At 72.1% G+C, this 56,570-nt stretch carries 53 protein-coding genes (1 of these 53 running past the window's edge); 29 read left to right on the plus strand and 24 right to left on the minus strand.

Annotation, left to right across the window (positions count from 1 at the left end):
* The first annotated feature begins 108 nt into the window (after positions 1-108).
* Positions 109-237, plus strand: a complete 129-nt coding sequence (gene mmpB / locus AC07AB_RS28230) for a morphogenic membrane protein MmpB (protein WP_478572354.1) — start codon at positions 109-111, stop codon at positions 235-237.
* Positions 238-368: 131 nt separating this feature from the next.
* Here the strand turns inward: mmpB and AC07AB_RS28235 are convergent, their stop codons facing one another.
* Positions 369-1,598, minus strand: coding sequence for a cytochrome P450 family protein (locus tag AC07AB_RS28235; RefSeq protein WP_478572357.1), 1,230 nt, complete (start codon positions 1,596-1,598; stop codon positions 369-371).
* A gap of 386 nt (positions 1,599-1,984) precedes the next feature.
* Positions 1,985-3,925 carry an FtsX-like permease family protein gene (locus tag AC07AB_RS28240; protein ID WP_478572360.1) on the minus strand — a complete coding sequence of 647 codons (1,941 nt, stop codon included), beginning with the start codon at positions 3,923-3,925 and terminating at the stop codon, positions 1,985-1,987.
* Positions 3,926-4,070: 145 nt separating this feature from the next.
* Between AC07AB_RS28240 and AC07AB_RS28245 the strand changes: the two genes are divergently transcribed.
* A complete protein-coding gene (locus AC07AB_RS28245) occupies positions 4,071-4,688 on the plus strand; it encodes a Maf family protein (RefSeq protein ID WP_478572363.1) in 618 nt (205 codons plus the stop codon).
* A 103-nt stretch (positions 4,689-4,791) separates the two neighbouring features.
* On the opposite strand, the gene AC07AB_RS28250 is transcribed toward AC07AB_RS28245, so the two are convergent.
* A complete protein-coding gene (locus AC07AB_RS28250) occupies positions 4,792-5,172 on the minus strand; it encodes a hypothetical protein (RefSeq protein WP_478572366.1) in 381 nt (126 codons plus the stop codon).
* 242 nt (positions 5,173-5,414) lie between these two features.
* On the opposite strand from AC07AB_RS28250, the gene AC07AB_RS28255 reads away from it, so the two are divergent.
* Complete coding sequence (locus AC07AB_RS28255; RefSeq protein ID WP_478572369.1) at positions 5,415-6,215, plus strand: IclR family transcriptional regulator; 801 nt, start codon at positions 5,415-5,417, stop codon at positions 6,213-6,215.
* A gap of 242 nt (positions 6,216-6,457) precedes the next feature.
* On the opposite strand, the gene AC07AB_RS28260 is transcribed toward AC07AB_RS28255, so the two are convergent.
* A complete protein-coding gene (locus AC07AB_RS28260) occupies positions 6,458-6,916 on the minus strand; it encodes a hypothetical protein (protein WP_478572372.1) in 459 nt (152 codons plus the stop codon).
* 447 nt (positions 6,917-7,363) lie between these two features.
* Between AC07AB_RS28260 and AC07AB_RS28265 the strand changes: the two genes are divergently transcribed.
* From AC07AB_RS28265 to AC07AB_RS28275, 3 genes are all read left to right on the plus strand, one after another.
* Positions 7,364-9,133, plus strand: coding sequence for an acetyl/propionyl/methylcrotonyl-CoA carboxylase subunit alpha (locus AC07AB_RS28265; RefSeq protein WP_478572375.1), 1,770 nt, complete (start codon positions 7,364-7,366; stop codon positions 9,131-9,133).
* Between the two features lie 300 nt (positions 9,134-9,433).
* The gene (locus AC07AB_RS28270) at positions 9,434-10,027 is read left to right on the plus strand and encodes a TetR/AcrR family transcriptional regulator (protein ID WP_478572765.1); all 594 of its coding nucleotides are present in this window, start codon (positions 9,434-9,436) and stop codon (positions 10,025-10,027) included.
* Between the two features lie 150 nt (positions 10,028-10,177).
* The gene (locus AC07AB_RS28275) at positions 10,178-11,047 is read left to right on the plus strand and encodes a putative protein N(5)-glutamine methyltransferase (protein ID WP_478572378.1); all 870 of its coding nucleotides are present in this window, start codon (positions 10,178-10,180) and stop codon (positions 11,045-11,047) included.
* A 217-nt stretch (positions 11,048-11,264) separates the two neighbouring features.
* Here the strand turns inward: AC07AB_RS28275 and AC07AB_RS28280 are convergent, their stop codons facing one another.
* Together AC07AB_RS28280 and AC07AB_RS28285 are read right to left on the minus strand one after the other, a co-directional pair.
* The gene (locus tag AC07AB_RS28280; protein WP_478572766.1) at positions 11,265-12,212 is read right to left on the minus strand and encodes a DeoR/GlpR family DNA-binding transcription regulator; all 948 of its coding nucleotides are present in this window, start codon (positions 12,210-12,212) and stop codon (positions 11,265-11,267) included.
* A gap of 182 nt (positions 12,213-12,394) precedes the next feature.
* Positions 12,395-13,843 carry an NAD(P)H-quinone dehydrogenase gene (locus AC07AB_RS28285; RefSeq protein ID WP_478572381.1) on the minus strand — a complete coding sequence of 483 codons (1,449 nt, stop codon included), beginning with the start codon at positions 13,841-13,843 and terminating at the stop codon, positions 12,395-12,397.
* A gap of 107 nt (positions 13,844-13,950) precedes the next feature.
* Between AC07AB_RS28285 and AC07AB_RS28290 the strand changes: the two genes are divergently transcribed.
* From AC07AB_RS28290 to AC07AB_RS28310, 5 genes are all read left to right on the plus strand, one after another.
* Positions 13,951-14,388, plus strand: a complete 438-nt coding sequence (locus AC07AB_RS28290) for a gamma-glutamylcyclotransferase family protein (protein ID WP_478572384.1) — start codon at positions 13,951-13,953, stop codon at positions 14,386-14,388.
* Between the two features lie 64 nt (positions 14,389-14,452).
* Positions 14,453-14,728 (plus strand): hypothetical protein, encoded by a 276-nt coding sequence (locus tag AC07AB_RS28295; protein WP_478572387.1) that lies wholly within the window; start codon positions 14,453-14,455, stop codon positions 14,726-14,728.
* A gap of 259 nt (positions 14,729-14,987) precedes the next feature.
* A complete protein-coding gene (locus tag AC07AB_RS28300) occupies positions 14,988-15,809 on the plus strand; it encodes a purine-nucleoside phosphorylase (protein ID WP_478572390.1) in 822 nt (273 codons plus the stop codon).
* A gap of 1,561 nt (positions 15,810-17,370) precedes the next feature.
* Positions 17,371-19,029: a phospho-sugar mutase gene (locus AC07AB_RS28305; protein ID WP_478572393.1), complete on the plus strand. Its 1,659-nt coding sequence runs from the start codon at positions 17,371-17,373 to the stop codon at positions 19,027-19,029.
* Positions 19,030-19,193: 164 nt separating this feature from the next.
* On the plus strand, positions 19,194-20,432 hold the full coding sequence (locus tag AC07AB_RS28310) for a hypothetical protein (protein ID WP_478572396.1): 1,239 nt from the start codon (positions 19,194-19,196) through the stop codon (positions 20,430-20,432).
* A gap of 130 nt (positions 20,433-20,562) precedes the next feature.
* Here AC07AB_RS28310 and AC07AB_RS28315 read toward each other — a convergent pair whose 3' ends face one another.
* The 3 genes from AC07AB_RS28315 to AC07AB_RS28325 form a co-directional block, all read right to left on the minus strand.
* Complete coding sequence (locus tag AC07AB_RS28315) at positions 20,563-21,213, minus strand: PH domain-containing protein (RefSeq protein WP_478572399.1); 651 nt, start codon at positions 21,211-21,213, stop codon at positions 20,563-20,565.
* 119 nt (positions 21,214-21,332) lie between these two features.
* Positions 21,333-21,842 carry a DUF2000 domain-containing protein gene (locus AC07AB_RS28320; RefSeq protein WP_478572401.1) on the minus strand — a complete coding sequence of 170 codons (510 nt, stop codon included), beginning with the start codon at positions 21,840-21,842 and terminating at the stop codon, positions 21,333-21,335.
* Between the two features lie 37 nt (positions 21,843-21,879).
* Positions 21,880-22,980, minus strand: coding sequence for a DMT family transporter (locus AC07AB_RS28325; protein ID WP_478572404.1), 1,101 nt, complete (start codon positions 22,978-22,980; stop codon positions 21,880-21,882).
* Between the two features lie 73 nt (positions 22,981-23,053).
* Between AC07AB_RS28325 and AC07AB_RS28330 the strand changes: the two genes are divergently transcribed.
* From AC07AB_RS28330 to AC07AB_RS28345, 4 genes are all read left to right on the plus strand, one after another.
* A complete protein-coding gene (locus AC07AB_RS28330; RefSeq protein ID WP_478572407.1) occupies positions 23,054-23,548 on the plus strand; it encodes an Lrp/AsnC family transcriptional regulator in 495 nt (164 codons plus the stop codon).
* Between the two features lie 399 nt (positions 23,549-23,947).
* Positions 23,948-24,949 carry a deoxyribose-phosphate aldolase gene (deoC, locus tag AC07AB_RS28335; protein WP_478572769.1) on the plus strand — a complete coding sequence of 334 codons (1,002 nt, stop codon included), beginning with the start codon at positions 23,948-23,950 and terminating at the stop codon, positions 24,947-24,949.
* A 7-nt stretch (positions 24,950-24,956) separates the two neighbouring features.
* Complete coding sequence (locus AC07AB_RS28340; protein ID WP_478572410.1) at positions 24,957-26,390, plus strand: aldehyde dehydrogenase family protein; 1,434 nt, start codon at positions 24,957-24,959, stop codon at positions 26,388-26,390.
* Positions 26,380-27,243 (plus strand): aldehyde dehydrogenase family protein, encoded by an 864-nt coding sequence (locus AC07AB_RS28345; RefSeq protein WP_478572413.1) that lies wholly within the window; start codon positions 26,380-26,382, stop codon positions 27,241-27,243. Before AC07AB_RS28340 ends, AC07AB_RS28345 begins: the two co-directional genes overlap by 11 nt.
* Before the next feature lie 162 nt (positions 27,244-27,405).
* Here the strand turns inward: AC07AB_RS28345 and AC07AB_RS28350 are convergent, their stop codons facing one another.
* Positions 27,406-28,287 carry a helix-turn-helix domain-containing protein gene (locus tag AC07AB_RS28350; protein WP_478572416.1) on the minus strand — a complete coding sequence of 294 codons (882 nt, stop codon included), beginning with the start codon at positions 28,285-28,287 and terminating at the stop codon, positions 27,406-27,408.
* Positions 28,288-28,498: 211 nt separating this feature from the next.
* Between AC07AB_RS28350 and AC07AB_RS28355 the strand changes: the two genes are divergently transcribed.
* From AC07AB_RS28355 to AC07AB_RS28370, 4 genes are all read left to right on the plus strand, one after another.
* Positions 28,499-28,894, plus strand: coding sequence for an ATP-binding protein (locus AC07AB_RS28355; RefSeq protein ID WP_478572419.1), 396 nt, complete (start codon positions 28,499-28,501; stop codon positions 28,892-28,894).
* Positions 28,891-29,244 carry a hypothetical protein gene (locus AC07AB_RS28360; RefSeq protein ID WP_478572422.1) on the plus strand — a complete coding sequence of 118 codons (354 nt, stop codon included), beginning with the start codon at positions 28,891-28,893 and terminating at the stop codon, positions 29,242-29,244. Before AC07AB_RS28355 ends, AC07AB_RS28360 begins: the two co-directional genes overlap by 4 nt.
* A 109-nt stretch (positions 29,245-29,353) precedes the next feature.
* Positions 29,354-30,016 carry a class I SAM-dependent methyltransferase gene (locus AC07AB_RS28365; RefSeq protein ID WP_478572425.1) on the plus strand — a complete coding sequence of 221 codons (663 nt, stop codon included), beginning with the start codon at positions 29,354-29,356 and terminating at the stop codon, positions 30,014-30,016.
* Positions 30,017-30,114: 98 nt separating this feature from the next.
* Complete coding sequence (locus AC07AB_RS28370; RefSeq protein WP_478572428.1) at positions 30,115-31,311, plus strand: methyltransferase domain-containing protein; 1,197 nt, start codon at positions 30,115-30,117, stop codon at positions 31,309-31,311.
* A gap of 36 nt (positions 31,312-31,347) precedes the next feature.
* Here the strand turns inward: AC07AB_RS28370 and AC07AB_RS28375 are convergent, their stop codons facing one another.
* Positions 31,348-31,812, minus strand: coding sequence for a hypothetical protein (locus tag AC07AB_RS28375; protein ID WP_478572431.1), 465 nt, complete (start codon positions 31,810-31,812; stop codon positions 31,348-31,350).
* Positions 31,813-31,938: 126 nt separating this feature from the next.
* Between AC07AB_RS28375 and AC07AB_RS28380 the strand changes: the two genes are divergently transcribed.
* Positions 31,939-32,577 carry an ATP-binding protein gene (locus AC07AB_RS28380; RefSeq protein ID WP_478572434.1) on the plus strand — a complete coding sequence of 213 codons (639 nt, stop codon included), beginning with the start codon at positions 31,939-31,941 and terminating at the stop codon, positions 32,575-32,577.
* A 440-nt stretch (positions 32,578-33,017) separates the two neighbouring features.
* Here the strand turns inward: AC07AB_RS28380 and AC07AB_RS28385 are convergent, their stop codons facing one another.
* The gene (locus tag AC07AB_RS28385) at positions 33,018-33,761 is read right to left on the minus strand and encodes a SigE family RNA polymerase sigma factor (protein WP_478572437.1); all 744 of its coding nucleotides are present in this window, start codon (positions 33,759-33,761) and stop codon (positions 33,018-33,020) included.
* 298 nt (positions 33,762-34,059) lie between these two features.
* Here AC07AB_RS28385 and afsQ1 point away from each other — a divergent pair, with 298 nt between their 5' ends.
* The 5 genes from afsQ1 to AC07AB_RS28410 all read left to right on the plus strand — a co-directional run bounded on the left by afsQ1 (position 34,060) and on the right by AC07AB_RS28410 (position 38,123).
* Positions 34,060-34,737, plus strand: coding sequence for a two-component system response regulator AfsQ1 (gene afsQ1, locus AC07AB_RS28390; RefSeq protein WP_478572771.1), 678 nt, complete (start codon positions 34,060-34,062; stop codon positions 34,735-34,737).
* A 133-nt stretch (positions 34,738-34,870) separates the two neighbouring features.
* Entirely contained in the window at positions 34,871-36,508 is a 1,638-nt protein-coding gene (locus tag AC07AB_RS28395; RefSeq protein WP_478572773.1) for an ATP-binding protein, read from the plus strand.
* 104 nt (positions 36,509-36,612) lie between these two features.
* Positions 36,613-37,197 (plus strand): hypothetical protein, encoded by a 585-nt coding sequence (locus AC07AB_RS28400; protein ID WP_478572440.1) that lies wholly within the window; start codon positions 36,613-36,615, stop codon positions 37,195-37,197.
* Between the two features lie 54 nt (positions 37,198-37,251).
* A complete protein-coding gene (locus AC07AB_RS28405) occupies positions 37,252-37,806 on the plus strand; it encodes a VanZ family protein (RefSeq protein WP_478572443.1) in 555 nt (184 codons plus the stop codon).
* 113 nt (positions 37,807-37,919) lie between these two features.
* Positions 37,920-38,123: a PspC domain-containing protein gene (locus AC07AB_RS28410; protein ID WP_478572446.1), complete on the plus strand. Its 204-nt coding sequence runs from the start codon at positions 37,920-37,922 to the stop codon at positions 38,121-38,123.
* A 184-nt stretch (positions 38,124-38,307) separates the two neighbouring features.
* Here the strand turns inward: AC07AB_RS28410 and AC07AB_RS28415 are convergent, their stop codons facing one another.
* Positions 38,308-38,706 (minus strand): VOC family protein, encoded by a 399-nt coding sequence (locus tag AC07AB_RS28415; RefSeq protein WP_478572449.1) that lies wholly within the window; start codon positions 38,704-38,706, stop codon positions 38,308-38,310.
* Between the two features lie 91 nt (positions 38,707-38,797).
* Between AC07AB_RS28415 and AC07AB_RS28420 the strand changes: the two genes are divergently transcribed.
* Positions 38,798-39,811, plus strand: a complete 1,014-nt coding sequence (locus AC07AB_RS28420) for a helix-turn-helix transcriptional regulator (RefSeq protein WP_478572452.1) — start codon at positions 38,798-38,800, stop codon at positions 39,809-39,811.
* Between the two features lie 247 nt (positions 39,812-40,058).
* Here the strand turns inward: AC07AB_RS28420 and AC07AB_RS28425 are convergent, their stop codons facing one another.
* Together AC07AB_RS28425 and AC07AB_RS28430 are read right to left on the minus strand one after the other, a co-directional pair.
* Positions 40,059-40,484 (minus strand): ATP-binding protein, encoded by a 426-nt coding sequence (locus AC07AB_RS28425; protein WP_478572455.1) that lies wholly within the window; start codon positions 40,482-40,484, stop codon positions 40,059-40,061.
* Between the two features lie 134 nt (positions 40,485-40,618).
* The gene (locus AC07AB_RS28430; RefSeq protein ID WP_478572458.1) at positions 40,619-41,776 is read right to left on the minus strand and encodes an adenosine deaminase; all 1,158 of its coding nucleotides are present in this window, start codon (positions 41,774-41,776) and stop codon (positions 40,619-40,621) included.
* 102 nt (positions 41,777-41,878) lie between these two features.
* On the opposite strand from AC07AB_RS28430, the gene AC07AB_RS28435 reads away from it, so the two are divergent.
* Positions 41,879-42,637 (plus strand): alpha/beta hydrolase, encoded by a 759-nt coding sequence (locus tag AC07AB_RS28435; protein WP_478572461.1) that lies wholly within the window; start codon positions 41,879-41,881, stop codon positions 42,635-42,637.
* Between the two features lie 305 nt (positions 42,638-42,942).
* A complete protein-coding gene (locus tag AC07AB_RS28440; protein ID WP_478572464.1) occupies positions 42,943-44,022 on the plus strand; it encodes a YncE family protein in 1,080 nt (359 codons plus the stop codon).
* 108 nt (positions 44,023-44,130) lie between these two features.
* On the opposite strand, the gene AC07AB_RS28445 is transcribed toward AC07AB_RS28440, so the two are convergent.
* The gene (locus AC07AB_RS28445; protein ID WP_478572467.1) at positions 44,131-45,060 is read right to left on the minus strand and encodes a LysR family transcriptional regulator; all 930 of its coding nucleotides are present in this window, start codon (positions 45,058-45,060) and stop codon (positions 44,131-44,133) included.
* Positions 45,061-45,179: 119 nt separating this feature from the next.
* Between AC07AB_RS28445 and AC07AB_RS28450 the strand changes: the two genes are divergently transcribed.
* Positions 45,180-46,595: an MFS transporter gene (locus AC07AB_RS28450; RefSeq protein WP_478572470.1), complete on the plus strand. Its 1,416-nt coding sequence runs from the start codon at positions 45,180-45,182 to the stop codon at positions 46,593-46,595.
* A gap of 125 nt (positions 46,596-46,720) precedes the next feature.
* On the opposite strand, the gene AC07AB_RS28455 is transcribed toward AC07AB_RS28450, so the two are convergent.
* From AC07AB_RS28455 to AC07AB_RS28490, 8 genes are all read right to left on the minus strand, one after another.
* Positions 46,721-47,998 (minus strand): thymidine phosphorylase, encoded by a 1,278-nt coding sequence (locus AC07AB_RS28455; protein WP_478572473.1) that lies wholly within the window; start codon positions 47,996-47,998, stop codon positions 46,721-46,723.
* A 128-nt stretch (positions 47,999-48,126) separates the two neighbouring features.
* On the minus strand, positions 48,127-48,471 hold the full coding sequence (locus AC07AB_RS28460; protein ID WP_478572776.1) for a cytidine deaminase: 345 nt from the start codon (positions 48,469-48,471) through the stop codon (positions 48,127-48,129).
* Between the two features lie 51 nt (positions 48,472-48,522).
* Complete coding sequence (locus tag AC07AB_RS28465) at positions 48,523-49,809, minus strand: ABC transporter permease (protein ID WP_478572476.1); 1,287 nt, start codon at positions 49,807-49,809, stop codon at positions 48,523-48,525.
* Entirely contained in the window at positions 49,806-50,912 is a 1,107-nt protein-coding gene (locus AC07AB_RS28470; protein ID WP_478572479.1) for an ABC transporter permease, read from the minus strand. Before AC07AB_RS28470 ends, AC07AB_RS28465 begins: the two co-directional genes overlap by 4 nt.
* A complete protein-coding gene (locus AC07AB_RS28475) occupies positions 50,909-52,528 on the minus strand; it encodes an ABC transporter ATP-binding protein (RefSeq protein WP_478572778.1) in 1,620 nt (539 codons plus the stop codon). The genes AC07AB_RS28470 and AC07AB_RS28475 overlap by 4 nt, the downstream gene beginning before the upstream one ends.
* A gap of 324 nt (positions 52,529-52,852) precedes the next feature.
* Complete coding sequence (locus AC07AB_RS28480) at positions 52,853-53,881, minus strand: BMP family lipoprotein (protein WP_478572482.1); 1,029 nt, start codon at positions 53,879-53,881, stop codon at positions 52,853-52,855.
* A gap of 130 nt (positions 53,882-54,011) precedes the next feature.
* Complete coding sequence (locus tag AC07AB_RS28485; protein WP_478572781.1) at positions 54,012-55,232, minus strand: amidohydrolase; 1,221 nt, start codon at positions 55,230-55,232, stop codon at positions 54,012-54,014.
* A 224-nt stretch (positions 55,233-55,456) separates the two neighbouring features.
* Positions 55,457-56,570: the 3' portion of a hypothetical protein gene (locus AC07AB_RS28490; protein ID WP_478572485.1), read on the minus strand. The gene runs 266 nt beyond the window's last position; the window shows 1,114 of its 1,380 coding nt (coding positions 267-1,380); its start codon lies beyond the right edge, outside the window; its stop codon occupies positions 55,457-55,459.

Genomic DNA, 56,570 nt, shown 5'->3' on the forward strand with positions numbered 1-56,570 from the left:
CTCTTCGTACACGAACCCCACCCCTCCCCACCCCCCCCCCCCCCCCCCCCCCCCCCCCCCCCCCCCCCCCCCCCCCCCCGCGCCGGTGCCCCCCGGACCATTGAATTCATGCTGTGGTCCGACCCGCCCGAAGAACCGCCCGAGGAGCTGCGCGACGCGCAGGCGATGCTCCACCGGGCGGGCATCGTGCTGGCCATCTGCATGGTGATCCTGTTCTTCATCCTCGGGCTGTCCTGAATCCGTCGGCCGGGCTGTTCTCACATCGGCCGAGCTCTGTCCTGACTCGTCGGGCGCACCGTTCTCACACCGGCCGGGCTGTTCTCACACCCGGCCGCCGCCGCGGCCCGTACCAGGGCCACCGCCCGCCCTCAAGAAGTGAACACCGGCAGCCGGCGGTGGCCGTGCGAGATGAAGCTGCTGACCGGCCGCAGCTCACCGGCGGGTACGGCCGGCCGCAGCCGGGGGAAGCGCCCGAAGAGCAGCGGCAGCGCGACGGCCGCCTCCAGCCGAGCCAGGGGCGCGCCGATGCAGTAGTGCACTCCGTGCCCGAAGGCCAGATGCTCCTTGTCGGCGCGGGTGACGTCGAACCGGTCGGCGCTCTCGCCGTGCAGGTCCGGGTGGCGCCCGGCGGCGGCGTACGAGGCGATGATGGCATCGCCCTTCCTGATCACCGGTCCGCCGTCCAGGCGGATGTCCTCGATCGCGTAGCGCATCAGGATGTTGGCCACGGGCGTCTCGGCGCGCAGCGTCTCCTCGATGACGTCGTGCCAGGTGGCGTGGCCGGCCCGGACGAGGGCCAGTTGCCGGGGCTGGGTGAGCAGGGCGTGCACGGCGTTGTCGAGGAGGTTGACGGTGGGCTCGTGCCCGGCGCCGAACATCAGCAGCAGGGTGTCGACGAGTTCGGCCTCGCTGAGCCCCCGGCCGTCGTCCTCGTCGCGGGCGGCGATCAGGGCGCTGGTCAGGTCGTCGCGCGGCTCGGCCCGCTTGGCGTCGACCAGGACGCCGAGTACGGCGCGCAGCTCCGCGGTGTTGGCCTCGGCCGCCTCCGGGGAGTTGGCGGTGTCGAACATGGCCTCGACGGTGCGCCGCAGGTCGGCGCGGAGCCACTCGGGCACACCCATCAGCTCGTTGATCACCTGAAGCGGTACGGGGTAGGCGAAGCTCTCCCGCAGGTCGACGGGGCGGCCGTGCGTCCCGGCCACCGCGAGATCATCGAGCAGCCCCTCGGCGATGGCCTCGATACGGGGCCGCAGCGCCTGGGTGCGGCGCGCGGTGAAGGAGGCGGCGACCAGCCGGCGCAGCCGGGCGTGCTCGCGCCCGTAACCGGTGGCCATGCTGTTGGTGGTCACCCAGATGTACAGCGGCCAGTCGGGCCGTATCCGGCCGTCGGCGAAGGCCGCCCAGTGCCGCCGGGTGTCCTTGGAGACCCGGTCGTCGGTGAGCAGCCGCTTGAGGTGGTCCGGGCTGGTCACCGACCAGGCCCGTACTCCGCCGGGGAGCTCCACCCGCGCTGCGGGACCGCGGGCCCGCAGCCGGGCCCCTTCGCCGTGGATGTCCCCGCCGGAGAGGTCGATGACGATGGGCTCGGGGTCGCGCATGCGGGCCTCCTCGGGCTGCGCCGACGGCCGGCAGGAAGGCTGCGGACGGAAGTCGCCGTCCCAGGACACCACGCCCCGCGGGCCCGCTCCCAGGCATTCCGCGGGCAGTTCGCGTCAATGCCGTACGGGCCTGCCGACGGGGGTACGAACCGGGCCGGAACGCCTGGGGTAGGGCCCTGCGGACATCTGCCCCGGCGCTGTCGCGCGCCTCATTCCCCTGTCCGATTCCGCGCGCCCGTCCCATGCCGTGAGCCCCAGAACCGCCCCCCGTGAGCCCCGGCCCCATCCCGCCCCCGTGAGCCCCGGCCCCGCCCCGTGTGCCCCGGCCCCATCCCGCCCCGTACGCCCCATCCGAGGCTCAGTTCTCCGACGCCCCGCAGGGAGCGCTACCCCGGCGCGCGGAGCGCCGTCGCGGGCCGCTGCGCCAGCGCGACGCGCGTCGTCACCACCCCTGTCGCGAGCGCCAGCGCCCCCGCGCCGCCCACGATGAGCACGGCGATGGTCGGCGACAGGTCCAGGCGGGCGCTACCGGTCAGGGCGCGGGCGCAGCCGACGAGGACCGCCCCGGCCACCGCCGAGCCGAGCAGCAGCGCGGCGAGCACGGTGACCGCGTTCTCCAGGCCCATCATCCGGCCGATCTGCCGACGGGTGGCGCCGACCAGCCGCATCAGCGCGAACTCGCCGGACCGCTCCATCGTGGTCATGACCAGCGTGTTGACCACGGAGATCGACGTGAAGACGGTGATCACGGCGAGCAGCAGGTATGTCACGGTCATCGACGCGTCCTGCCGGTGCCGGGCCTCGGCGGTGTACGCGGCGTGGTCCAGCACCCGCCACGCCGGGTGCCGGCCCTCACCGAGCGCGGCCAGCCCGGCCGCGACCGCGCGCTCCTGGCCGGGCCCGGACCGTACGTACACGGTGTCCTGCCGGAGGGTCTCGCCGTCCATGAGGTGGCGCGCGGTGAGGCGTTGCGGGATCACGAGGTCGCCGAAGCCGTTGCCGCGGGTATAGCGGTAGGCGACCCGTACCCGCTCGACGCGGTCGTCGTCCATGAGCAGCCGCACCTCGTCGCCGGTCCGGGCGCCCGCCGCGCGGGCGAAGCGCTCGCTCAACGCCACCTCGTGCGCGCCGAGTTCCGTGGTGCCCCGGGCGGTGCCGCCGGTCGCGCCGAGGTCGAGCACCCGCCCCAGCGGCCCGTCGGTGACCGCCTGCGCGACCCCGCCGGGGCCGTGCTGCGAGCCGTCCTTGCCGGTGAGCACCTTCGCGTACGTACTGGTCGTGCCCACCGCGGCCGCCACCCCCGGCACCCGGCGCACCGTACGTGCGGCGTCGGCGGGCAGTTCACCGCCGCTGGTGACCACCTGGTCGGCGACCATGCGCCCGGTGTCCTGCCGCTGCTGTTCGCGCCACTTCATCTGCGGCACGAACAGCGACACCGCCGCGAACGCGACCGTCAGGGCCAGCGGCATGATCGCCGACGCCAGCCGCCGGTGGCCCGTACCGAGGTTCGCCCCCGCCACGAAGCCGACGCCGGGGAACAGCAGTCTGCACAGCCCGCCGAAGCCGGATCCCACCAGCCTGCCGATCCATGGGGCGAGCAGCGCCACGGCGATCATGAAGACCATGACCATGCCGGACGCCGAGTTGACATCGGAGCTGGACCCCGGGTTGCCCGCGATGGACTCCAGCCCCCAGAGGCCGCCGCCGAGCACCAGCAGCCCGGCGGCCGTACGCACCCACCCGGGCCGGTACCGGTCCACGGCCGCCTCGCCCAGCGCCCGCATCGCGTGCACCCGCGCGGCCCGCCTGCCGCTGCTCCACACCGCGGCCTCGGCCGTCACCCAGCAGACGGCCGCCGCCGAGACCAGGCTCACCGGTCCGAAGTCCAGCCGGAACTCCGAGGAGAACATCCCCTGCCCGGCGAGCGCCGCCCGCAGCCCGGCGGCCAGCAGCACCCCCAGCCCGCAGCCCGGCAGCAGCGCCGCCACGGTGACCACGAGCGCCTCGTAGGCCACCATCCGCCGCACCTGGCGCGGGGTCGCGGCGATCGCCCGCAGCAGCGCGATCTCCCGCGTCCGCTGCCGCACGCACAGCGCGAACGTACCGGCCACCGCGAACGCCGCCACGAACAGCGAGATGAAACCGAACGGCACCGCGAACGCCACCACATCCGGCCCGCCCGCCGCGGCCCCGGCCCGCGCGCCCGACTCCAGCAGCACCGCGCACGCCGTCACCAGCGCCTGCGCGCAGACCATCGCGACGAAGGACCCGGCGAAGTCGGTCCTTCGGGACCGCACGGTCCACCAGGCGAGTTGCAGTAACGCCACGATCAGTCCCCCAGCCAGGTCGCACGGTCCACGCCAACCCCCGCGCACCGCCCCGCGATCACAGTGAAACGCCGATCGTAATCGCGCGGTCGCCCGCCCCGGCGGCGGGCGGCGGCGGACCCCTCTGCCTGGGCCGCCGCCTACCATGGCCGGTATGGATCTCACCCCCTCGCGCCGTCTCGTGCTCGCCTCCCAGTCCCCCGCCCGGCTCGGGCTGCTGCGGCAGGCCGGGTTCGCGCCGGAGGTGATCGTCAGCGGTGTGGACGAGGACGCGATCAGCGCGGACAGCCCCGCCGAGCTGGCCCGGGTGCTCGCCGAGGCGAAGGCGGAGGCCGTGTCCGTACGGGCCGAGGCGGCGGGCGCGCTGATCGCGGGCTGCGACTCGGTGCTGGAGCTGGACGGGCAGGCGTACGGCAAGCCGGTGGACGCGGAGGACGCCACGGCCCGCTGGAAGGCCATGCGCGGCCGCGCCGGAATCCTCCGCAGCGGCCACTGCGTGATCGACACGGCGAACGGCCGCCGCGCCTCGGCGACGGCGTCCACCACCGTCCGCTTCGGCGAGCCGACGGACGACGAGATCGCCGCCTATGTCGCCACGGGCGAACCGCTGCGCGTCGCGGGCGCGTTCACGATCGACGGCCGGGCGGCCCCGTTCGTCGACAGCATCGACGGCAACCACGGCACGGTCCTCGGCCTCAGCGTCCCGCTCCTGCGCGAACTGCTGGCGGACCTGGACGTCCGCGTCACGGATCTCTGGGCATAGGACGACCGGACGGGCGCGGAAAGGGGACACCGCATCATGCGGTGTCCCCATTTCCGCGCCCTTCGACGCCCTTCGACGCCCTCCGCCACGGCGGCTCGGCCGGTTACGGCATGGCCCTGCTCAGCTCGCCGAGGGCCTTGTCGGCGCCCTGGGACAGTCCACCGGTCAGCTTGCCCGCGCCCTCGGACAGCCCGCCCTTCAGCTTGCCGACGCCCTTGGACAGTTCCTTGGCCCCCTGAGCGGCCCCGTTGCTCAGACCGCCGCCGACCCCGCCCTCGACGCCGTCGGTAACCCCGGGGTAGAGGCTGAACTGCGGCTCGGCCCCGGCCATCGGCTGAGGCATCGGCGCGGTGGGCAGCGGGGCCTCGGGGGTGGGCACGGGTGGCATGGGGGCCGCGGGCCCCGGGGCGGCGGAGGCGGCGCCCTGAGCCATGGACAGGGCGGAAGCGGCGAGGACGACGGCTGTTGCGATGCGCTTGATCATGCTTGGTCAACGAGACCGGCGGGGTCGGGTCACCGAGGTAGGCGCGGATGCCGTAGCGGGGACGCGGGCACGGGTGCGGGCGGGGGCACGGGCACGGGCACGGGCACGGGCACGGGCACGGGCAGGATGACCGTACGGGCGCTGCCGCACCGGACGGCCGCCCGCAGCGCGTATGCGATTCTGGGAGGTCGGCCCGCCGGGACAGCGGCGGCCGGACCGCCGCCCCGGAGGAAACGCCCGCCATGCCCGCGTCCGTACCCGCGCCCCCGCCCGCCGCCCCCGGTCCGCAGTCCGTCGACCGGGCGCTGGATCTGCTCGACGCGGTGGCCGAGGCCCCCGGGCCGGTGACCGCCAAGGCGCTGGCCAGGCGGCTCGGTTGCGGGCTGTCGACCGTGTACGCCCTGCTCGGCTCGCTCACCGCGCGCGGCCATCTCACCCGCTCGGCCGCCGGTTACACCCTCGGCTACCGGCTCCCGGTGCTGCACCGCGCCTTCCAGCGGCAGATGCGGATCGACGACGGCCTGCACGAGGTGCTGCTGCGGGTGCGGCGCGTCGCGGGGGCCGACGCGTACTTCAGCACCTACCGGGGCGGCGAGATCGCCGTGCTCGACGGGACGACGGCGATCCACGACACGGACGCGGTGTTCTCGGTCGGCCAGGAGACGACGGCGCACGCGACCGCCCACGGCAAGGTGCTGCTGTCGGCGCTGCCCCGGGCCGCGCGGCACCAGTACCTGACGGCGCGCGGCATGCGGCCGTTGACACCGCGCACGATCACCTCGCCGGACCGCTTCGACCTCGAACTGCGGCGGGTGCGCCGGGAGGGCTACGCGGTGGAGATCGAGGAGGCGCGGGCGGGCATGGCGTGCGTCGCGGTGCCGGTACGGGCGTCAGCGAGTCCGGCGGGCGGGGCGCGGGGCCCGGTCACGGCCATCTCGGCGGCGCTGCCGCTGGCCGAGTTCACCCGCCACCGGCAGCCGTTGACGGAAGCGGTCCGGCGGGCGGCTGTGGAGGCGGAGGGGCTGACGATGCACGACGTGTGAGCCGGGGTGCGTCGGAGGGGCGTCGGAGGGGGCCGTACCTCCGGGCGCGGGGGCGGCCCGTACAGCCGGGGTGTCAGACAAGCCGGTACGGCCGGGGCGTCAGACAGCCAGTACGACCGGGGCGTCAGGCGGCCGGTACGGCAGAAGCGTCGGACGACCCGTACGGCCAGGGCGCCGGCGGACCCGTACGGCCAGGGCGCCAGACAGCCCGTAGCTCCGAGGCGCGGCACGGCCCGTACGCGTCAGGCCGGGTACGGGGCCTCCGGCGGCTCGGGGGCCGCGGCGCTCACGGAGCCGCCGCCGGCCGGGGCGGCGCGGTCGTACAGGACCAGGCTCAGCACGATCAGGCCGAGCACGGCCATCATGAAGGCGAAGGCGAGCCAGCCGACGAGGCCGACGGCGAAGGCGCCCAGCAGCGCGTGCACAACCGCGCAGGTGATGAGCACGATGCGCAGGAAGGTGCCGGGCGGGCGGTCGCGCCAGGCGGTACGGGCCAGGGCGAAGGCGCAGAAGAGCAGGTAGAGCCCGAAGAGGCCGCCCGCCGCCCAGGCTCCGACGGTCATCGCGTGCGGGTCGAGGCCCGCGAGGGACATCTCCTGCTTGTCGACGACCAGGCCGAGGAACCAGTTGAGCAAGGCGATGCCGACGGCCTCCAGCACCAGCACCACGGCCGCCGTCGCGGCTGTCGCTCTGCTCTTCACCCCACCGCCCCTTCCTCTGCGTCCGGCACGTCCGGCACGTCCGTCGCAGCCGTGACGGCTGCCGCCACCACGGGGCGTTACCCCGGGTACGTTCGACATCGGGCACGCTACTCATGGGTAAGCCCTTGGACAAGGGTTCCGGCGCAGGCGGTGACGGTCGGTGGACAGGCCGGAGGGGCGGGCAAACTTTCCTTCGCCCGTTCGTAGGGTCTCCACAAAGAATCCGCGTCCTCGGCCCCGCAGGCGGCTGGAGACCTTGACCACATCCCGGCACGACGGGCGCTCCAACGATCCGGGCGTACCGTGGGACAACAGGGGAGTTGGGCCACCGAGGCCCACGTTCGGCTTCCGCCTCACGCTCCGTGTGGGCAAGCTCACCCCCGGAGTCGGGTCGGCACAGAGTGTTGCCAGTACCTAAACTCACCTTGTTTCAAGGAGGGAGCCATCGTGCGCAAGGTGCTCATCGCCAACCGAGGCGAAATCGCTGTCCGCGTCGCCCGTGCCTGCCGGGATGCCGGAATCGCGAGCGTAGCCGTCTACGCCGATCCGGACCGGGACGCCCTGCACGTCCGCGCGGCCGACGAGGCATACGCGCTGGGCGGTGACACCCCGGCGGCCAGTTACCTGGACATGGCCAAGGTGCTCGCCGCCGCCGCTGAGTCGGGGGCGGACGCCGTCCACCCGGGCTACGGCTTCCTGTCCGAGAACGCGGAGTTCGCCCAGGCCGTCATGGACGCCGGGCTGACCTGGATCGGCCCCCCGCCGCAGGCCATTCGCGACCTCGGCGACAAGGTCGCGGCCCGTCACATCGCGCAGCGCGCCGGGGCCCCGCTGGTCGCCGGCACCCCCGACCCGGTCGCCGGGTCGGACGAGGTCGTCGCCTTCGCCGAGGAGCACGGCCTGCCGATCGCCATCAAGGCGGCGTTCGGCGGCGGCGGCCGCGGCCTGAAGGTCGCCCGCACGCTGGAGGAAGTACCGGAGCTGTACGACTCGGCGGTGCGCGAGGCGGTGGCCGCCTTCGGCCGCGGCGAGTGCTTCGTGGAGCGCTACCTCGACCGGCCCCGGCACGTGGAGACGCAGTGCCTGGCCGACACCCACGGCAACGTCGTGGTCGTCTCGACCCGCGACTGCTCGCTCCAGCGCCGCCACCAGAAGCTGGTGGAGGAGGCCCCCGCGCCGTATCTGAGCGACGAGCAGAACGCCGAGCTGTACGCGGCCTCCAAGGCCATCCTCAAGGAGGCCGGCTACGTCGGCGCGGGCACCGTCGAGTTCCTCGTCGGCCAGGACGGCACGATCTCCTTCCTGGAGGTCAACACCCGCCTCCAGGTCGAGCACCCGGTCACCGAGGAGGTCACCGGCCTCGACCTGGTCCGCGAGATGTTCCGCATCGCCGACGGCGAGGAACTGGGCTACGGCGACCCGGCGCTGCGCGGTCACTCCTTCGAGTTCCGCATCAACGGCGAGGACCCGGGCCGCGGTTTCCTCCCGGCGCCCGGCACGGTGACCAGGTTCGAGGCGCCGGCCGGTCCGGGCGTGCGCCTGGACGCGGGCGTCGAGTCCGGTTCGGTCATCGGCCCCGCCTGGGACTCGCTGCTCGCCAAGCTCATCGTCACCGGCGCGACGCGCGGACAGGCGCTCCAGCGCGCCCAGCGGGCGCTCGCCGAGTTCACGGTCGAGGGCATGGCCACCGCCATCCCCTTCCACCGCGCGGTCGTCGAGGACCCTGCCTTCACGCCCGAACTCAACGGCTCCAGCGGACCGTTCGCGGTGCACACCCGGTGGATCGAGACCGAGTTCACCAACACCATCGAGCCCTTCGCGGGCGCGGTCGCCGACGAGGACGAGGCCCTCGGCCGGGAGACCGTCGTCGTCGAGGTCGGCGGCAAGCGGCTGGAGGTCTCCCTCCCGTCCTCGCTCGGCATGTCCCTGGCCCGCACGGCCGCGGCCGGCGGCGCGAAGCCGAAGCGGCGCGCGACGAAGAAGGCGGGCTCCGCCGCCTCGGGCGACGCGCTCGCGTCCCCGATGCAGGGCACGATCGTCAAGGTCGCCGTGGAGGAGGGCCAGGAGGTCGCCGAGGGCGAACTGGTCGTCGTCCTGGAGGCCATGAAGATGGAGCAGCCCCTCAACGCCCACCGCTCCGGCACCGTCAAGGGCCTGACGGCGGAGGTCGGCGGCTCCGTCACCTCCGGCGCGGTGATCTGCGAGATCAAGGACTGAACCACGGACTCGCCGTGGACCGGCCCGTCAGATCGAGGGCTGGTCCACGAGTCCGCCGTGGACCGGCCCGCGGGGTCGAGGGCCGATCCACGGACTCGCGGCGGCCCGCTCCATCCGCAGCATCGTTTATCCCCTTGGGCCCCCGCCGATGATTCGGCGGGGGCCCAAGGGGTTCCGGAGCGGTCACGTGCCGCCCCGGCCAGTGGCATCCTTGCTCTCATGAGCTCACCGGCGGTGGGCCGCGGTGAGCGGGAGGACGACGCAATGGCGACGGACACGGCGCAGACATCACAGCGACCCATGCGCGCGGACGCGCGGCGCAACTACGAACGTCTGCTGGCCGAGGCCCGTACGGCCTTCACCCGGCACGGCACCGACGCCTCCCTCGAAGACGTAGCCCGCCGAGCGGGCGTCGGCATCGGCACCCTCTACCGGCACTTCCCCAACCGCATCGCCCTGATGAGCGCCGTCTTCCAGGGCGAGGTCGACGCGCTCCTCGCCCGCTCGCGCGAACTGCTCGCGGCCCCCGAGCCGTGCCGCGCCCTGGTGGAGTGGCTGCGCGCGATCATCGCGCACGCGAGCACGTACCGCGGGCTGTCCCGGGAGCTGATCGCCGCGCAGAGCGACGAGGGATCCGCGCTCTCGCGGTGCAGCACACCGATGCGCGAGGCGGGCCGTACGCTCCTCTCCCGCGCCCAGCAGGCCGGTTCCGTGCGCACCGACGTCGGCATCGCCGACCTCATGCAGCTGACCAGCGCCATCGCGCTGGCCACCGAACAGTCACCGGACGACCCGGAGTTGGCCGACCGGCTGCTGATGCTCACCCTGACCGGCCTACGGGCCCCCGGCGCGGACGGCACCGAGCGAGGGGTGGCCGCGGGCCCGGTCGGGTAATGTGGGCGGCTCAGGCAGTGAACACGTCAAGGAGGTGAGACCCATTACCGCTGCAACAGGCTGGGTGCTCCCTCCGCACGGCCGTACGGTCCACCGGACATAGGTGACCGCCGGGAGCCCCGCGAAGGCATCCCGAGAGGTTTTCCCTCCATGTCGGTTTCCGCGTCACCTTCTTCTTCCGCTTCTTCCGCTTCTTCTTCCGCCGCCATCGTCCCCAGGCTCCGTGCCGCCGGCTGCGTCTTCGCCGAGGACGAGGCGGAACTGCTCATAGCCACGGCCCGTACGCCCGCCGAGCTCGCCGACATGGTGCGGCGGCGGGCCGACGGGCTGCCGCTGGAACACGTGCTGGGCTGGGCCGAGTTCCGCGGCCTGCGCATCACGGTGGACCCCGGCGTCTTCGTGCCGCGCCGCCGCACCGAGTTCCTCGTCGACCAGGCCCTCGTCGCGGCCGCTCCCGCGCTCGCCGCGCGACCGGCCGGTCCGGTCGTCGTCGACCTGTGCTGCGGTTCGGGCGCGGTGGGCCTGGCGCTGAGCGCGGCCCTCGGCCGCGCCGAACTGCACTCCGCCGACATCGACCCCGCCGCGGTGCGGTGCGCCCGCCGCAACGCCGCCGCGGACGGCGGTGACGGCGGCGACCGGGTGTACGAGGGCGACCTGTACGAGCCACTGCCCGCCGGTCTGCACGGCCGCGTCGACGTGCTGGTCGCCAACGTGCCGTACGTGCCCACCGAGGCCATCTCCACGCTGCCGCCCGAGGCCCGCGACCACGAGCCGCTGGTGGCCCTCGACGGCGGCGCGGACGGGCTCGACGTACTTCGCCGGGTCACCGCCGCGGCCCCGCGGTGGCTGGCGCCGGGCGGCTCCCTGCTGGTCGAGACCAGCGAACGCCAGGCAGCGCACGCCGCCGCGGCCTTCACCGCGAGCGGCCTGGTCACCCGGGTGGCCAGCTGCGACGAACTGAACGCCACGGTCATCACCGGCACCCGGCCGACGACGGGGCGGACGGGGCAGGACACCTAGGCCGTCCCCTTTTGGGGGCCGGTCCCGTTCCTGCCGCAGGCGGCCTTCCGGCGGTCAGCCGGTACGGCTACGGCGCCCGTGGTACGTACACGGCCGACGGTCTGCCGGTGCCGCTCGGCGCCGGCGGTACGTACACGGCCCCGGCCTCTCGGCCCCCAGAGCCCGTACGGCCGTACACACGCCCGTACCGCGCCCGTGCGGAGGCGGCTGCGGCAGGCTAGCGCCGACGCAGGTCGGCCACCCTGCCCGGGATCGGGTCGCCGACCGCGGCGGCCGCGCGCAGTTGCGTGCCACCCCCGGCGCCCGGCGGGTGGTTGCGGCGCTGGCCCGGCAGCGGTGCCACGTCCCGCCGGGGCCGGTGCCCCGGCGGGACGGAGTCGCCGCCGGGGCCGACCGTGCCTCCCGAGCCCGACCCCGCGCCGGGCCCGGCGACCGCGATCTGCACCCCTTGGTCGGCCAGCGCCTGGAGCTCCGTCACGGCGCGTTCGTCGTGCGCGGGCGGCTCGTCGGTCACCAGCCGGGTGATCACATCGGTGGGCACCGTCTGGAACATGGTGTCGGTGCCCAGCTTCGTATGGTCCGCGAGCACCACCACCTCGGCCGCGGCCTGCACCAGCGCGCGGTCGACGCTCGCGGAGAGCATGTTGGACGTGGACAGGCCGCGCTCGGCGGTCAGTCCACTGCCGGACAGGAAGGCGCGGGTGACCCGCAGCCCCTGGAGGGACTGTTCGGCTCCGCTGCCCACGAGGGCGTAGTTGGAGCCTCTGAGGGTCCCGCCGGTCATCACGACCTCGACCCGGTTGGCATGGGCCAGCACCTGGGCGACGAGGAGGGAGTTGGTGACCACGGTCAGGCCGGGTACGCGCGCGAGCCGGCGGGCCAGCTCCTGTGTGGTCGTACCGGCGCCGACGACGACGGCCTCGCCCTCTTCGACGAAGCTCGCCGCGAGATCGGCGATGGCCGTCTTCTCCGCGGTCGCTAGATGGGATTTCTGCGGGAAGCCGGACTCTCTGGTGAAACCACCCGGCAGCACCGCACCGCCGTGCCGGCGGTCGAGCAGTCCTTCTGCCTCCAACGCCCGTACGTCCCGCCGTACGGTCACTTCAGAGGTCTGGACGACACGGGCGAGCTCACGGAGCGAAACCGCCCCGTTGGCCCGCACCATTTCGAGGATCAATTGGCGACGTTCTGCTGCGAACACGAAACTGACAGTAACGCCAACGACCAACTGTTTTCAGCAGCTTGCAGCAACTAACGGAAATTGTCCGTAGCCGCTACCACGGAGTGGTATAGGAGAGAGGGCGGCCGGACCTTCGCCCCGCCGACGGCCGGCGTGCCGCCCTTCGCTTACTCCTCGCGCTGCGTCTTACGGGTGTGCAACTGCCGTGCGACCTCGGCGATCGAGCCCGACAGCGACGGGTACACGGTGAACGCGTTGGCGATCTGCTCCACCGTCAGGTTGTTGTCCACCGCGATCGAGATGGGGTGGATCAACTCGCTGGCCCGCGGCGCGACCACCACGCCACCGACCACGATGCCGGTGCCCGGGCGGCAGAACAGCTTCACGAATCCGTCCCGGATGCCCTGCATCTTCGCCCGGGCATTGCGCAGCAGCGGCAGCTTCACCACACGCGCGTCAATCCTCCCGTTGTCCACGTCCGCCTGCGTGTAGCCGACGGTCGCAATCTCCGGGTCCGTAAATACGTTCGCGGATACAGCCTTGAGATTGAGCGGAGTGACCGCGTCACCCAGAAAGTGATACATGGCGATACGGCCCTGCATCGCCGCGACCGACGCCAGCGCGAAGACGCCGGTGCAGTCCCCGGCCGCGTACACGCCCGGCACGCTGGTCCGCGACACCTTGTCGGTCCAGATGTGCCCGGACTCCTTGAGCTTGACCCCGGCCTCCTCCAGACCCATACCGCCGGTATTCGGAATGGAGCCGACCGCCATGAGGCAGTGCGTACCCGAAATCACCCGGCCGTCCGCCAGCGTGACCTCCACGCGCTCCCCCACCCGCTTCGCGGACTGTGCGCGGGAGCGCGCCATCACATTCATTCCGCGCCGGCGGAACACGTCCTCCAGCACCGCCGCCGCGTCCGGGTCCTCGCCCGGCAGCACCCGATCCCGGCTGGAGACCAGCGTCACCTTCGAGCCCAGCGCCTGGTACGCCCCGGCGAACTCCGCGCCCGTCACACCCGAACCGACCACGATGAGCTCCTCGGGGAGCTCGTCCAGGTCGTAGACCTGCGTCCAGTTGAGGATCCGCTCGCCGTCCGGCAGCGCGTCCGGGATCTCGCGCGGGTGCGCGCCCGTCGCGATCAGCACGGAGTCCGCGACCAGCGTCTCCTCGGACCCGTCCGCCGACCGTACGATCACCGTCCGCGCCCCGTCGGGGGCCCGGTCCGGCTCCAGCCGGCCGCGACCGCGCAGCACGCGCGCGCCCGCACGCGTGACCGACGCCGTGATGTCGTGCGACTGGGCCAGCGCCAGCCGCTTCACCCGCCGGTTCACCTTCCCCAGGTCCACGCCGACGACGCGGGCCACCTGTTCCAGCGGCGGCGTGTCATCGGCGACGATGATCCCGAGCTCCTCGTACGAGGAGTCGAAGGTCGTCATCACCTCAGCCGTCGCGATAAGAGTCTTCGAGGGCACGCAGTCGGTCAGCACCGACGCACCGCCCAGACCGTCGCAGTCGACGACGGTCACCTCCGCGCCGAGCTGCGCGCCCACCAGCGCCGCTTCATAGCCGCCGGGTCCGCCACCGATGATCACGATCCGAGTCACGTACTCCATTGTCCCGCACCCGTCATCAGGTCTCCGCCCGGGGCCCTCCGTCCGGGTTCTCACCCGAGCGTGCCACCACAAATGCCGTCCCGCCTCACTCCCGTACCCTCAGAACCATGTCGCTCTACGCCGCGTACGCCGGCAACCTCGACGCGCGGCTGATGTCCCGCCGCGCACCGCACTCGCCGCTACGCGGCACAGGCTGGCTGTCCGACTGGCGGCTGACCTTCGGGGGCGAGCAGATGGGCTGGGAGGGAGCGCTGGCCACCATCGTCGAAGCGCCCCGGTCCCAGGTCTTCGTCGCGCTGTACGACATCGCCCCGATGGACGAGGAGTCCATGGACCGCTGGGAGGGGGTCGGCCTCGACATCTACCGGCGGATGCGGGTACGCGTGCACACCCTCGACGGCGAGGAGGCCGCCTGGCTGTACGTACTCAACGGGTACGAGGGCGGGCTGCCCTCCGCCCGCTACCTCGGCGAGCTCGCCGAGGCCGCCGAGTCCGCGGGCGCTCCCCACGACTATGTGATGGAGCTGCGCAAACGGCCCTGCTGAGGTGCGCGTACGGCCGTAAACTCGGCGCACGACGGGCCGGAAGGGACCGGAAGGGGAAGGCACTATGCCCACGTACCAGGTGTACTTCACCGAACAGGCCGGGGTGGCCCGCGACCGCCTCGACGACCTGCAGCGCGCCGCCTTCGACAAGGGCATCTCGCTGCTCGCCCGCGACCCGTTCCCCGCGCTCTCCCGCCCGATAAGCGCGACCGGCGACGACCGGACCATCCGGCTGACGCAGAACATCCTGGTCGAGTACTCGGTCAGCATGGGGCGGCTGCTGGTCTTCATCGTCGAGGTGTTCAACGACAAGGACATCTTCGTGCGGGACGCGGACTGACGTACGGACTGGCGTCCGGGCCGATGTCACGGCGGGTGCCGTCGGCCGGTGCTGTCGGCCAGTGTCACGGCCGGTGCGTTCGGCCGGGGCCGGCCGGGGCCGGCCGGTGTCGCGGCCGGGGACGACAGCCGACCGGCTGGGCCCAGCGCCTGGCGGCGGCCTTTCCTCCGTAGCCGTGAAGCCCCGGGCCCACCTCCGCCACCGGCCCGCCGCCGGTGACATCTACGCGCGTAGGGGATTTCCGGATACCCTCGTCCGCGTGAACGCATCAGTTACTCCGGAGATCCAGGGCGACCCCTACGCCGCCGCCGACGCCGCCGCCGCCCGCCTGCGCGAGCTCACCGGCGCCGAGACCCACGACGTGGCCCTGGTCATGGGCTCCGGCTGGGTGCCCGCGACCGACGCGCTCGGCGCCGCCGAGCACGAGTTCCCGGTCACCGAGGTGCCCGGCTTCCCGCCGCCCGCCGTCGCGGGCCACGCGGGCACGATCCGCTCGTACCGGATCAAGGACAAGCGAGCCCTCGTCTTCCTCGGCCGCACGCACTACTACGAGGGCCGCGGCGTCGCCGCCGTCGCGCACGGCGTACGGACCGCCGTCGCCGCCGGCTGCAAGACCATCGTCCTCACGAATGGCTGCGGCGGGCTCCGCGAGGGCATGCGCCCCGGTCAGCCGGTGCTGATCCGCGACCACATCAACCTCACGGCCACCTCCCCCATCGTGGGTGCCAACTTCGTCGACCTCACGGACCTCTACTCGCCGCGGCTGCGCGCCCTGTGCCAGGAGGTCGACGCCAGCCTTGAGGAAGGCGTGTACGCGCAGTTCCCCGGCCCGCACTACGAGACCCCGGCCGAGATCACCATGGCCCGGACGATCGGGGCGGACCTGGTGGGCATGTCCACCACCCTCGAAGCGATCGCCGCGCGTGAGGCCGGGGCCGAGGTGCTCGGCATCTCGCTGGTCACCAATCTGGCGGCGGGCATGACGGGCGAGCCCCTCAACCACGAGGAGGTCCTCCAGGCCGGTCGCGACTCGGCGGCCCGGATGGGCAGCCTGCTGGCTCAGGTGCTGGACCGGCTGTAGTCGGTGCGGGTGCCGACGTGGCGCGGTGCGGTGCGGGTGCGGCGGGGTGCCGATGCCTACGCGGCGCGGCGCGGGTACGGCGGGGTGCGGGCGGGGTGCGGGTGGGGTGCGGCCTGTTGTGGGTGCGGGGCCGGGTCCTACGGGGTGGGGTCCTCCACCGCATATTTACGGGCCGCAACCCGGAAACGTCATGTCACCCGGAACTTCGGCCCGCAAATACACGTCAGCGTTCCGGACCCCACCCCTACGGCCCCGGCCCCTCCCCTCTCGTCGCCGACTGCCCCCCGGTGGCACAGCGGGGGACGGGCTCCGGGCTCGCCCCGCCTCGTCGCCGACGGACGGCGGGTGGGAGGGGACGCCCCCTCCCCCCTCGTCGCCGACCGCCCCCCGATGGCACAGCGGGAAACGGGCTCCGGGCTCGCCCCGCCTCGTCATCGACGGACGGCCGGTGGGAGGGGACGGCCCCTCCCCTCTCGTCGCCGACCGCCCCCCGGTGGCACAGCAGGGGACGGGCTCCGGGCTCGCCCCGCCTCGCCGCCGACGGACGGCCGGTGGGAGGGAACGGCCCCTCCCCCCTCGTCGCCGACCGCCCCCCAATGGCACAACGGGAAACGGGCTCCGAGCTCGCCCCGCCTCGTCGCCGACGGACGGCCGATGGCAGCCCCCGCGCCGCCAACCGCCCCCAGTCGCACAGCAGGGAACGAGCTCGCCCCCGTCGCCCCTCCCCCGTCGCACGACGAGGGGAGAGGCGGATGGCCCCTCCACCCTCGTCGCCGACTGCCCCGGGCGGCACAGCGGGAAACGGACTCCGGGCTCGCCCCTCCTCATCGCCGACGGACGGCCGGTGGGAGGGGAGCCCCCTCGTCGCCGACCGCCTCGGCGGCACAACAGGAAACGGACTCGCCTTGCCTTGTCTCATCGCCATCGGACAACCGGTGGGCGGGGAGGGGGAACAGCCCCGGCCCCTCCCCCCGCACCGCCCACCGCCCCCGGCGGCACAGCGGGAAACAGCCCCACCCCGGGAGCGGGGAGAGCGGCCCCCCTGTCGCCGATCGGTGGCACGACGAGAATCGGCGGCTCCTCCCGGCTGGGCGACGGCCGGTGGTCAGGCGTCGGCCGAATGTGGGTCGGCGGCCTCACCGGACGCGGTGCGCAGCGGGTGACGGCCCCCGGGCTTGGCCCCCGGGCTTGGCCCCCGGGCTTGGCCCCCGGGCTTGGCCCCCGGGCTTGGCCTCCGCGGGGCGGAGGACGACCCGATTCCGCCCGTTCGGCGACGGGGACGGGCGCCGAGCCGCAGACGACCACCAGCGGGAGGGGCCGGGGCGGTGAGGGCCCGGGAGGGGCGTAGAGCGTGATTTGTGGGCCCAAGTTGAGGGCACCTAAGGCAACATCCCGCACGGGCCCGTAAATCATGCAGCCCCGTAGGGCCCTCACCGCCCCGGCCCCGCCCCGGCAACGCACCTCGGCGTCACCCGCACCCCCACGGCCCCGCACCAGGCAACGGCACGGCACGGCACGGCACGGCAACACCACAACACCCAAACCACTCCGGAGGAGCCCCGTGGAGACAGACCTCATCGCGCGAGCCAAGGCGTGGCTCGCCGAGGACCCCGACCGCGACACCCGCGACGAGCTCGCCAAGCTCGTCGAGGCCGAGGACCTCACCGAACTCGCCGCCCGATTCAGCGGCACCCTCCAGTTCGGCACCGCGGGCCTCCGCGGCGAGCTGGGCGCGGGCCCCATGCGGATGAACCGTTCCGTCGTCATCCGCGCCGCGGCCGGGCTCGCCGCGTACCTGAAGGACCAGGGCCAGGGCGACGGGACCGTCGTCATCGGCTACGACGCGCGTTACAAGAGCGCGGACTTCGCCCGCGACACAGCGGCCGTCATGGTCGGGGCGGGGCTCAAGGCGGCGCTGCTGCCGCACCCGCTGCCCACCCCGGTGCTGGCCTTCGCCATCCGCCACCTGGGCGCGGTCGCCGGCGTCGAGGTGACCGCGAGCCACAACCCGCCCCGCGACAACGGCTACAAGGTCTACCTGGGCGACGGTTCGCAGATCGTGCCGCCCGCCGACGCGGAGATCGCGGAGCGGATCGCGGCCGTCGGCGGCCTGTCCGGCGTCGCCCGCCCGGAGTCGGGCTGGGAGGTGCTCGGCGACGAGGTCGTGGACGCCTACCTGCGGCGTACGGACACGGTCCTGACCCCTGGCTCCCCGCGGGGCGCGAACGTCGTCTACACGCCCATGCACGGCGTCGGACGCACCACGCTGACGGCGGCCTTCGCCCGTGCGGGGTTCCCGGCCCCCACCGTCGTGCCCGAGCAGGCGGAGCCGGACCCGGACTTCCCGACCGTGGCGTTCCCCAACCCGGAGGAGCCGGGCGCCATGGACCTGGCGTTCGCGACGGCCCGCCGCGTCGGTCCGGACCTCGTCATCGCCAACGACCCGGACGCGGACCGCTGCGCCGTGGCCGTTCCGGCGCCCTCCGCGGAGGCGGGCTGGCGGATGCTGCGCGGCGACGAGGTGGGCGCGCTGCTGGCAGAGCACTTGGTACGCAAGGGGGCCCGGGGCACGTTCGCGACGACGATCGTCTCGTCCTCGCTGCTGTCGCGGATCGCCGCGGCGGCGGAGACTCCGTACGAGGAGACGCTCACGGGCTTCAAGTGGCTCGCCCGTACCCCCGGGCTGCGCTACGCCTTCGAGGAGGCGCTGGGCTACTGCGTCGACCCGGAGGGCGTGCGCGACAAGGACGGCATCACCGCCGCCCTGCTGATCGCCGAGCTGGCGGCCGAGCTGAAGGAGAGCGGCCGTACGCTCACCGATCTGCTCGACGAGATCGCGGTGCGGTACGGCCTGCACGCCACGGACCAGCTCTCCGTGCGGGTGGAGGACCTGTCGGTGATCTCGGCGGCCATGCGGCGGCTGCGCGAGCAGCCGCCGGCGGCCCTGGCGGGGCTGTCGGTGGCGACGGCCGAGGACCTGGCCGAGGGCACGGCATCGCTGCCGCCGACCGACGGACTGCGCTACCACCTGGCCGGTGACGCCGGTGTGGCCGCGGCGCGCGTCGTGGTCCGGCCGAGCGGTACGGAGCCCAAGCTGAAGTGCTATCTGGAGGTCGTGGTCCCGGTCGACTCCGCGGCCGCGCTGAACCAGGCGCGTACGACGGCCGAGACGACTCTCGCGGCCATCAAGGCGGACCTCTCCGGGGCAGCCGGTATCTGAGATTCCGTACCGCCCCTCTTAAGCAGGCCCCTGGTTCTCAAACCAGGGGCCTTCCGCCCGTACGGGTGATATCCGTACTGCACCTGTCGCACCTGGCCCAGCGCCGTGCGGCAGGCGGGCGAAAGCCTGGGCGGGTGTCCTCAAGCCCACCGCCAGGAGCCGCGGTGCCTCCGCCCGCCTGCGCACCGACCGCCGCACCGGCGCCCGACGGAGTCGTGCCCCTGCACCTGCGGAACGGCAGAGGCCCGCGGTTGCGCCGGGCGCTGCGGCGGGCCGCTCCCGCGCTGCTCGGCTATGCGGCCGTACGGCTGTTCGGGGTCGTCGTGCTCGCCAAGTGGGCGCATCTCAAGGGGCACGGGCTCTGGCCGCAGCTGGCCAACCAGTGGGACTCGCGTTGGTATCTGGGGGTCGCGAACCGGGGCTACGACGACGTTCTGACCGGTGCCCGCAACACCTGCAACCTGGCGTTCTTCCCGCTGTACCCGTTCCTGGTCAAGGTGGTCTCGCACCCGTTGCCGCCGGGGCACCGGGCGAGCGCCGGGCTGGCGCTGTCGCTGACGGCCTCGCTGCTGGCGGCCTGGGGCGTGTTCGCGGTCGGCGACCGGTTGTACGGGCGCCGGGTGGGGGTGGTCCTGGCGGTGCTGTGGGGCGTGACGCCGGTCGCGCTGGTCCAGTCGATGGGCTATACGGAGTCGCTGTTCACGGCGCTGGCCGCGTGGTCGCTGTACGCGGTGCTGACCGGCCGCTGGGTATGGGCGGGAACGCTGTCCCTCCTCGCGGGTCTCACCCGCCCTACTGGTGTGGCGCTGGCCGCGGCGGTGTCCGTGAGCGCCTTGCTCGCGCTGCGCGGGGCGCGCCGCGCGGGCGCCGGGGGCGTCGCCGAGGGCGCCGGCCGGCTGCCGGTCGCCCGCGCGGTCACGGGCTGCGTTCTGGCCCCGCTCGGCTGGCTCGGCTACCTGGTCTGGGTGGCGGTGCGGCTCGGCCGCTGGGACGGCTACTTCGCGGTCCAGAAGACGTGGACGAACCAGATCGACGGCGGCGTCGAGACGCTCCGCTCGCTGCGCGAGACGCTCACCTATCAGGCCCGCCCGGAGCTGTTCCTGGTCGTCGTCTCGGTCGTCATCGTGCTGTCCGCGGGGGTGTATGCGGTGTGCGTGGCACAGCGGCAGCCGCCGCCCTTGCTGATCTTCACGGGCGCGCTGCTGGTGATCGTGTTGTGCAGCGGCGGCGTGTACTTCCCGCGCGCCCGGTTCCTGCTGCCGGCCTTCCCGCTGCTGCTGCCGTTCGCCCTGGCCATCGCGCGCGCGAGACGCCGGACCGCGCTGCTGGTGCTGGGCGCGGCGGCGCTGTTCTCGGCGTACTTCGGGGCGTACATGGCGTTGGTGTGGCCGAGCGCGCCGTAGGGCGCGGCGGCGGGCCGGGGCGGCCGTCAGCCGAGCGCGCCGTGGCATGGCGGGCCGGGGGCGGCCGTCAGCCGTCCGCACCGTAGGACGCGGCGCGCCGTGGGGCACGACAGGCCGGGGAGGGCAGCCGTCAGGCGACGACGTAGGTGATCAGCAGGGCCACGAGCCCGACGACGGCCGGGGCGATGATCTCGTACGCCCACTTCACCTGCGGCGCGCCCTGCGCGCCCTCGCGCGAGGCGTTGCGTTCGGAGAGGTCGCGGATCTCGTCGATGGCCTGATCGGCGACGGCCCGCAGGGGCTTGCCGCCGACCGGGGCGTGCGGGGAGGTCTGCTGGGAGGAGTCGGCGAGGGAGGCCCGTACCTGCCGCCGGGCGGCCTGCTTGCGCGCGCGCAGGGACACCGGGATCGACCACATCTGGTACTTCGTGCCGCCCGCGATGATCTCGCTGGAGTACCCGGCGCGCACCGCCTCGACGGAGGCCCACGGCAGCGTGATCGTACGGAAGGGGTTACGTACCCGGACGCGGTCGTCACCGGCCCACACGGCGGGCCGCACGGTATACGCGACGATCAGCGGCACCGCGAACACCAGCCCGGTCACGGCCAGCCAGGGCGTGCGCCCCGAGCCCCGTACCACCGCGTCGATCCCGAGCCACCCCGCGAGCAGGAGCAGCAGCACCCCGGCGCCGATGGAGGCCGGCGAGCGGTAGCAGCGCTCGGCGTACGCGGGCTCCCGCTGGTCGTCCGAGGGTTTGGGGGCGTCGTCCGGGCTCGTCATGGGCTCGATTCTGCCTGACAGTCCGAAAACCGGACGTTGCGGTACGGCATCGATACGGACCGCGGCGCGCGCCCCGGCGACGGGAGCGGCGGCGGGAGCGGCGGCGGAAGGCGCGTCGCTCAGGGCATGAGCGGGAGCTTGCCGACGATCTTGTCGACCCGGTTGCGCGGGCCGACGATGCTGACGGCGCAGTAATCGATGTCTGCGGTCTGGGCCTCGCCCACGGCGGCGATGAAGTCGCTGTAGACGCGAGTGCTCTGCGCGTCGACGGGGACGTCGGCGACGAAGGTGTCGGTGCGGGACGCCGCCTTGGCGCGGATGGTGCGCAGCGTGGCGGGGTCGGCAACGAGTACCGAGCAGCCCGCCCAGGGCAGCCCCGGGTGCACCGCGCCTTGTGCGTCGGCGGCGTCGGCGCCCAGCAGGCCGGGGACCGAGGCCACGGTGGGCGCGGCGGCGCAGACGGCGGCGTTGGCGGCCCGGCCGGGCGGAAGGTCGGAGCTGACGACCACGACCCACTTCAGCCGGGCCTGGCGGGTGGACAGGGAGTAGTCCTTTTCCTCGGGTGCGAAGCCGACTTTCTCGGGCGCGAAGCCGACCGCCGTCGTCTCGGGAGCGCTCGTCATGGACATGTGATCCTCTTTGCTTGTTCGATCGGGCGGGGAAAGGCTAGGCGGACGTGCGGGCTTGCGGCCTCTGTCCCGAACTTCCTGCGCCGGACGCGCAGGGTTCGAGGGTTTCGGCGGACGTGGTGCGGCTGTCGCGGGAAATCCGCGGCGTACGGGCGGCGTGGAGGAAGAACCGCGGCATACGGGCGGAGCCGGGGAAGAACCGCGGCGTACGGGCGGCGTGGAGGAAGAGCCGCGGCATACGGGCGGAGCCGGGGAAGAGCCGCGGCGGCAGGCACATGGTGATCATTCCGGTGAGGATCAGTGCGCCGCCGGTCCACGCCACCGGCGAGAGGTGCTCGTGGAGCAGGAGCACGCCGATCAGCGCGGCGGCCAGGGGCTCGGCGAGGCTGAGGGTTCCGGCCGTGGTCGCGCGTACCTGGGTGAGGCCGGTGGTGAACAACCAGTAGGCGAGGGCGGTGGTCGCCACGCCCAGCCAGACGGTCAGGGTGAGGGTGGCGCCCTGCTGTACGGGAGCGGTGCTGCTGATCATCCAGGGCGCGAGCGGGACGGCGCCCGCGAGCAGGGAGAGGGCGGAGAGCGCGGGCAACTGGGCGGCGGGAACGACGTCAGCCAGTTTCTTGGCGAAGACGGTGTACAGGCCGTAGCAGACACCGGCGGCCACGGCCAGGAGCAGGCCCAGCGCGTCCACGCCCGCGCTTGTCGGTGTCAGCAACAGGGCGCAGCCGGTGACGGCCGCGGCGGTGCCGGCTATCCAGACGGCTGTCATCCGTTCGCCGGTGACCCACCGGGCGCACAGGCCGATCGCCGCGGGGGCGACGCCCAGGGCGACCACCGTGGCCAGGGCCGCCCCGGTCCGCGCCACCGAGGACATGAGGGCCGCCTGGAAGACGCCCGTGGACACCGCGCAGACCAGCAGGGGACGCACCACCGCGCCCTTGGCCAGGGCCCGTACGGTGTTCCGGCGGACGGTGAAGATCCCCAGGACCAGCCCGCCCACGAGCAGCCGCCAGCCCCCCAGGGCCGCCGGCGCCATGGGGCTGGACGCCAGCACCTGAGCGGGACCGACCGTGCCCCACAGCACGGCCGCGCCCAGCACCAGACCCGCACCGAAGAGCGGGCCGTTCTTTCGTGTGTCCATAGCCGACGACACTAAGCAGACAGCCGAGCAGTGCGGCCTGTAGCCGCACGTCGTACGACTTAGGGTCGATTTCATGGAACTTGATGCGCTGGACCGGGCCCTTCTGCGGGAGCTGCAGAACGATGCACGGCAGACCAACCGCGACCTCGCGGCGAAGACCGGGGTCTCCCCCTCCACCTCGCTGGAGCGGGTACGGCTGCTACGCGAACGCGGCGTGATCACCGGCTTCCACGCCGCGTTGGACCTCGACGCGGCCGGCCGGCCCGTCCAGGCGCTCATCTCGGTGCGCATCCGGCCCCCGGCCCGCCCCGTCATCGAGGGGTTCCGGGAGTGGGCGGCACGGCTGCCGGAGGTGATCGGCCTGTTCGTCACCTCAGGCCCGCACGACTTCCTCATCCACATCGCCGTCCCGGACGTCGACAGCGTGTACGCCTTCGTCATCGACCGCCTCACCGAACGCCGTGAAGTCGCCGACGTGCAGACCACGATGGCCTACGAGCACGTCCAGTCCCCCTGCATCGAACCGGCCGGCCCGGGCCGGCCCCGCTCCTCACGCAGAGCGCGCTGACTTGGCCGGCCGGCTCTGCGACGGGCGCCCCGCCTTGGCCCGCACCCGCCACGGCCGGGACGGAACGGGGATTCGCAGATTCGCAGATCCGGGGTTCCGGGGATCCGGCGCACCAGCGCACCAGCGCACCAGCGCACCAGCGCACCAGCGCACCAGCGCACCAGCGCACCAGCGCACCAGCGCACCAGCGCACCAGCCGGATGATCATGCACGGACCCCGACACCACCTGGCGAACGCCCCACCCGCGATGCGGCGAAGGCTGCGCGGCGACGAAGGCCGCGTGACGACGAAGGCCGCGCGGCGACGGGCCCCTCACCGCGCAGCGCGCGGCGAAGTCACGCCGCCGCCCCCAGGGGGTGACAGGTCGCTACGCGCGTAGATATGCTCAGCTGGTGACCATGGCACCCCCTGCGGTAGTACCCGCACACGGCAACGACGCCGCGGAGCGACTGGCCTCGATGGCGGATGTGACCGCCAGCGACCGCGCGCTGCGCCGCTTCCTGCACGGACTGCCGGGCGTTGATGCGGTCGGGCTGGAGGCCCGCGCCGCCGCCCTCGGCACCCGCTCGATCAAGACCACGGCGAAGGCGTACGCCATCGACCTGGCGATCTCGATGATCGACCTGACCACCCTGGAGGGCGCGGACACCCCCGGCAAGGTCCGGGCGCTGTGCGCCAAGGGCGTCAACCCCGATCCCACCGACCGCGGCGTCCCCAAGGTCGCCGCGATCTGCGTCTATCCCGACATGGTCGGCACGGCCAAGGACGCGCTGGGCAGCTCCGGCATCCACGTCGCCTCGGTGGCGACGGCGTTCCCCTCCGGGCGCGCCGGGATGCCGGTGAAGCTCGCCGACACCGCCGAGGCGGTGGCCGCCGGTGCCGACGAGATCGACATGGTGATCGACCGGGGAGCCTTCCTCAGCGGTCGCTATCTGTCGGTCTTCGAGGAGATCCAGCAGGTCAAGGCCGCCTGCCGGCGCGCGGACGGCACCGCCGCGCACCTCAAGGTGATCTTCGAGACGGGCGAGCTGTCGACGTACGACAACGTGCGCCGCGCCTCCTGGCTCGCGATGCTCGCGGGCGCCGACTTCATCAAGACCTCCACCGGCAAGGTGGCCGTCAACGCCACGCCGCCGGTCACCCTGCTGATGCTGGAGGCCGTCCGCGACTTCCGCGACACGGTCGGCGTGCAGGTCGGCGTGAAGCCGGCCGGCGGCATCCGCACCACCAAGGACGCGATCAAGTACTTGGTGATGGTCAACGAGACCCTGGGCGAGGAGTGGCTGACCGGCGAGTGGTTCCGCTTCGGCGCGTCCAGCCTGCTCAACGATCTGCTGATGCAGCGTCAGAAGCTCAGCACCGGCCGTTACTCCGGCCCCGATTACGTGACGGTGGACTGAGGCACCCATGACCTTCGCATACGCACCCGCCCCCGAGTCCCGCGCCGTCGTCGACATCGCGCCCTCCTACGGGCTGTTCATCGACGGCGAGTTCACCGAGGCCGCCGGGGGCAAGGTCTTCAAGACCATCTCCCCCGCCTCCGAAGAGGTCCTCTCCGAGGTGGCGCACGCCGCCGCCGAGGATGTCGACCGGGCCGTACGGGCCGCCCGCAAGGCGTTCGAGAAGTGGTCGGCGCTGCCGGGCGCCGAGCGCGCCAAGTACCTCTTCCGCATCGCGCGCATCATCCAGGAGCGCTCGCGCGAGCTGGCCGTCCTCGAAACGCTCGACAACGGCAAGCCGATCCGCGAGTCCCGCGACTCCGACCTCCCGCTGGTCGCCGCGCACTTCTTCTACTACGCGGGCTGGGCCGACAAGCTCCCCTACGCGGGCTTCGGCACGGACCCCCGCCCGCTGGGCGTCGCCGGGCAGGTCATCCCCTGGAACTTCCCGCTCCTCATGCTGGCGTGGAAGATCGCCCCGGCGCTCGCCACGGGCAACACGGTGGTCCTCAAGCCCGCCGAGACCACCCCCCTCTCCGCGCTCTTCTTCGCGGACATCTGCCGCCAGGCCGGGCTCCCCAAGGGCGTCGTCAACATCATCACGGGCGACGGCTCCACCGGCGCCGACCTCGTCGCGCACCCCGGCATCGACAAGGTCGCCTTCACCGGCTCCACCGAGGTCGGCAAGGCCATCGCCCGTACGGTCGCGGGCACCGACAAGAAGCTCACGCTCGAACTCGGCGGCAAGGCCGCCAACATCGTCTTCGACGACGCCCCGATCGACCAGGCCGTCGAGGGCATCGTCAACGGGATCTTCTTCAACCAGGGCCACGTCTGCTGCGCGGGCTCCCGCCTGCTCGTCCAGGAGTCCGTCGCGGACGAGATCCTGGACGCGCTCAAGCGCCGGATGCAGACCCTGCGGATCGGCGACCCGCTCGACAAGAACACCGACATCGGCGCCATCAACTCCCCCGAGCAGCTGGCCCGTATCCGCGACCTCGCCGACGCGGGCGAGGCGGAGGGCGCCGAGCGCTGGGCCCCGGCCTGCGAACTGCCCTCCACCGGCTACTGGTTCGCGCCCACCCTCTTCACCGGCGTCACCCAGGCCCACCGCATCGCGCGCGAGGAGATCTTCGGCCCGGTGCTCTCGGTGCTGACCTTCCGCACGCCCGCCGAGGCCGTGGAGAAGGCCAACAACACGCCGTACGGACTCTCGGCGGGCGTCTGGACCGAAAAGGGCAGCCGAATCCTGTGGATGGCCGACCGGCTCCGGGCGGGCATCGTGTGGGCGAATACGTTCAACAAGTTCGACCCGGCCTCGCCCTTCGGCGGCTACAAGGAGTCGGGCTTCGGCCGCGAGGGCGGCCGTCACGGTCTGGAGGCGTACCTCAATGTCGGCTGATCGCTTGAGTGTGCTCAAGACCTACAAGCTGTACGTAGGGGGCAAGTTCCCCCGGTCCGAGAGCGGACGGGTGTACGAGGTGACGGACTCCAAGGGCACGTGGCTCGCCAACGCCCCGCTCTCCTCCCGCAAGGACGCGCGGGACGCGGTCGTCGCGGCCCGCAAGGCGTTCGGCGGCTGGTCGGGCGCGACGGCCTACAACCGCGGCCAGGTCCTCTACCGCGTCGCCGAAATGCTGGAAGGCCGCCGCGACCAGTTCGCGGCGGAGGTCGCCGAAGCCGAGGGCCTTTCCAAGGCCAAGGCGGCGGCCCAGGTCGACGCGGCCATCGACCGCTGGGTCTGGTACGCGGGCTGGTCCGACAAGGTCGCCCAGATCGCCGGCTCCGCCAACCCCGTCGCGGGCCCCTTCTTCAACCTCTCAACCCCCGAGCCGACGGGCGTCGTCGCCGTCCTGGCCCCCCAGGACTCCTCCTTCCTGGGCCTGGTCTCCGTCCTCGCCCCGGCGATCGTCACCGGCAACACGGCCGTCGTCGTGGCGAATGAGAAGTCCCCGCTCCCGGCTCTGTCCCTGGCCGAGGTCCTGGCCACGTCCGACGTACCGGGCGGCGTCGTGAACGTCCTCTCGGGCCGTACGAGCGAAATCGCGCCCTCACTGGCCGCGCACCAGGACGTCAACGCCATTGATCTGGCGGGGGCCGGCTCCGAACTGGCCAAGGAACTGGAAGTGTCCGCCGCGGACAACCTCAAGCGCGTCCTGCGCCCGCGACCGGCCGACTGGTCGGCGGACCCGGGCACGGAGCGCCTGCTGGCTTTCCTGGAGACGAAGACGGTCTGGCACCCGATGGGTGCCTAATCCTTCTCGGTCGAAACACCTGTGCCCCGCTCACGGCTCGTCGCCGTGAGCGGGGCACAGTGCTGTACGCGCATCCAAGTCAGCCGTCGAACTCCCCAGCTTTCACGCCGTCCAGGAAGGCGGCCCATTCGGTGCGGGTACCGCCGTCGGCTTCTCGGTTCTTTAATCCAGCTCCTTCTCGGTTTCCGAGATGCCCTTCATTACCTTCCGGATGAAGGTCAGACTTTGCCTCGGGGTGAGTGCAGCGGACCTCAACGCCTCAAAGATTCGCGCGTGTTTGGTCATCTCCTCAAGGTCCTCAAGGATGACCGTTCTCGTCGTGGTGTCGTACGCGACAGCCTCGGGCGCGGGCTCCGGCCCGAGGCTGAACATCACGAAGTGGGACGACAGGTGGGCGGCCCGCCAGTCGGAGAGCGGTAGCACCTGTACGCTCACGTTCTGCCGCTGCGCCACATTGTCGATGTGGAGCAACTGTTCGCAGTGAACCTTTGGTGACGGCATTGGCACTGTAAGCGCAGGCTCCCAAATGACCGCCGCATACTGCGCCCCGCCCTCTTCGATGGCCTGCCGACGGGCCCGCCGAATCGCCACCGCTTCGTCCAGGTCCTCAGGGCTGGGCGAGGATAGGCTCAAATCCATCAGAGCCTTCACGTAGTCGTCAGTCTGGAGCAAACCAGGAATGAACAGTGGCTGCCACGTGCGAATGTAGGTTGCGTCCGTCTCCAGAGCGATGAAGTCGGCGTATCCCTCTTCCTTGGTAGCCGATGGGTAATCGAGCCACCAGCCACGCTTGTTGGAGTCCCGCGCGAGCTGTTCGAGCCTTCGGGAGACGTTGCGGTCCTCAACCCCGTAGAGGTCGAGCAGAACACGTACATCCCCCACACGAGACGCGCTGACGCCCGATTCAACCCGGCTGATCTTCGCCATGGAGCACCCAAGCGCCTCAGCGGCGTGCTCTTGGTCGAGCCGAGCGGCGAGACGGTAACGCTTGAGTTCTGCACCAAGTCGCCGACTACGCACTGTGGGCTTCCCGCCTGCTGGCACGACGCCTCCCCTTGTCCTTCAATGGCCAGTCCGCACAGTAACGGACTGCACTCTCTGAGTAGCCACCTTCCTAGCAACTTGCAAGCTTACATAGCAAGTGACTTGCATCCCGCCCCCGGATGGGCCTAACTTCAACTGCGTCACGCTCCGCACTCGCTTGAGGTCGGTGAGTGATCACCGTTCTGCCTGCCCACCGACCTTTGGGGGAGCCATGTCCGGGCGTACGAACGTGAAGAGATTCCGGGTCCGCAAGGACTCGGTGCCCGAAGCCCGCCACCACGTCGAAGCACTCCTGACGGATTGGAAACTCGGCGGCCTCATCGAGGATGCATCACTCGTCGTCAGCGAGTTGACGACCAACGCCGTCGTCCACGCCAAGGGAATCGGCGATTTTTTCGAGGTGGAGCTGAGACGCCGAAGCGGCGTACTGATCCTCGAAGTGTCGGACTCGTTCCAGTGGCGGATGCCCGTGCTCAAGGAGCCCGGTGACGAAGACACCGACGGGCGCGGGCTGTTGCTCGTAAACGCCCTGGCGGAGAAGTGGGGAGTACGCCCGCGCGAAACAGGCAAGACAGTCTGGGTCCAGCTACCGATCCACCGCGAGTGACCGACATGCTGGGCGCACACGCCAACAAGCCCACCCGGCAAGGGTATTGGTGCGAATGCGTCGCCTACTCCCTCGAAGCGGGCAACCCCTATGTCGCCCATCTCGGCGGTCACGCGACCCCGTCCCCCTGGACAGCCGTCATGTGGCTGGCGCAGCGCGCCGGCCACATCGCCGACCAGTTCGACCGCCCGTCGGCTCGCCCGGTGCACGCCTGGCTGGCAGACGGTCACGAGCACGCCCACGCCGTGGCCCGGCTCGGGCGGCGGGAGCCCTACTCGTTCGTGATCGGCACCGGCCCGGTCCGCTTCACCCTGTCCGCGTCCCCGGCCACCATCGACCGGTACACGTAAGGTCCCCGACAGCCACTGACACGGGAGGAGAGTGCCCTCGCCCCCAAGCTCCGAACGAAACGAGGGGCGGGGCACCTTCCTGCCCCGCCCCGACACAGAGGAAGCGCCATTGCCCGCACGTCACGACATCGAAAGCGAACGCGAACTCTGGGACGCCTTCGCGGAGAGCGCCAAGGGCAAGGTGTTCGACGCTGATCCCGTCTTCTGCTGGACTCAGTACGCCGGGCACGGGCCAGGCCCCGAACTGCTGGGCGATCCGGCGACCGTCCTGGAGATCGGATGCGGTACCGGGCGAGCGCTGGCCCACCTCGCACAGCAAGGCGTGAAGGCGACGGGCGTGGACCTCTCTCCCCTCATGGTCACGAACACCACCGAACGATGGGGGCCGTTGGGAGCACGGTTCGTCTGCGCTGAGGTACTGGACTACCTGAGCTCCAACACGGAGACCTACGATGCCGTCTACTCGATCTTCGGGGCCGTCTGGTTCACCGATCCGGCCAAGCTGCTCCCTCTCGTCGCCAAGCGGTTGAATCCGGGCGGGGTGCTCGCCTTCTCCCACCCTCCGGCCATCCCCGGCGCGTACGGGCCGCAGGGCATGTACAAGGGAGGATTCGCGGGCAAGGCCATGTACACCTACCGGTACAGCTACACCCCCCGGAAGTGGGAGAGCCTCCTTCTACGGGCCGGGTTCGAGAAAGCGGAAGCGCGGGTTCTCGACGCCCCCGAGCCTGACCACATCGGGACTTTGATCGTTCGCGCAGCGGTGAGTTGAGCCAGAGCAAAGCAAGAACGCACCGGTCAGCACGGCCGGCAGGCGACCGGGCTGCCGATCACAGCCGCGATCTGCGACTACCTGGAAGGAACCGGCCAGTGACGGATACCCCCGGCATCGGGCGGCGCGCCCTCGCCGCCCGCGTCGCTCTGACGCGGCAGATCGACCGCGGAAGCGTAGTGCTGTCCTCGCGCCTGGCGAGCGCTTTCCTCAATGTCCCCCGGCACCCCTTCGTACCCGCCTTCTACCGCCGCGACGGCGAGCGGTTCGTCCCGTGGCGCGTCACCGACGGAGACACGGACACGGACGCGGACACGGACGCGTGGTTGAACGCCGTCTACGCGGACGACCCCCTGGTCACCGAAGTGGACGGTGTCCATGCCGAGGACGCGGGCCCCGACGGGGTGGCCGGAGCCCCCACCTCGTCCTCGACGGCGCCGAGCCTGATGGCGGACATGCTCGACGCCCTCGACGTGGAGGAGGGACACGAGGTGTACGAAGCCGGGACCGGTACGGGTTACAACGCCGGCGTGCTGTGCTTCCTCGCCGGGGACAAGCACGTCACCACCGTCGACCGCACCGAACCGCTCACGGACAAGGCCCGTACGCGGCTCAACGCCGTCGGCTTCGATCCGCTCGTCCTCCACGGCGACGGCGCGCGGGACTTCCCCGCCGGGGGCCGGTACGACCGGATCATCGCCACGGCGTCCGTACGCCGTATCCCGCCCGCGTGGTCGGCGCGGCTGCGCCCCGGCGGTGTCATGGTCGTTCCGGTGAAGGGCGCGCTGGCAGGCGGCATGGTCGCCCGCCTCACCAAGCTCGCCGACGGTGCCTCCGTCGGGCGCATCCTGCACACGCCCGCCGCGTTCATGCCGCTCCGGAGCGACACGAGCGCACCCGTGCGGGCGCCCGTCGTCCAGGACAGCGACGGTCACCGCCGTGGCACCGGCCTCTCCGCCCGCGTTCTCGACGACTGGACGTTCTCGTTCTTCGCCCAGCTCCACATGGCGGCCGGTGTCGTCCGCGCGTACGGGGAGAACGATGGCGGCCTCCACGTCACCACCCTGTACGACCCCGCCGACGGCTCGGCGGCCCGCGTCGACGAGGCCCCCCAGGGGGCGACGGTCACCATCAGCGGGCCGCGCGACCTGTGGGAACCGATCGAAGCCGCCCACCGGCTGTGGCGGGAGCTCAATCGGCCCCGGCGTGAGTGGTTCGCCATCGAGGCCACCGCGAGCGAGCAGACCGTGAGCTACACCGCCCCGAACGGCCGGGTCCACCGCTGGGCCCTGTAGCCGCCGACTAGCCGCCGCCGGGCGACGGACCGCCGCTCACCCCGGCAGCAAGCCCACCACCGGCCCGGCCACCGGCAGGTCCTTCAAGCCGCCGCCGTCCGTCACCGGGCCGGTCACGAGGTCCGTGCCGACCGGCTTGAAGTCGGCGATCTGGGTGCTGACGCCGTTGTTGAGCGGGTCCGATCCGGTACGCGCCATGGGGTCCAGGCGCAGCTTCTTCACCGGCGCGATGCCGCCGCCCAGGGAGGCGCCCAGGGCCTGGGCGACCGGCCCGGTCGGCACCGCCGCCGCCAGGACCGAACCCGCGTCGTCGGCGCTCGCGGGCGCACCCTTCCACTCGGTCGGCGCGGCGGCCGGAGCGGCGGCGCTCGCGGCCGTCGCGCCGCCCGCGACGCACACCGCGCCCGCTGTCACGCTCAGCCCGGCGCGCAGCAACACACGTGGCAGGAGAGGTTGCGGGGAGCGTGCGGGACGGGCGCGGTGGCGTACGTACGAGGCCATGGGTACCTGCCGGTGAGTAGGAGCTTGTAATCAATCGCGCACCCAACGTAGTTGAGGCACGCCGACCCATGCGCTTACCCGCCCCCAGGGTCCCCCGACCGGCCCAATGCCGCACACTGGTGACCCGTGACCTCCCACCTGCCCCGCACCCGCGTCATCCTGCTGACCGGCCCCTCGGGTTCCGGCAAGTCGTCCCTCGCCGCCCGCACCGGGCTGCCGGTGCTCAACCTCGACGACTTCTACAAGGAGGCCGGCGACCCGACACTGCCGCAACTGGCGGGCGGCGCGGGGCCGGACTGGGACTCCCCGCTGTCGTGGGACTCGGCCGCGGCCGTCGCGGCCATCGCCGAGCTGTGCGGCACGTCCCGTACGTCCGTACCGCTGTACGACATCGCCACCAGCTCGCGGCGCGGCGCGGAGCAGCTCGACATCGGCCGCACGACGCTGTTCATAGCCGAGGGCATCTTCGCCGCCGACATCATCGGGGCCTGCCGTGAACTGGGCCTGCTCGCCGACGCCATCTGCCTGCGCGGCCACCCCTCGACCACGTTCCGCCGGCGTCTGCTGCGCGATCTGCGCGAGGGCCGCAAGCCCGTCCCCTACCTGCTCCGGCGCGGCCTGCGGCTGCTGCGCGCCGAGCGGTCGATCGTCGCCCGGCACACGGAGCTCGGCGCGTACGCCTGCGGGAAGGACACCGCCATGGGGCGCATCGCGTCCGCCGCGGCGGGGCGGCGCGAGAAGGCGTGCATGAAAGAGACGGCGTGAGACGGCGTGCGTGAGAGACGGCATGAGACGGCGTACGTGAGAGAACGACGGCGTGAGACGGCGTACGTGAACGAATGACGGCGTGAGGCGGCGCTGGATCAGCCCGGCGGCCCCGGCGTGAGCGCCCGGCGCGAAACCGGCCCCGGCACCCCCGCCGCGAAACCGGCCCCGGCGCCCCGGCGCGAATTCGCCCCCGCCCTCACACCGGCCGCGTCGAAGCGGCTTGAAACGCGCTGGATGAGGAAGACAGCAGAGGAAGGCAGCAAGAGAAAGCGGGGCCGGACAGACCCCCGGCTGTCCGGTCCCGCTCCTGTTTCCCCGACGCCCCCGTCGGTCCCACTCTCCGGGCGTCCCCCGACGCCCGTACCGCCTGCCCTCCCCCGATGAGCAGGCCCGCGGCCCGGAGCCCCCGTGTCTCCTCCGGCCCCCGCGTTCTCTCCTCAGGCCACCAGCTCGCCGAAGGCTTCTTCCTCGTCACGGCCGAGGCTCAGCGCCTCGTCGTCGCGCATCCGGCGCAGAGACCGCCAGATGCTGCTCTTGACCGTGCCGACGCTGATGTCGAGTATCTCCGCGATCTCCGGGTCCGTACGGCCCTCGTAATAGCGGAGCACGAGCATCGTGCGCTGTAGTTCGGGCAGCCGGGCCAGCGCCTGCCACAGCACGGCGCGCAGCTCGGTGCCGCGCATCGCGTCGTGGCCGCCCGCCGTCTCCGGCAGCTCCTCGGTCGGGTATTCGTTGAGCTTGCGCCGCCGCCAGGCGCTGATGTGCAGATTGGTCATCGTGCGCCGCAGATAGCCGCCGACCGCGGCCTTGTCGGTGATCCGGTCCCAGGCGCGGTATGTGGAGAACAGCGCGCTCTGGAGCAGGTCCTCCGCCTCGAAGCGGTCGCCGGTCAGGTGGTAGGCGGTCGCGTACAGGGAGGCTCGGCGCTCCTGGACGTAGGCGGTGAACGCCGCTTCGGCGTCCGGCTTCTCCGCCTGCCGGTCCTTGTCGCCCTGCTGTTCCCCCGTGGTCTCCCCGTACACGCTCGCGTCGATGGCCACCATGTACGGCGGCCGTCCGCGTCCGGTGCCGCGAGCGCACCCCCGTCCGCTCACGGCACCGGACTTCTCCGGGCTCCGTACGGCGTCGTGAAGGCGCGTGCGAATGACTGCGCTGGTCGTGGTGGTATGCAGTGTGTTCATGTCGCGCCCCCCGTCGATGGAGCCAGCTCGGTCGGTCGGTGTATCAGACGGTCGTTCTGTCCGATGGCCAAAACAATGCCGGGCCAGTTTCATCGCGCTGTCCGGCGTCTGTCACAGGCGCGTCACAAGGCTCCCCGGCCGTGTCACACGGGGCCGCCGCACCGCGAATTCACCCGCTTCGGGGGCGCGCGAAACCGGCCCGTCCGCCGTCCGTCACCCGCGCACCACAAGGGGAGGTGCTGTGTGGGAGCGCTTCTACGGTCGAACTACCGGCCACTCTTAGGCCAGAATGACCAACGTGCCCTACCTGCTGCTGATCGAGGACGACGACGCCATCCGCACGGCCCTCGAACTCTCCCTGTCACGCCAGGGTCACCGTGTGGTGACCGCGGCGACGGGAGAGGACGGTCTGAAACTGCTGCGCGAGCAGCGCCCGGACCTGATCGTGCTGGATGTGATGCTGCCCGGCATCGACGGCTTTGAGGTGTGCCGCCGCATCCGGCGCACCGATCAGCTGCCGATCATCCTGCTCACCGCGCGCAACGACGACATCGACGTCGTGGTGGGGCTGGAGTCCGGGGCGGACGACTATGTGGTGAAGCCCGTGCAGGGGCGGGTGCTCGACGCCCGTATCCGCGCGGTGCTGCGCCGCGGGGAGCGGGAGTCGAGCGACTCCGCGTCGTTCGGGTCCCTGGTCATCGACCGGTCCGCCATGACCGTCACCAAGAACGGCGAGGACCTCCAGCTCACCCCGACCGAGCTGCGGCTGCTGCTGGAGCTGAGCCGCAGGCCCGGCCAGGCGCTGTCGCGCCAGCAGTTGCTGCGGCTGGTCTGGGAGCACGACTACCTCGGCGACTCGCGGCTCGTCGACGCCTGCGTACAGCGGCTGCGCGCCAAGGTCGAGGATGTGCCGTCGTCCCCGACGCTGATCCGTACGGTTCGCGGGGTCGGCTACCGGCTGGACACACCTTCGTGAGGGATCTGGCACCCGCGGCCGGCGGTGACGGCCGCCGATGCCGCGGCGGGACGGACAGTTGAGCACCGCGCCGGAGGAGCCCGGCCGGGTACGGGGCCCGGGGGCCGCCGCCCGTAAGTTCGTGCAGCGCAGCATGCGCTGGCTCAGCCTGCGGCTGCGCCTGATGCTGGTCTTCGCGCTCGTCGCGCTCGCCGCCGCGGTCTCCGCGTCCGGCATCGCGTACTGGCTCAACCGCGACGCGGTCCTCACCCGTACCCAGGACGCCGCGCTCGACGACTTCCGCAAGTCCCTCCAGGACAACACAGCCGCCCTGCCGCCGACGCCGACCTGTGCGGAGCTCCAGCAGGCCGCGGACCGGATGGCGGACACCACGCAGAAGTACGAGGTGCTGCTGATCGGCGCCGCGCAGGGCGGCGGGGACTGCGCCGCGCCCTCGAACCGCGAGCTGTTCACGCTGAAGGTCGTACCGAAGTCGCTGCGCGCCGCGGTCGTACGGGAGCGGCCGGTGAACGAGTCCAACCGGTACCCGTACCACCTGTACTGGCAGCGGATCACGCTCGACGGCACGCCGTACCTGGTGGGCGGCGCGAAGGTGATCGGCGGCGGCCCGACCGGCTATCTGCTCAAGTCCCTGGAGAACGAGCGGCAGGACCTCAACTCGCTGGCCTGGTCGCTGGGGATCGCGACGGGCCTGGCCCTGGTCGGCTCCGCGCTGCTCGCGCAGGCCGCCGCGTCCACGGTACTGCGGCCCGTACAGCGGCTCGGCGACGCGGCGCGGCGGCTCGGCGAGGGGAAGCTCGACACCCGACTGCGGGTGTCGGGCACCGATGAACTGGCCGACCTCTCACGCACCTTCAACAAGACCGCGGAGTCGCTGGAGAAGCGGGTGGAGGAGCTGAGCGCGCGGGAGGCGTCCAGCCGGCGGTTCGTCGCCGACATGTCGCACGAGCTGCGGACCCCGCTGACCGCGATCACCGCCGTGACCGAGGTGCTGGAGGAAGAGGCGGACTCCCTCGATCCGATGATCCGGCCCGCGGTGCAGCTGGTGGTGAGCGAGACCCGGCGGCTCGGGGACCTGGTGGAGAACCTGATGGAGGTCACCCGCTTCGACGCGGGCACCGCCCGCCTGGTCCTGGACTCCGTCGACGTCGCGGACCAGGTCACGGCCTGCGTGGACGCTCGGGCCTGGCTGGACGCGGTGGAGCTGGACGCGGAGCGCGGCATCATCGTGCCGCTCGACCCGCGCCGCCTGGACGTGATCCTGGCCAACCTGATCGGCAACGCCCTCAAGCACGGCGGCTCGCCGGTGCGCGTCGCCGTACGGACGGTGGGCGACGATCTGGTCATCGAGGTACGCGACCACGGCCCGGGTATCCCCGAAGAGGTGCTGCCGCACGTCTTCGACCGCTTCTACAAGGCGAGCGCGTCCCGGCCCCGGTCCGAGGGCAGCGGCCTGGGCCTGTCGATCGCGCTGGAGAACGCGCACATCCACGGCGGCGAGATCTCCGCCGCCAATTCGCCGCAGGGCGGCGCGGTGTTCACGCTGACGCTGCCGCGTGACGCGTCGCGGCTCTCGCCGGACGACGACGAGGACGGCGACGAAGACAGCGCGGAAGGGGCCGAGGGGCCGGCCGATGGCGGGGGCGGTCACGGCCGCGGGTCGGCGGCCGGAAGCGGGAGCGGTCACCGCGGCGGCGGGTCGGCGGCCGGAAGCGGGGACCAGCACGACGAGGGTCCGGGCGAGGGCTCGGCGAGGGGCGGCGATCGATGAGGCCGAGCACGGCACGTAGCGCTCCTGGCGCTCTTAGCCTCCGTAAGGCTCCTAGCGCCCGTAACGCTCGTAGCGCCCGTACGCGCGCGGCAGGCCCTCGCTGGGTGAAGGTCGCGGCCGTCGCCGCGGCGGCCCTGGCGCTCGCCGGGTGCGGCATCCGGGGCACGTCGGTGCCCGTGGACGCGGGGAGCGCCCCGTCGCGGGCGACGTGCGTCGTGCGGCCGGGCGGCGAGGAGAGCGCGTCGGCCGACGGCGAGGCGGTCTCGGTGTATCTGGTGTGCGCCTCGCAGCTGCTGCCGGTGACCCGCACGGTACGGGCCCCGAAGGCCGATGCCGCAGCCGACCCGGTACGGGTGGCCGAGACGCTCGTCGAGCAGTTGCGGCAGCCGCCGCAGGCGGAGGAGGAGGCGGCGGGGTTCTCCACGACGGTGCCCGCCGGGCTGTCGGTCTCGGGGCCGCGCGACGGCGACCCGTCGGCGGCGCTGCGGTTGAGCCGGTCGCCCGGCGAGCTGCCGCCGTTCGCGCTGGCGCAGCTCGTATGCACCTTCGCGGGGACCGCGGCGGCCGACGGCGGGCGCGGCGTGGTGCTGGGCGGGCCGGACGACGGCCGGCCGCGGCGCTACGAGTGCACCGACGAGATGCGCTCCCGTCCGCAGTCCGCGCCGAGCGGTGCGCCGGTCGCGTCCTGACTCTCTGTGGCCGCGGACGGAACCGCGGCCACCGCACCACGCGTCATGTGTGGCGTGCAGGGTCATGGTTACGGCGGTTCGGCCGCCCTCCGATACCGCTACCGCGCCGTGGGGCTCGTCCTCGTGGCCGCCCATCTCCTCGTCGTCGGCTGGCTGACCCTGCGCCCGCTGACCGCGCCCTGGGTGGCCGCCACGAGCCCGGAGCCGCTGGCCACCATCCGGGCCGATCTGGCGCTGGGCGCCTGGGAGGCGACATGCGCGATCGTCGGATCGATGCTGCTGCTCGCGCCGCTGGGCGTGCTGCTGCCGCTGGCCGGCGGACGGCTGGCGGTGGCGCCGCTGATGTCGCTGTCCCGGACGGTGTTCGCCGGGGTGATGATCTCGTTGACGCTGCAACTGGTGCAGAGCGGCGTCGCGGGCCAGGTGCTGCACGTGGACGAGCTGCTGCTGAACTCGGCGGGCGTGGCCGTCGCCCACCTGGCGGTGGTGCCGCTGGTACGAGCCCGGCTCCGCCGCCGGTATGACCGCCCTCGGCCGCGCCCCCTCCCCCGGGGGGAGGGGACAGGAAGCGCTGCCCCCAGGATCCCCAGGGTCAAGACGGCCCCGTAGAGGGACGGCTCCGTGCAGGTCACGGCCGTAGCGTGGAAGCACGGGACGACGCTCCCGCGGCCGGTGGCCCCGCACGAGGGGCGCCGCGCCACCGACGACAAGGAGTCGCCATCATGTCCGCTCCTCTGGTCCGCCCCCGCGACAACAAGGTCCTCGCCGGAGTCTGCGCGGGCCTGGCCCGGCGCTTCGGCACCACGCCCACGACGATGCGGGTGATCTTCCTGCTCTCGTGTCTGCTGCCCGGCCCGCAGTTCCTGCTCTACCTCGCGCTCTGGGTACTGCTGCCCTCTGAGGACGAGCACCGCAAGGCATGGTGAGCCGCGGTCACTCTCTGTAGGCTGCTGGCCGCGAAACCGTACGTCCGCCGGGTAGCCGGATGGTCGTCGCTGTGCTCGTGACTCTGGCTGTGCTCGCGGCTCTCGTCGTTCTCGTCGTTCTCGTCGTTCTCGTCGTTCTCGTCGTTCTCGTCGGCCAGTCTTCGTCGGCCAGTTCTCGTCGTACTCAGCGACCGAACTTCTCGATGGCGGCCGGCGTGACCGGGGTGAAGAAGTTGACGAGGTTGCCGTCGGGGTCGCGGAACAGGAGCGCGCGGTTCCCCCAGGGCATCGTGGTGGGCTCGTTGACGAACTCCGCCACGAACTCCTTCAGGTTCGTGTACACGCTGTCCACGTCGTCGACGAGGAATTCGAGGATGACGCTGCGGTTCGCGGCCGGCTCGGCGGAGCCGGGCGCGAAGAGCGGGACGGTGCGGGTGCTGCCGATCGCCAGGGTGCCCGAGGCGGTCCTGATCTCGGCGAAGTCCTCGTTGCCCCAGGTGGCGGACGTCTTCGTGGCGCGCTCGTAGAAGTCGACGAGGCGGGCGACGTCGCCCGTGATGATGCGGATGGAGACGAAGTCCATGGGTTTCTCCTGTGCCGTGCGGTGCTTGTGACTGCACGCTATGACAAATACCGGGCGGAACCCGCCCGGTATATGCGGGAGACTTTCGACCATGCCCCGACCCATCGCCCGCGTCCTGACCCTGCTGGAGCTTTTGCAGTCGGGCGGCATCCGGACCGTCTCCGAACTCGCCGACCGGCTGGACGTCGACGAACGCACCGTGCGGCGCTACGCCCAGCACCTCGTCGACCTCGACGTACCCGTCGAATCGGTGCGCGGCCGCTACGGCGGCTACCGGCTCGCCCCCGGATACCGGCTGCCGCCGCTCATGCTGAGCGACGATGAGGCGCTCGCCGTGCTGCTCGGCCTGGTCGCGGGCCGGCGGTCGGGCCTGACGGCGGCCGCCGACACGGCGAGCGAGACGGCGGCGGCCAAGATCCGGCGCGTGCTGCCCGAGCGGCTGAGCCGCAGGCTCGACGCCGTGCTCGGCTCCCTCGCCTTCACCGAACCGCCCGGCAGGGCGGCCGCCCCGGAACCCTCGGTGCTCCTCCCGATCGCCGACGCGGTGCACCACCACCGGCCGGTCTCGATCCGGTACACCGCGGGCGACGGGCGGCGCAGCGAGCGCACCCTGCACCCGTACGGGGTCGTCGCCCACTCGGGCAGGTGGTACGTGACGGCCACGGACCCCGCGGCGGGCGAGGACCGGAACTTCAGGCTGGATCGCATCACCAGCGTGCGGGTTCTGCCCGGCTCGTTCGAGCCGCCGGTCGGCATCGATCCGGCGCAGCGCGTCCTGACGGGGCTCGCCACGGTTCCGTACCGGCATGAGGTGACCCTGCGGGTCCAGGGGACGGCCGAGCAGATCCGCACCCGGCTGCCCGCCGGTCTCGCCATCGTGACGGAACCGCCGTCCCCGGACAGCGCACCTCCGGGGGCCGAGGCCGAGGCTGAGCCCTGGTGCCGTGTCGAACTGCGGGCTGAGCGGCTCGACTGGCTGCCCGCCGTCCTCGCCTCGCTGGACCGGCCCTTCGTCATCGATCGCCCGGATGAGCTGCGCGGCCTCGTCGAGGCTTTCGCCGGACGCCTCGCGGACTCCGCCCGGCGAGGCTCGCCTCACGCATGAGAGGCCGCGGACTCCGCCTGCCCGACACGGCTCGCCTCACGCAGGAGGGGCCGTGGGCTCCGCTCGGCATGGCTCACTCACGCAGGAGAGGCCGCGGACTCCGCCCAGCGAAGCTCGCCTCACGCATGAGCCCGGCGAAGCTCGCCCCACGTACGAGAGGCCGGTGAGGCGGCACCGCCGGGCGTGCGCGGTCCGGCTTCCGGGCCGGTGGCTCAAGGCCCGTAGCCGTACGCGGCGGGGTGCGGGGTCAGACCGGCAGGCCGCCGAGCAGCCCGGCGGCGGGGACCGCGCCCATGGCGGCGCCGCCGACCGTGCCGGGGACGGCCTTCGCGATGGCGCCGGTCGGCACGCTGCCCAGCGTCTGGCGCGTGGCGGGGAGGCCGCCGGCCAGCTCGGCGGCGCCGCGGTCGGCCGCCGTCTCCAGCGCCTGGTCGGCGACCGGGGGGACGGTGGTGGAGATCGCGCCGACCGCGCCCTGTGCGGCGGGCAGGGCCTGGGCGCCGCCCGGTACGAACTGGCCGAGCGTCTCGGCGGGGAGGGCCTGCACGGCGCCCGCGACGGTGGGGGCGACCGTCTCGACGGGCCCGGCCGCGGCGGCCGTGCCGGCGGCGGTGGCGGCGAACGCGGCGCCGAGAGCGGCGACGCCGAGGGTCTTGATGGTTCCCTGCTTCATCAGAAATCTGTCCTCATGACGGGGTTATGGAGCGGCACTGCAACGTAGTCATGAGGCCAGGGGGGTAGCAAGCACCGAAAAAGGGCCGGGACTTGAATTCCCGACCCTTCTTCGGCTATTTGGGCGCGCGCCCGCTAGGCGGTGAAACCGCTACTCACCACGGGTTCCGCGGCCGTCTGACGGAACAGCCACTCGGCCTTCAACTCGGCGTATCCGGGCTTGATGACATCGTTGATCATCGCCAGTCGTTCACCGAAAGGAATGAAAGCCGACTTCATCGCATTGACGGAGAACCATTCCATGTCGTCGAGCGTGTACGAGAACGCCTCGACGAGCTCCTCGAATTCCCGACTCATACTCGTGCCGCTCATAAGTCGGTTATCGGTATTTACGGTCGCTCTGAACCGCAGCTTCCGCAGCAGCCCGATCGGGTGCTCCGCGTAGGAAGCGGCGGCGCCCGTCTGGAGGTTCGAGGACGGGCACAGCTCCAGCGGGATGCGCTTGTCCCGTACGTACGAGGCGAGCCGGCCGAGCTTCACGGTACCGTCCTCGGCGATCTCGATGTCGTCGATGATCCGCACACCGTGGCCGAGCCGGTCGGCGCCGCACCACTGGAGCGCCTGCCAGATGGACGGCAGGCCGAACGCCTCGCCCGCGTGGATGGTGAAGTGGTTGTTCTCCCGCTTGAGGTACTCGAAGGCGTCGAGGTGGCGGGTGGGCGGGAAGCCGGCCTCGGCGCCCGCGATGTCGAAGCCGACGACGCCCAGATCGCGGTAGCGGTTGGCGAGTTCGGCGATCTCCAGGGCGCGGGCGGCGTGCCGCATGGCGGTGAGGAGCGCGCCGACGCGGATGCGGTGGCCGTTCTCCCTGGCCCGCCGTTCGCCTTCGCGGAAGCCCTCGTTGACCGCCTTGACCACCTCGTCGAGGGTCAGCCCCCGCTCCAGGTGCTGCTCGGGCGCGTACCGGACCTCGGCGTAGACGACGCCGTCCGCGGCGAGGTCCTCGGCGCACTCGGCGGCGACCCGGACCAGCGCGTCGCGCGTCTGCATGACGGCGCAGGTGTGCGCGAAGGTCTCCAGGTAGCGCTCCAGGGAACCGGAGTCGGCGGCCTGGCGGATCAGGGTGCCGAGCTTCTCGGCGTCGCCGTCGGGGAGGCCGTCGTAGCCGGTCTCGCGGGCGAGGTCGATGAGAGTAGCGGGGCGCAGGCCGCCGTCGAGGTGGTCGTGCAGCAGCACCTTGGGCGCACGGCGGATCTGCTCGGGGCTGGGAAGTGCGGTGGGCTCGCTCGTCATCCGGGCACTCTAGCCCCTACGCGCGTAGACAACGGCGAACGATACGTAACGGTGACCCGTCACCGGGGTGGACACCCGCGCTCCTTCTGCCATCGTTTCTGCATGGTCCAGGAAGCTCTGCCGGAGCGTGGCGCAGCTCGGCTCGGTAAGCCCGTCGGAACGGCCGGCACCGTGCATGGCGTCGCCCTGTTACTCCCCTCGGGCGAAGCGGCCGGCACCCGTCGCCCCTCCCCGCTCCCCTTCGTCGCCATGCGCCCGCTCGCGAGACGCCTCGCGCGGGCGGGCCGCTCCGAGGGGCTCGTCACCCATGTCGTGCACTACCGCTTCCGGGGCTGGAACGGCGCCGCCGCCCACCCGGCGCGCGACGCCGAGTGGGCCGCCGACGAGGTCGTGCGCCGCTACGGAGACGTGCCGATCTGCCTGATCGGTACGGACATGGGGGCGCGGGCCGCGCTGCGCGCCGCGGGCCATCCGGCCGTCAACTCCGTGCTGGCGCTGGCCCCTTGGCTGCCCGAACCGGAGGCCGCGCTCGATCCCGACCCGGTCAAGCAGCTGGCCGGCCGCCAGGTGCTGATCGCGCACGGCACCAATGACGCGCGTACCGATCCGGATCTCTCCTACCGGCTGGCCGAGCGCGCCAAGAAGGTCAACCGGGACGTCTGCCGCTTCGAGGTCCACTCGGACGGGCACGGGCTGCATCAGCACCGCTCCGAAGTGACCGCGCTGGCGGTGGACTTCATGATGGGTTCGCTGTTCGCGCGCGGGTATTCGCGGCCGGTGGCCGACGCGCTGGCGGCGCCACCGCCGCTCGGGCTGCGGATGCCGCTGGCGGCCGGGTTCGGTACGTCGCTGCGGCACTGAGCGAGTGCGGAGTACGGCGGCGTCGCGGCACGGCAGCGTCGCGGCACGGCAGCGCCTTGGCACGGGCCGGTCCGGGCTGACCCCGGCCGGTCCGGCCCAGGAGGACGCGCCCGGAACCGGCGGACACAGCCGCTCCAGGCGGACGCGCCCGGCCCGAGCGAGCTCGTCACTTCCACCCCACCCCTCCCCCTAACTACTTAGGTAACCCTAAGCTAAGCTGACGATCGTCCGGGGCGACACCACCCGGAAGCCGTCCACGCCTGCCTTCTTGGCGTCCATGCCTGTCCTCCTGGGGAGTAGTGACGATGACCGTCAGACACCAGCACGCCGACCACAAGCTCGTCCGCCGGTCCGCCGCCCTCGTCCTCGCCGCGGGCACCGTCCTCGGTGCCGCCGGTGCCGCCACCGCCGCCCCCGCGCACCACCGGCCCCACCACCACGCCTCGTACAAGGTCGACTCCTCCCAACTGGCCCGCGGCCTCTACCAGTCCTCGTACTCCGAGCGGAACCATGTGCTGTGGGCGACCACGGCGGTCGGCCGCCCGCCGGTCACCCAGTCCCAGCTGCTCAAGGTCGACGCCAAGTCGCTGAAGACCAAGGCCGCCTACACCCCGCCCGTCACGGACACCGCCACCAAGGCCGTGGAAGCGGTGTACGGCGTGGCCGTGGACGACGAGCACAACACGGTGTGGACCACCAACACCCGCAACGACTCGGTGGCCGTCTACAGCCAGCGCACCGGCAAGCACCTCGCCTCGCTGCCCGGCGTGAAGCACGCCCGCGAGATCGTCGTGGACGAGCGCCACAACACGGCCTGGGCCAGCGGCTTCGGCGACGGCAGCATCGTCGGCTTCGACACCCGTACGTTCAAGGAGAAGAAGCGGGTGACGATCAAGGGCGCCGGCACCACCGGGCTCGCGGTCAACAGCCGTACCGGCACGGTCTACGCCGCCGACATGACCAACAGCAACATCATCGCCGTCTCCCGCCACTCCGACGAGCCCAAGCTGATCCCCACCGGCCAGGGCCCCATCTCCATAGCGCTCTCCCGCGACGGCCGCACCGCCTACACCGCCGACAACAAGGGCGGCGGCCTCTCCGTCGTCGACCTGCGCAAGGGCAAGGTGACGCGGACCGTGAAGACGGGTGAGGGCGCCCTGTCCGTCGCCGCCGACCCGCGCTCCGGCAATGTCTTCGTCGCCAACCGCGGCCCCGGCAACACCACCGTCGTCGACCCCCGCAAGGGCACCGTCGTCGCCACCCTGGCCACCGGCCCCAACCCCAACCACGTGACCGTGGCGCGCGGCACCGCCTTCGTGGTCGACAAGGCCGCGGCGGGCGACCAGCTCCTCGACTCCGTACACCGCATCAGCGCCCAGCGCTGACCTCCCGGCGGGCGGCCCCTGACCCGAGCCACGCCCCCATCCTGAGCGCCCCCACGGCCGGCACCGCGGGGGCGCTCAGGTTTTCCCGCCCCCGGGCCGTACTGCCGCTCAGCGCGGCAGCAACTGCCCCCTGCGCGACAGCAGGAACCGCTTGAAGGCCGCCACCGGCTCGGTGTCCGGGTGTCCGTCGAGCCAGGCCACGCCGATCTCGCGGACGGCGCGCGGCGCCGTGACGGTCAGTTCCACGACGCCCGGCCGGGGCACCGCCGGGGGCGGCAGCAGCGCGACGCCCAGCCCGGCGGCGACCAGCCCGCGCAGCGTCTCCGCCTCCTCGCCCTCGAAGGCGACCTTCGGGGTGAACCCGGCCTCCGCGCAGACCGCGTCGGTGATGCGGCGCAGCCCGTAGCCGGGTTCGAGGGTGACGAAGAGTTCCGCCGCGGCCTCCGCCAGCCGCACCCGCTTGCGCCCCGCGAGCGGGTGGTCGTCGGGGACGACCAGGCGCAGCTTCTGCTCGTCGAGGCGGCGGGCGACGAGGTCCGGGGCGTCCGGGACCGGTGCGGTCAGGCACAGGTCCAGCTCGCCCGCGCGCAGTCCGGCGATCATCGCCTCGCCGTGGTTCTGCACGAGCTGGAAGCGGACCCTCGGATGGTCGGCGCGGAAGGCGCGCAGCAGGCCGGGCACCGTCTCGGAGCCGAGGGTGTGCAGAAAGCCGAAGGCGACCTTGCCGGCGGCGGGGTCGGCGTCGGAGCGTACGGACTCGGCGGCGCGGTCCACCTCGGCCAGCGCCCGTTCGACGGAGGCGAGGAACGTACGGCCCGCGCGGGTGAGCGAGACCGTACGGCCGTGGCGGGCGAACAGCGCCACGCCCAGGTCGTGTTCGAGCCGGACCATGGATCGGCTGAGCGTCGACTGCGGGACGCCGAGCTGGTGCGCGGCCCGGGTGACGTGCTCCTGGCGGGCGACGGCGGCGAACTGGGCGAGCCGCGGGGTGAGGGTCGCCGCCCAGGAACCGGCGTCGATATCCGCTGTCGCCGACATGTCGATTTCGCTACGGGGAGGTGACAGGGACGGCGCTGGCCTGTGCTCATGCTGCATGGGATCGATTATCGCCGTTTCATGCATTGGACGCATCAAAGGTACGTGCATACGGTCGCTATATGCCTCCTGCCGATACGGGGGCGTCCGCCGCGGTCCAGCGTCCGGATGCCCGCCGACAGTCGCCCACCGGCCCCGACGAGACAGCCGCGCGGGAGAGTGCCGACACGGCCGAACCGGGCGGCGCGGCCGCGGACCACGCCGAACTCTCCGAAGCCGAAGCCGACTCCGAAGCCGACGCCAAAGCCGAAGCCGAAGCTGCCGCCGACGCCGACAAGCTGGTGCCCGGCGGCCCCGGCTACCGGAAGATGAGCTTCGCCCTCTTCTCCGCCGGCGTCTCCACCTTCGCGCTCCTCTACTCCACCCAGGCGCTGCTCCCCGCCATCTCCGACGATCTCCACGTCAGCCCGGACCAGGCGAGCTGGACCGTGTCCGCGGCCACCGGGGCGCTGGCCGTGGCCGTCGTGCCGCTGAGCGCGCTCTCCGAGCGGTACGGGCGGCGGGCGATGATGACGGGCTCGCTGATCGTCGCGGCGCTGGTGGCGCTCGCCGCGCCGTTCGCGCCGAACCTCGCGACGCTGATCGCGCTGCGCGCCGTGCAGGGCGCCGCGCTGGCCGGGCTGCCGGCCTCGGCGATGGCGTATCTGGCGGAGGAGGTACGGCCCAAGGCGCTGGTCGCCGCGATCGGGCTGTTCGTAGCGGGCAACAGCATCGGCGGCATGTCCGGCCGGATCGTGACGGGCTGGGTGGCCCAGGCGTCGAACTGGCGGGTCGCGCTGGGCGTGGTCGGCCTCATGGCGGTGGTCTGCGCGGTGGTCTTCCGGGCGACGATCCCGACGGCCCGGAATTTCACGCCCCGCGCCGTCTCGCCGCGCGCCCTGGCCCGTACGGTCCGCGGCCACCTCTGCGACCCGCTGCTGTGCCGGCTGTACGCGCTCGGGGCGCTCTTCATGACCGTCTTCGGCGCGGTCTACACGGTGATCGGCTACCGCCTGACCGCCAAGCCCTTCGAGCTGCCGCAGGGCATCGTGGGCTCCATCTTCCTCGTCTACCTGGTCGGCACCGTCTCCTCGGCGGCGGCCGGCAAGCTGGTGGAGCGCCTGGGCCGGCGCGGCGCGCTGTATCTGGCGGTCGGCACGGCGGCGCTCGGCCTGCTGCTCAGCGTCGTCGACTCGCTGGTCGCGGTGCTGCTGGGCCTGGTCCTGATCACGGCGGGCTTCTTCGTGGGCCACTCGGTGGCCTCGTCCTCGGTGAGCCGCGCCGCGACGACGGGCCGGGCGCAGGCGTCGGCGCTCTACCAGACCACGTACTACCTGGGCAGTTCTCTCGGCGCCCTGCTCGGCGCCCTCGCCTTCCACGCGGCGGGCTGGAACGGCACGGTGGCCCTGGGGCTGCTGGCGATGGTGGCGGCGGCGGCCGTGACGCTGTACGCGACGCGCAAGGCGGTGGCCGAGCGGCGGCTCGCGACGAGCGCGTAGCCCGGACCACCGATCGCCGGCTACGGCGAAGGGGCCGCCCTATCGGTACGTCACCGATCCCAGCACGCCGAACGGGACCGGCAACGGTCCACCGGTCCCGTTCACCCAAATGGGGAAACCGCAGGTCAGGCGATGCGGTCCAAGATGATCGGGTTCGGCTCGTACGCCGTGTGCTCGGGGGCGACGAGGACGCCGCCGTCCAGTGCCTCCAGGGCGTACGCGAACTTCTCCGGGGTGTCCGTGTGGAGGGTCAGCAGGGGCTGGCCCGCCGCGACCGTGTCGCCCGGCTTGGCGTGGAGTTCGACGCCCGCGCCCGCCTGGACCGGGTCCTCCTTGCGGGCGCGGCCCGCGCCGAGGCGCCAGGCGGCGACGCCCACCGCGTAGGCGTCGAGGGTGGTCAGCACGCCGGAGGCGGCGGCGTGCACGACGTGCTGTTCGCGGGCGACGGGCAGCGCGGCGTCCGGGTCGCCGCCCTGGGCGAGGATCATGCGCCGCCAGTGGTCCATGGCGGAGCCGTCGGCCAGCGCCTTGGCCGGGTCGACGTCGCCGAGCCCGGCCGCCGCCAGCATCTCCCGGGCCAGGGCGAGGGTCAGCTCCACGACGTCGGCGGGGCCGCCGCCCGCCAGTACCTCGACGGATTCGCGGACTTCGAGGGCGTTGCCCGCGGTCAGCCCGAGCGGGGTGGACATGTCGGTGAGCAGGGCGGTGGTCCGTACGCCGTGGTCGGTGCCCAGTTCGACCATGGTGGAGGCGAGTTCGCGGGCGTCCTCGATGTTCTTCATGAACGCGCCGGAGCCGACCTTCACGTCCAGGACGAGTGAGCCGGTGCCCTCCGCGATCTTCTTGGACATGATCGAGGAGGCGATCAGCGGGATCGCCTCGACGGTGCCGGTGACGTCCCGGAGCGCGTACAGCTTCTTGTCGGCGGGGGCCAGGCCGTCGCCCGCCGCGCAGATGACGGAGCCGACGTCGCGCAGGACGTCCATCATCTCGGTGTTGCTCAGCAGCGCCCGCCAGCCGGGGATGGCCTCCAGCTTGTCGAGGGTGCCGCCGGTGTGGCCGAGGCCGCGGCCCGAGAGCTGCGGCACGGCCGCGCCGCACGCGGCGACCAGCGGTGCGAGCGGCAGCGTGATCTTGTCGCCGACGCCGCCCGTGGAATGCTTGTCGGCCGTGGGGCGGGGCAGGGACGAGAAGTCCATCCGCTCCCCCGAGTTGATCATCGCGGCGGTCCAGCGGGCGATCTCCGTACGGTCCATGCCGTTGAGGAAGATCGCCATCGCGAGCGCCGACATCTGCTCGTGGGCGACCTCGCCGCGCGTATAGGCGTCGATGACCCAGTCGATCTGCTCGGGGCTCAGCCTTTCCCGGTCGCGCTTGGTACGGATGACGGAGATGACGTCCATGGGTTCGCTTTCTTCGTGTCGTTCTTGGTGTTGGCCGAACGGCGGAGGCGCCCCGTAAGGGGCGCGGGGAACTGCGCGATCAGCCACAAACGGCCCGCAGCCGACCGACCGCGCCGCGCCCCGAGCCCTCAACGCTTCAGGTCCTCCGGACCAAACGCGTCCGGCAGCAGCTCCGACAGCGGCCGGACGCCGGACCTGGTGTCCATCCGGAGCTCCGGCCCCCCGTGCTCCCACAGCAGCTGGCGGCAGCGTCCGCACGGCATCAGCACCCCGCCGTCCCGGCCGCAGCAGGTGAAAGCGGTCAGCCGGCCGCCGCCCGAGGCGAACAGCTCGGAGATCAGCCCGCATTCGGCGCACAGCGCCACGCCGTAGGCGGCGTTCTCCACATTGCAGCCGGTGACGGTGCGGCCGTCGTCGACGAGGGCCGCCGCGCCGACCGGGAACCGGGAGTACGGGGCGTAGGCCCGGGACATCGCGTCCCGGGCCCGCGTCCGCAACGACTCCCAGTCAATGGACTCGCTCACTTACTTTCCTTGGCCCTTCCGGTATGGCTTGCCGTTCGCCTTGGGCATCCGCAGGCGCTGCGCGGAGACGGAGAGCACCAGCAGCGTCACCACGTACGGCGTGGCGTCCACGAACTCCAGCGGCACCCGCGCCGTCAACGCGTACCAGAGGATCAGCAGCAGCGCGAACACCCCGCTGATCAGCGCGACCCGGCGTTGCTTGGCTCGCAGCTTCCACAGGGCGAGCCCGGCGAGGAGCACCGCGAGGAGCAGCAGCAGCGCGTGCACGGTCTCGCCGCCGCCGCGCAGCTGGAGGCTGTCCATGAAGCCGAACAGGCCGGCGCCCATGGCGACGCCGCCCGGCCGCCAGTTGCCGAAGATCATGGTGGCGAGGCCGATGTAGCCGCGTCCGCCGGTCTGCCCGTCGGAGTACATGTGTGTGCCGATGGCCAGGAAGGCGCCGCCGAGGCCGGCCAGTCCGCCGGAGACGATCACCGCCGCGTACTTGTACGTGTAGACGTTGACGCCCAGCGACTCGGCGGCCACCGGGCCCTCGCCGCAGGACCGCAGCCGCAGCCCGAAGGAGGACCGCCACAGCACGAAGAACGTGCCGACGAACAGCGCCGCCGCCGCAATCGTCAGCCAGGACACGTCCGTGACCAGCCCGTCCAGGATTCCCGCGAGATCCGAGACGAGGAACCAGTGGTGTTTCTCGACGGACGCCAGCCAGTCGGAGAGACCCGGGATCGAGAAGTTCGGCATGTCGCTCATGGGCGGCGACTGCTTGTCGTTGCCGCCCGCCAGCTGCGCCTTGCTGCCGTCCGCGCCGAACCACAGCTTGGCCAGGTACTGGGTGACGCCCAGGGCCAGGATGTTCATCGCCACACCGGAGATGATGTGGTCGACGCCGAAGGTGACGGTGGCCAGCGCGTGGATGAGGCCGCCGACGGCGCCGCCGGCGATGCCCGCGAGCGCCGCGAGCCACGGCCCGTGCTGCCAGCCCATCCACCCGGCGCAGAACGTGCCGAGCATCATCATGCCTTCGAGGCCGATGTTGACGACGCCGGCCCGCTCCGCCCACAGTCCGCCCAGGCCCGCCAGCCCGATCGGCACGGCGGCGCCGAGCGCCCCGCTGAACTGCCCGGAGGACGTGAGGTCCCCGGCGCCGGTGATCACCCGCAGTACGGCGAGCAGCAGCAGCGCGCCCGCGAGGAGCAGCAGCACGACGGGGTAGCTGAGCTTGCGCCGCTCGGGTTTGTTCCTGCCGCTGAGCCCCTTCGAGAGCACGGCAGTGAGGTTGCTGCTCACGCGGACACCTCCGCCTTGTCGCTCTTACGGGCCTGGGCGGCGAGTTCCTCGCCGACCTTGCGCTGCTGGGTCCGGAGCCCGTACCGGCGCACGATCTCGTACGCGATGACGACGCACAGCACGATGACGCCCTGGATCACGCCGACGATCTCCTGTGCGTACCCCTCGAATTCGAGCTGGGTGCCGGTGCGCTCCAGGAAGCCCCAGAGCAGTGCGCCGAGCGCCATGCCGACGGGGTGGTTGCGGCCGAGCAGCGCGATGGCGATGCCGGTGAAGCCGATGCCGGCCGGGAAGTCGGTGCCGTAGTTGTACGAGACGCCGAGCAGCGTCGGCATCCCGACGAGCCCCGCGACGGCGCCGGAGAGCAGCATGGAGGTGATCACCATGCGCTTGACGCTGACGCCGCCGGCCTGGGCCGCGGATTCGGACCGGCCCACCGTGCGCAGGTCGAAGCCGAACCGGGTGCGGCTGAGGACGAACCAGTACACCAGCCCCGCCAGCGCCGCGATGATCACGAAGCCGTAGACCGGCTTGGGCGTGGTGGGGATCTCGAAGAAGTGCGAGGAGTCGGGCAGGTAGGGCGTGTGGATCAGGTTGCCCTCCTTGATGGCGAGCCGCCCGTCCTGGAGGAAGTAGCCGATGACCGAGGCGCCGATGGAGTTCAGCATGATCGTGCTGATCACCTCGCTGACGCCGCGGGTGGTCTTCAGCAGCCCGGCGATGCCCGCCCAGATCGCGCCGACGACCATCGCCACCAGGATGACCAGCGGGATCTGTACGAAGCCCGGGAGGGTGAGCGAGCCGCCGACGACGGCGGCGAAGAAGGCCGCGATGCGGTACTGGCCGTCGACGCCGATGTTGAAGAGGTTCATCCGGAAGCCGATGGCGACGGCCAGCGCGGAGAGGTAGTACGGGGTCGCCTTGTTGATGATCCAGACCTGGCTGTCGCTCTTCGAGCCGAAGTCGACCATGACCTGGTAGGCGTGGAAGGGGTCCTTGCCGGTGGCCATGATGATCACCGAGGTGATGACCAGGGCGGCGACGATGGCGAGGAGCGGTGCGGCGACCGCGAGGATCAGCTTGTTCTTGTCGAACTTCTTCACTCCCCCTCGCCCCCTTCCGGGTTGTGAGCACCCTCGCCGCCTTCGGCGACGTGCTCAAGGTGGCCGGTAGCGGCGCCGGTCATGGCCGAGCCCAACTCCTCCGGGGTGATGGTGGCGGGGTCCGCGTCCGCGACCAGGCGGCCGCGGTACATCACCCGCAGGGTGTCGGAGAGCCCGATCAGCTCGTCCAGGTCGGCGGAGATCAGCAGTACGGCCAGCCCCTCGCGGCGCGCCTCGCGGATCTGGTCCCAGATCTGCGCCTGCGCGCCGACGTCCACGCCGCGCGTGGGGTGGGCGGCGATCAGCAGCTTGGGCCGGTGGCTCATCTCGCGGCCGACGATCAGCTTCTGCTGGTTGCCGCCGGACAGCGAGGCCGCGGTGACCTCGATGCCGGGTGTGCGCACGTCGTACTCGGTGACGATCCGCTCGGTGTCGGCGCGCGCCGCCTTGAGGTCCAGCAGCACGCCCTTGCTGTTGGGGCTCTCGGTGACATGGCCGAGGATGCGGTTCTCCCAGAGCGGGGCCTCCAGCAGCAGCCCGTGCCGGTGGCGGTCCTCGGGGATGTAGCCGACCCCGGCCTCGCGGCGCGCGCGGGTCGGCGCGTGGGTGACGTCGGCGCCGTCGAGGGTGACGGTGCCGCTGTCGGGGTCGCGCATGCCCATGACGGCCTCGACCAGTTCGGCCTGGCCGTTGCCCTCCACGCCCGCGAGGCCGAGGACTTCGCCCTTGTGGATGGTGAGCGCGATGTCGTCCAGTACGGCCCGTACGGCGCCGTCGGCGTCGGTGGCCGACAGCCTCAGCCCCTCCACGGTCAGCATCGGGGTGGTGGTGACGGTCGACTCGCGGGTCTCGGGCGAGGGCAGTTCGCTGCCGACCATCAGCTCGGCGAGCTGCTTGGGGCTCGTCTCGCTCGGCACCACCGAGGCGACGGTCGTACCGCGCCGGATGACGGTGATGTCGTCGGCGACGGAGAGGACCTCTCCCAGCTTGTGCGAGATGAAGATGACGGTCAGGCCCTCCGCCTTGAGCTCGCGGAGGTTGTCGAAGAGCGCGTCGACCTCCTGCGGGACGAGGACGGCGGTCGGCTCGTCGAGGATGAGCGTACGGGCGCCGCGGTAGAGGACCTTGAGGATCTCCACGCGCTGCCGGTCGGCGACGCCGAGGTCCTCGACGAGGACGTCGGGGCGGACGCCGAGCCCGTACGCGTCGGAGATCTCCTTGATCCGGGCGCGGGCGCGGTTGCCGATGCCGTGCAGCTTCTCGCCGCCGAGTACGACGTTCTCCAGCACGGTGAGGTTGTCGGCGAGCATGAAGTGCTGGTGCACCATGCCGATGCCGCGGGCGATGGCGTCGGCGGGGCCGGCGAAGGCGACCTGCTCGCCGTCGGACTCGATGGTGCCCTCGTCCGGCTTCTGCATGCCGTAGAGGATCTTCATCAGGGTCGACTTGCCGGCTCCGTTCTCGCCGACGAGGGCGTGCACGGTGCCGCGGCGGACGGTGATGTCGATGTCGTGGTTGGCCACGACTCCCGGGAACCGCTTGGTGATACCGCGGAGTTCGACGGCGGGGGCGCTGGGCTCGCCGGCGGTCGGGGGGCTGTTGGTGGACGCTTTGATGGCGCACTCTCCTCGGGGAAGGGAGCGGTCGGGGAGACGGGCTGGGCTGGGGTCGAGGAGCGTACGGGGAGCGGCCGGTGGGCTTGCCCGCGGGCGGTCCGCGCGCCTCGAAGGCGAACGTACCGCGCCAACTCGGCGCTACGCGCGTAGCGTTGGCTCATTCGTACGGGCCCGACGCGAGGGCCGCACCCACCGCGCCGAGCCCGTGTCCGTACCGGCCGGGGATCCGTCCCGGCCGCGGCGCCCGCGTCACATCCCCGGCCGGGCGCCCGCCGTCCGGCACGCGCACTGGATCAGGCCCGGGATGTGGTGCGGACGGTCAACTCACGGGTTTTCCTTGACCTTGACCTTGCCGTCGGCGATCTTCTGCTTCGCCGCCGCGATCTGGTCCTTGAGGTCGTCGATGTTGCCGCCCGAGGTGGACAGCGAGACGCCGCCGTCCTTGAGCAGGTAGCGGTGCGTGCCGGTGAGCGGCTTGCCGTCCTTGACGGACTTGACCAGGTCGAAGACGGCGACGTCCACGTTCTTGACGACCGAGGTCAGGATCGAGGACTTGTACTTCTCCAGACCGGACTGCAGGTACTGGTCCGAGTCGACGCCGATCGCCCAGGCGCCCTTCTTGGCCGCGATGGCCTCGATCGAGCCGCTGCCGGAGAGGCCGGCGGCGGTGTAGATGACGTCGTTGCCGGCGTCGAGCATCCCCTTCGCCTTGTCCTTGGCGGCGGCGGGGTCGTTGAAGCCCTTGTCGTTGTTCGGGTACAGGTACTGCGAGGTGATCTTGACCTTGGGGTCGGTCTCCCGCACGCCCTGCTCGAAGCCCGCCTGGAACTTCTGGATCAGCGCGTTGTTCACGCCGCCGATGAAGGAGACCTTCTTGGTCTTGGACTTGAGCGCCGCGGCGACGCCGGCGAGGTACGAACCCTCGTGCTCGCCGAAGACGATGCTGTCGACGTTCTTGCCCGGCACGACCGAGTCGACGATCGCGAAGGTGGTCTTGGGGTTGTCCGCCGCCACCTTCTGGATCGATTTGGCGTAGTTGAAGCCGACGCCGATGACCGGGTTGTACCCCGCCTCGGCCAGCGAGGAGAGCCGCTGTTCGCGGTCCGCCTCGGTCTCGTTGTTCTTGGCGGTCATCGCCTTGCCGCCGACCTTGAGGTCCTTCATGGCCTTGTCCATGCCGCGGGCGGCGGACTCGTTGAAGGAGTGGTCGTCACGGCCGCCGACGTCGAAGGCCAGGCCGATGCCCTTGTCCTTGCCGCCGGACTCGGTCGAGGACTCACCGCACGCGGTGAGCGAGAAAGCGAGGGCCGCGGAACAGATGCCCGCGACAGCGATTGTGGATACCCGGCGCACGAGGGCCCCTTCACTCGAAGCGCCACGGTCGGCGCTGGTTTCGCGGGCATCGTAACGCGCGTAGATGGGGGATAAAGGGGTCGCAGAAAGCTGTTATCGGATCGTCGCGAACCCAGCCCCGCCTCGGCGCCTACGGACGGTTGACATCGAGCAAAGCCGCGGCGGTGAACAGCTCCACACCCACCCCGATCGCCGTCTCGTCCACGTCGAAATCACCGCAATGCAGGTCACGTCGGACAGTGTCGCCGACGCGCCGCACCCCGAGCCGGGCCATCGCGCCCGGCACCTGCTCCAGGTACCAGGAGAAGTCCTCGCCGCCCAGGGACTGCTCGGTGTCCTCGATCGAGGACGGGCCGCGCCGCGCGGTCATCGCGCGGCGCAGCAGTTCGGTGACGTCCGGCTCATTGACGACGGGCGGCACCCCCCGGATGTAGTTGATCTCCGATTTGGCCCGGTGCAGGGTGGCCACCTCGTCGATCGCGGCGTGCACCAGGTCGGGGGCCTCGCGCCATGCCTGGAGGTCCAGGCAGCGGACCGTGCCGGACAGTTCGGCATGCTGCGGGATCACATTGCAGGCGTGCCCGGTCTCCAGCCGGCCCCAGGTCACCGCCATGCCGGAGCGCGCGTCGACCCGGCGGGCCAGCAGCGCCGGCACCTCCGTCGCGACCTTCGCGGCGGCCGTCACCAGGTCGGTGGTCAGATGCGGGCGCGCGGTGTGCCCGCCCGCGCCGGTCAGCGACACCTCCAGCCGGTCGCAGGCCGAGGTGATGGCGCCGGGCCGCAGTCCGATCCGCCCCGCGTCCACCTTGGGGTCGCAGTGCACCCCGATGATCCGGCCCACTCCGTCCAGCACCCCGCAGTCGATGACGTCGGGCGCACCGCCCGGCAGCACCTCCTCGGCGGGCTGGAAGATCAGCCGGACGGGGTGCGGCAGCCGCCCCTGCCGGGCGAGTTCGGCGAGTACGAGCCCGGCGCCCAGCACGACGGCGGTGTGCACGTCGTGGCCGCAGGCGTGGGCCATGTCCTCGACGGTCGAGCGGTACGCCACCGTCTTGGTGTCCGGGATCGGCAGCGCGTCGATGTCCGCGCGCAGCGCCAGCATGGGCCGCGCCGTGTCCCGGGGGCCGATGTCGCAGACGAGTCCGGTGCCGAGGGCGAGGGTGCGGGGCGCGAGCCCGGCCCGCTCCAGTCTCGCCTTGATGGCCGCGGTGGTACGGAACTCGCATTTGCCCAGCTCGGGGTGCATGTGCAAGTCCCGCCGAAAGGCGATGAGTTCGGCGCGCAGCCCGTCGGGCAGCGCGCCGGACAGCTCGGGATCGGTACCTGCCTCGGACTCGGACTCGCGGGACATCAGTTGGTTCACCCTGTGAAGGTTAGGGCCACGGGCGGGGCGGCTGCCGGGCGATCAACAAAGTTCAGCCCGATAGGGGAAGGGAAACTAGGCCGTGGATCGCATGACCACAGGAGATGCGGGGTAAAAGACTCCGCTACGCGCTGCGCCACCGCCCCTTCCGCACCATCCGCCGAACCGGCCCCTCCCGCCCCCGGTCTCCGCCCCTCCGCCGGCCTCCGCCCTCAGCGCGTCGAGGCCGGTACGTATGGAACTCGGCGGATACCGCGTGCGGTGCCGGTGACACCGGAGAGGAAGTCCTCCGCCCGGGGCGAGGCGGTCTCCGTCAGCCAGGCCGGGTCCACGTCGCACACCGCCACCGTGATGCCGGTGCCGGCGAGGGCCAGCGGCAGGGTGTGCACCACGGTCGAGGGGAAGCTCAGGATCATCCGCCCTATGGGGCCGCGGCGGGCGATCAGTTCGAGCGGCAGGTCGGGCCGTACGATCTCCAGCCCCAGTTCGGCGCCGATCCGGTGGAGCTTGTCGGTGGACTCCCGGCGGTGCGCGAAGTACCGGGTGGCGCCGTGCGTACGGGCCAGCGAGGCGACGGCGGTCAGATAGTGGTCGAGGTCCACGACCCCGGTCTCGACGAGGGACGTGCCGACCAGGTCGGTGCCGCGGGTGAGCCGGGGCGGGCCGAAGGCCGCGCGGGTCCAGGCGAAGTCGTTGGCGGTGACGGTGACGCCGTGCGGCGCCTGTACGGGCATCGAGGTGAACACCTCGACGCGACGGCCCTCCCCGGGGGTGAGCCTGCGGCGCGCGGAGGCGGCGAACGGCGCGAAGACGAGGTCGCGCGCCCCGCGCCCGCCGCGCCGGTGCCAGCGCACCAGGCGAGTGCCGAGGGCCAGTTGGGAGACGAACTCCATGGTGGCGGTGCCGTCGTCGACGACCACGACATCGCGGGCGCGGGCGATGGTGAGCAGCAGCTGTACGTAGCGCGAGAACGGGTCCCCGATGACGACGCGGCTCGCGCGCCGCAGCAGGGGCGCGAGCCCCGCGATCGTCTGCGCCGGCGCTCCGGCCCCGCCGCGCGCCTCTTCCCACCGCACGGTGTGCCCCTCGCCCCGCGCCAGCTCGGCCATCCGGCGCAGCTGCCCCCGGGTCATGGGGTCGTGCGGGGCGAGCACGACGACGGTGAGCCCGGTGGGGGCGCGGCGACGCTCTATGGCCGACTCGTTGTCGTCCGAGCCGACCGAGTCTGCTGAGTCGGCTGAGCCATCTGATCCGGTCGGCTCGGTCGGCTCAGACGAGTCGGACGGGTCGGACGGGTCGGACGGGTCGGACGGGTCGGACGGGTCG

The organism is Streptomyces sp. NPDC044033 (assembly GCF_056434425.1).

Excerpts from the sequence above, each read along its gene's own strand:
- AC07AB_RS28355 (WP_478572419.1), top strand. The coding sequence starts at position 28,499 with ATGTCCGGGCGTACGAACGTGAAGAGATTCCGGGTCCGCAAGGACTCG.
- AC07AB_RS28325 (WP_478572404.1), bottom strand. The coding sequence starts at position 22,980 with ATGGACACACGAAAGAACGGCCCGCTCTTCGGTGCGGGTCTGGTGCTG.
- AC07AB_RS28375 (WP_478572431.1), bottom strand. The coding sequence starts at position 31,812 with ATGGCCTCGTACGTACGCCACCGCGCCCGTCCCGCACGCTCCCCGCAA.
- AC07AB_RS28450 (WP_478572470.1), top strand. The coding sequence starts at position 45,180 with ATGCCTCCTGCCGATACGGGGGCGTCCGCCGCGGTCCAGCGTCCGGAT.
- AC07AB_RS28275 (WP_478572378.1), top strand. The coding sequence starts at position 10,178 with ATGTCGGTTTCCGCGTCACCTTCTTCTTCCGCTTCTTCCGCTTCTTCT.
- AC07AB_RS28245 (WP_478572363.1), top strand. The coding sequence starts at position 4,071 with ATGGCCGGTATGGATCTCACCCCCTCGCGCCGTCTCGTGCTCGCCTCC.
- AC07AB_RS28295 (WP_478572387.1), top strand. The coding sequence starts at position 14,453 with ATGCCCACGTACCAGGTGTACTTCACCGAACAGGCCGGGGTGGCCCGC.
- AC07AB_RS28315 (WP_478572399.1), bottom strand. The coding sequence starts at position 21,213 with ATGACGAGCCCGGACGACGCCCCCAAACCCTCGGACGACCAGCGGGAG.
- AC07AB_RS28345 (WP_478572413.1), top strand. The coding sequence starts at position 26,380 with ATGTCGGCTGATCGCTTGAGTGTGCTCAAGACCTACAAGCTGTACGTA.
- AC07AB_RS28285 (WP_478572381.1), bottom strand. The coding sequence starts at position 13,843 with ATGGAGTACGTGACTCGGATCGTGATCATCGGTGGCGGACCCGGCGGC.
- AC07AB_RS28255 (WP_478572369.1), top strand. The coding sequence starts at position 5,415 with ATGCCCGCGTCCGTACCCGCGCCCCCGCCCGCCGCCCCCGGTCCGCAG.
- AC07AB_RS28250 (WP_478572366.1), bottom strand. The coding sequence starts at position 5,172 with ATGATCAAGCGCATCGCAACAGCCGTCGTCCTCGCCGCTTCCGCCCTG.
- AC07AB_RS28410 (WP_478572446.1), top strand. The coding sequence starts at position 37,920 with ATGTCCGCTCCTCTGGTCCGCCCCCGCGACAACAAGGTCCTCGCCGGA.
- AC07AB_RS28440 (WP_478572464.1), top strand. The coding sequence starts at position 42,943 with ATGACCGTCAGACACCAGCACGCCGACCACAAGCTCGTCCGCCGGTCC.
- AC07AB_RS28425 (WP_478572455.1), bottom strand. The coding sequence starts at position 40,484 with ATGAAGCAGGGAACCATCAAGACCCTCGGCGTCGCCGCTCTCGGCGCC.
- deoC (WP_478572769.1), top strand. The coding sequence starts at position 23,948 with ATGGCACCCCCTGCGGTAGTACCCGCACACGGCAACGACGCCGCGGAG.
- AC07AB_RS28455 (WP_478572473.1), bottom strand. The coding sequence starts at position 47,998 with ATGGACGTCATCTCCGTCATCCGTACCAAGCGCGACCGGGAAAGGCTG.
- AC07AB_RS28340 (WP_478572410.1), top strand. The coding sequence starts at position 24,957 with ATGACCTTCGCATACGCACCCGCCCCCGAGTCCCGCGCCGTCGTCGAC.
- AC07AB_RS28430 (WP_478572458.1), bottom strand. The coding sequence starts at position 41,776 with ATGACGAGCGAGCCCACCGCACTTCCCAGCCCCGAGCAGATCCGCCGT.
- AC07AB_RS28320 (WP_478572401.1), bottom strand. The coding sequence starts at position 21,842 with ATGTCCATGACGAGCGCTCCCGAGACGACGGCGGTCGGCTTCGCGCCC.
- AC07AB_RS28270 (WP_478572765.1), top strand. The coding sequence starts at position 9,434 with ATGCGCGCGGACGCGCGGCGCAACTACGAACGTCTGCTGGCCGAGGCC.
- AC07AB_RS28420 (WP_478572452.1), top strand. The coding sequence starts at position 38,798 with ATGCCCCGACCCATCGCCCGCGTCCTGACCCTGCTGGAGCTTTTGCAG.
- AC07AB_RS28485 (WP_478572781.1), bottom strand. The coding sequence starts at position 55,232 with ATGTCCCGCGAGTCCGAGTCCGAGGCAGGTACCGATCCCGAGCTGTCC.
- AC07AB_RS28460 (WP_478572776.1), bottom strand. The coding sequence starts at position 48,471 with ATGTCCCGGGCCTACGCCCCGTACTCCCGGTTCCCGGTCGGCGCGGCG.
- AC07AB_RS28385 (WP_478572437.1), bottom strand. The coding sequence starts at position 33,761 with ATGAACACACTGCATACCACCACGACCAGCGCAGTCATTCGCACGCGC.
- AC07AB_RS28235 (WP_478572357.1), bottom strand. The coding sequence starts at position 1,598 with ATGCGCGACCCCGAGCCCATCGTCATCGACCTCTCCGGCGGGGACATC.
- AC07AB_RS28445 (WP_478572467.1), bottom strand. The coding sequence starts at position 45,060 with ATGTCGGCGACAGCGGATATCGACGCCGGTTCCTGGGCGGCGACCCTC.
- AC07AB_RS28415 (WP_478572449.1), bottom strand. The coding sequence starts at position 38,706 with ATGGACTTCGTCTCCATCCGCATCATCACGGGCGACGTCGCCCGCCTC.
- AC07AB_RS28435 (WP_478572461.1), top strand. The coding sequence starts at position 41,879 with ATGGTCCAGGAAGCTCTGCCGGAGCGTGGCGCAGCTCGGCTCGGTAAG.
- AC07AB_RS28330 (WP_478572407.1), top strand. The coding sequence starts at position 23,054 with ATGGAACTTGATGCGCTGGACCGGGCCCTTCTGCGGGAGCTGCAGAAC.
- AC07AB_RS28290 (WP_478572384.1), top strand. The coding sequence starts at position 13,951 with ATGTCGCTCTACGCCGCGTACGCCGGCAACCTCGACGCGCGGCTGATG.
- AC07AB_RS28395 (WP_478572773.1), top strand. The coding sequence starts at position 34,871 with ATGCGCTGGCTCAGCCTGCGGCTGCGCCTGATGCTGGTCTTCGCGCTC.
- AC07AB_RS28280 (WP_478572766.1), bottom strand. The coding sequence starts at position 12,212 with ATGGTGCGGGCCAACGGGGCGGTTTCGCTCCGTGAGCTCGCCCGTGTC.
- mmpB (WP_478572354.1), top strand. The coding sequence starts at position 109 with ATGCTGTGGTCCGACCCGCCCGAAGAACCGCCCGAGGAGCTGCGCGAC.